This is a genomic window from Winogradskyella psychrotolerans (assembly GCF_018860565.1).
GTDB lineage: Bacteria > Bacteroidota > Bacteroidia > Flavobacteriales > Flavobacteriaceae > Winogradskyella > Winogradskyella damuponensis.
Genome location: NZ_JAHKPS010000029.1, coordinates 181652 through 239322, shown reverse-complemented (window position 1 = coordinate 239322; position 57671 = coordinate 181652). Strand labels below are relative to the sequence as shown.

At 32.7% G+C, this 57671-nt stretch carries 52 protein-coding genes (1 of these 52 cut by a window edge); 24 read left to right on the top strand and 28 right to left on the bottom strand.

From position 1 onward, the window contains the following. The 3 genes in view from KO504_RS16445 to KO504_RS16435 are tightly spaced (at most 47 nt apart) and all read right to left on the bottom strand, a layout consistent with a single transcriptional unit that may run on beyond the window. Positions 1-249: the beginning of a DUF6702 family protein gene (locus KO504_RS16445; protein ID WP_215928686.1), read on the bottom strand. It extends 258 nt beyond the left edge of the window; the window shows 249 of its 507 coding nt (coding positions 1-249); its start codon is at positions 247-249; the stop codon falls past the left edge of the window. Between the two features lie 47 nt (positions 250-296). Continuing rightward, a complete protein-coding gene (locus KO504_RS16440) occupies positions 297-1109 on the bottom strand; it encodes a carboxypeptidase-like regulatory domain-containing protein (protein WP_215928685.1) in 813 nt (270 codons plus the stop codon). Next, entirely contained in the window at positions 1096-1917 is an 822-nt protein-coding gene (locus KO504_RS16435; RefSeq protein ID WP_215928683.1) for a carboxypeptidase-like regulatory domain-containing protein, read from the bottom strand. The genes KO504_RS16440 and KO504_RS16435 overlap by 14 nt, the downstream gene beginning before the upstream one ends. A 158-nt stretch (positions 1918-2075) precedes the next feature. Between KO504_RS16435 and pepE the strand changes: the two genes are divergently transcribed. Beyond that, positions 2076-2783 carry a dipeptidase PepE gene (pepE, locus tag KO504_RS16430; protein WP_215928681.1) on the top strand — a complete coding sequence of 236 codons (708 nt, stop codon included), beginning with the start codon at positions 2076-2078 and terminating at the stop codon, positions 2781-2783. A gap of 2 nt (positions 2784-2785) precedes the next feature. Here pepE and KO504_RS16425 read toward each other — a convergent pair whose 3' ends face one another. Both KO504_RS16425 and KO504_RS16420 read right to left on the bottom strand, forming a co-directional pair. Continuing rightward, complete coding sequence (locus KO504_RS16425) at positions 2786-3211, bottom strand: GNAT family N-acetyltransferase (RefSeq protein WP_215928679.1); 426 nt, start codon at positions 3209-3211, stop codon at positions 2786-2788. A gap of 255 nt (positions 3212-3466) precedes the next feature. Further along, positions 3467-3862 (bottom strand): ankyrin repeat domain-containing protein, encoded by a 396-nt coding sequence (locus tag KO504_RS16420; RefSeq protein ID WP_215928677.1) that lies wholly within the window; start codon positions 3860-3862, stop codon positions 3467-3469. Positions 3863-4125: 263 nt separating this feature from the next. Here KO504_RS16420 and gpmI point away from each other — a divergent pair, with 263 nt between their 5' ends. Together gpmI and KO504_RS16410 are read left to right on the top strand one after the other, a co-directional pair. Continuing rightward, complete coding sequence (gpmI, locus tag KO504_RS16415) at positions 4126-5643, top strand: 2,3-bisphosphoglycerate-independent phosphoglycerate mutase (protein WP_215928675.1); 1518 nt, start codon at positions 4126-4128, stop codon at positions 5641-5643. Between the two features lie 43 nt (positions 5644-5686). Continuing rightward, positions 5687-6085: a BT0820 family HAD-type phosphatase gene (locus tag KO504_RS16410; protein ID WP_215928674.1), complete on the top strand. Its 399-nt coding sequence runs from the start codon at positions 5687-5689 to the stop codon at positions 6083-6085. A gap of 10 nt (positions 6086-6095) precedes the next feature. Here KO504_RS16410 and KO504_RS16405 read toward each other — a convergent pair whose 3' ends face one another. Next, entirely contained in the window at positions 6096-7364 is a 1269-nt protein-coding gene (locus tag KO504_RS16405; RefSeq protein WP_215928673.1) for an acetyl-CoA hydrolase/transferase family protein, read from the bottom strand. A gap of 125 nt (positions 7365-7489) precedes the next feature. Between KO504_RS16405 and map the strand changes: the two genes are divergently transcribed. Genes map through KO504_RS16390 form a run of 3 tightly spaced genes read left to right on the top strand, consistent with a single transcriptional unit; the run spans position 7490 to position 9457 of the window. Next, a complete protein-coding gene (gene map, locus KO504_RS16400; protein ID WP_215928671.1) occupies positions 7490-8308 on the top strand; it encodes a type I methionyl aminopeptidase in 819 nt (272 codons plus the stop codon). Between the two features lie 2 nt (positions 8309-8310). Then, positions 8311-9075, top strand: coding sequence for a class I SAM-dependent methyltransferase (locus tag KO504_RS16395; RefSeq protein WP_215928669.1), 765 nt, complete (start codon positions 8311-8313; stop codon positions 9073-9075). Between the two features lie 13 nt (positions 9076-9088). Further along, entirely contained in the window at positions 9089-9457 is a 369-nt protein-coding gene (locus KO504_RS16390; RefSeq protein WP_215928658.1) for a DUF423 domain-containing protein, read from the top strand. A gap of 75 nt (positions 9458-9532) precedes the next feature. Here the strand turns inward: KO504_RS16390 and KO504_RS16385 are convergent, their stop codons facing one another. The 8 genes from KO504_RS16385 to KO504_RS16350 all read right to left on the bottom strand — a co-directional run bounded on the left by KO504_RS16385 (position 9533) and on the right by KO504_RS16350 (position 21905). Then, positions 9533-11764: a LamG-like jellyroll fold domain-containing protein gene (locus tag KO504_RS16385; RefSeq protein WP_215928656.1), complete on the bottom strand. Its 2232-nt coding sequence runs from the start codon at positions 11762-11764 to the stop codon at positions 9533-9535. A 104-nt stretch (positions 11765-11868) separates the two neighbouring features. Then, complete coding sequence (locus tag KO504_RS16380; protein WP_215928654.1) at positions 11869-12621, bottom strand: LytR/AlgR family response regulator transcription factor; 753 nt, start codon at positions 12619-12621, stop codon at positions 11869-11871. A 10-nt stretch (positions 12622-12631) separates the two neighbouring features. Further along, a complete protein-coding gene (locus KO504_RS16375; RefSeq protein ID WP_215928652.1) occupies positions 12632-15568 on the bottom strand; it encodes a sensor histidine kinase in 2937 nt (978 codons plus the stop codon). 88 nt (positions 15569-15656) lie between these two features. Then, positions 15657-16637 carry an FAD:protein FMN transferase gene (locus KO504_RS16370; RefSeq protein WP_215928650.1) on the bottom strand — a complete coding sequence of 327 codons (981 nt, stop codon included), beginning with the start codon at positions 16635-16637 and terminating at the stop codon, positions 15657-15659. 58 nt (positions 16638-16695) lie between these two features. Then, the gene (locus tag KO504_RS16365; protein WP_215928648.1) at positions 16696-17073 is read right to left on the bottom strand and encodes a Na(+)-translocating NADH-quinone reductase subunit F; all 378 of its coding nucleotides are present in this window, start codon (positions 17071-17073) and stop codon (positions 16696-16698) included. Between the two features lie 20 nt (positions 17074-17093). Beyond that, on the bottom strand, positions 17094-17960 hold the full coding sequence (locus tag KO504_RS16360; RefSeq protein ID WP_215928646.1) for a DUF4846 domain-containing protein: 867 nt from the start codon (positions 17958-17960) through the stop codon (positions 17094-17096). A gap of 48 nt (positions 17961-18008) precedes the next feature. Continuing rightward, positions 18009-18641: a response regulator gene (locus tag KO504_RS16355; protein WP_215928645.1), complete on the bottom strand. Its 633-nt coding sequence runs from the start codon at positions 18639-18641 to the stop codon at positions 18009-18011. A gap of 264 nt (positions 18642-18905) precedes the next feature. Next, the gene (locus KO504_RS16350) at positions 18906-21905 is read right to left on the bottom strand and encodes a sensor histidine kinase (protein WP_215928643.1); all 3000 of its coding nucleotides are present in this window, start codon (positions 21903-21905) and stop codon (positions 18906-18908) included. Positions 21906-22079: 174 nt separating this feature from the next. Here KO504_RS16350 and KO504_RS16345 point away from each other — a divergent pair, with 174 nt between their 5' ends. The 8 genes from KO504_RS16345 to KO504_RS16310 all read left to right on the top strand — a co-directional run bounded on the left by KO504_RS16345 (position 22080) and on the right by KO504_RS16310 (position 28885). Continuing rightward, positions 22080-22712 (top strand): DUF2306 domain-containing protein, encoded by a 633-nt coding sequence (locus KO504_RS16345; RefSeq protein ID WP_215928641.1) that lies wholly within the window; start codon positions 22080-22082, stop codon positions 22710-22712. A 19-nt stretch (positions 22713-22731) separates the two neighbouring features. Further along, positions 22732-23253 (top strand): RidA family protein, encoded by a 522-nt coding sequence (locus KO504_RS16340; protein WP_215928639.1) that lies wholly within the window; start codon positions 22732-22734, stop codon positions 23251-23253. Between the two features lie 29 nt (positions 23254-23282). Continuing rightward, complete coding sequence (locus KO504_RS16335; protein WP_252723725.1) at positions 23283-23753, top strand: nuclear transport factor 2 family protein; 471 nt, start codon at positions 23283-23285, stop codon at positions 23751-23753. Between the two features lie 38 nt (positions 23754-23791). Beyond that, positions 23792-25606 (top strand): DUF885 domain-containing protein, encoded by a 1815-nt coding sequence (locus tag KO504_RS16330; RefSeq protein WP_215928635.1) that lies wholly within the window; start codon positions 23792-23794, stop codon positions 25604-25606. 27 nt (positions 25607-25633) lie between these two features. Continuing rightward, entirely contained in the window at positions 25634-26893 is a 1260-nt protein-coding gene (locus tag KO504_RS16325) for a DUF418 domain-containing protein (protein WP_215928633.1), read from the top strand. Between the two features lie 11 nt (positions 26894-26904). Next, positions 26905-27651, top strand: a complete 747-nt coding sequence (locus KO504_RS16320) for a DUF6090 family protein (RefSeq protein ID WP_215928631.1) — start codon at positions 26905-26907, stop codon at positions 27649-27651. A 321-nt stretch (positions 27652-27972) separates the two neighbouring features. Further along, positions 27973-28350 carry a cupin domain-containing protein gene (locus KO504_RS16315; protein WP_215928629.1) on the top strand — a complete coding sequence of 126 codons (378 nt, stop codon included), beginning with the start codon at positions 27973-27975 and terminating at the stop codon, positions 28348-28350. Between the two features lie 88 nt (positions 28351-28438). Continuing rightward, positions 28439-28885, top strand: a complete 447-nt coding sequence (locus KO504_RS16310; RefSeq protein WP_215928627.1) for a Na(+)-translocating NADH-quinone reductase subunit F — start codon at positions 28439-28441, stop codon at positions 28883-28885. A 71-nt stretch (positions 28886-28956) separates the two neighbouring features. Here KO504_RS16310 and nqrF read toward each other — a convergent pair whose 3' ends face one another. From nqrF to KO504_RS16280, 6 genes are all read right to left on the bottom strand, one after another. Beyond that, a complete protein-coding gene (gene nqrF, locus KO504_RS16305; RefSeq protein ID WP_215928976.1) occupies positions 28957-30270 on the bottom strand; it encodes an NADH:ubiquinone reductase (Na(+)-transporting) subunit F in 1314 nt (437 codons plus the stop codon). Between the two features lie 12 nt (positions 30271-30282). Then, the gene (gene nqrE, locus KO504_RS16300; protein ID WP_215928625.1) at positions 30283-31017 is read right to left on the bottom strand and encodes an NADH:ubiquinone reductase (Na(+)-transporting) subunit E; all 735 of its coding nucleotides are present in this window, start codon (positions 31015-31017) and stop codon (positions 30283-30285) included. A gap of 62 nt (positions 31018-31079) precedes the next feature. Beyond that, entirely contained in the window at positions 31080-31724 is a 645-nt protein-coding gene (locus KO504_RS16295; protein ID WP_157362827.1) for an NADH:ubiquinone reductase (Na(+)-transporting) subunit D, read from the bottom strand. 3 nt (positions 31725-31727) lie between these two features. Further along, a complete protein-coding gene (locus KO504_RS16290; RefSeq protein ID WP_215928623.1) occupies positions 31728-32474 on the bottom strand; it encodes a Na(+)-translocating NADH-quinone reductase subunit C in 747 nt (248 codons plus the stop codon). A 2-nt stretch (positions 32475-32476) separates the two neighbouring features. Beyond that, on the bottom strand, positions 32477-33703 hold the full coding sequence (locus KO504_RS16285) for an NADH:ubiquinone reductase (Na(+)-transporting) subunit B (protein WP_215928621.1): 1227 nt from the start codon (positions 33701-33703) through the stop codon (positions 32477-32479). Further along, positions 33703-35055: a Na(+)-translocating NADH-quinone reductase subunit A gene (locus tag KO504_RS16280; protein ID WP_215928619.1), complete on the bottom strand. Its 1353-nt coding sequence runs from the start codon at positions 35053-35055 to the stop codon at positions 33703-33705. The genes KO504_RS16285 and KO504_RS16280 overlap by 1 nt, the downstream gene beginning before the upstream one ends. A gap of 163 nt (positions 35056-35218) precedes the next feature. On the opposite strand from KO504_RS16280, the gene KO504_RS16275 reads away from it, so the two are divergent. From KO504_RS16275 to KO504_RS16260, 4 genes are all read left to right on the top strand, one after another. Beyond that, positions 35219-36472, top strand: coding sequence for a DUF5103 domain-containing protein (locus KO504_RS16275; protein ID WP_215928611.1), 1254 nt, complete (start codon positions 35219-35221; stop codon positions 36470-36472). Between the two features lie 159 nt (positions 36473-36631). Continuing rightward, positions 36632-37018, top strand: a complete 387-nt coding sequence (apaG, locus tag KO504_RS16270; protein ID WP_215928609.1) for a Co2+/Mg2+ efflux protein ApaG — start codon at positions 36632-36634, stop codon at positions 37016-37018. Between the two features lie 284 nt (positions 37019-37302). Then, a complete protein-coding gene (gene pruA / locus KO504_RS16265; protein WP_215928607.1) occupies positions 37303-38928 on the top strand; it encodes an L-glutamate gamma-semialdehyde dehydrogenase in 1626 nt (541 codons plus the stop codon). Between the two features lie 235 nt (positions 38929-39163). After that, a complete protein-coding gene (locus tag KO504_RS16260; RefSeq protein ID WP_215928605.1) occupies positions 39164-40837 on the top strand; it encodes a T9SS type A sorting domain-containing protein in 1674 nt (557 codons plus the stop codon). Between the two features lie 96 nt (positions 40838-40933). Here KO504_RS16260 and KO504_RS16255 read toward each other — a convergent pair whose 3' ends face one another. Then, positions 40934-41989 carry an Omp28-related outer membrane protein gene (locus tag KO504_RS16255; RefSeq protein WP_215928603.1) on the bottom strand — a complete coding sequence of 352 codons (1056 nt, stop codon included), beginning with the start codon at positions 41987-41989 and terminating at the stop codon, positions 40934-40936. Positions 41990-42179: 190 nt separating this feature from the next. Here KO504_RS16255 and KO504_RS16250 point away from each other — a divergent pair, with 190 nt between their 5' ends. From KO504_RS16250 to KO504_RS16235, 4 genes are all read left to right on the top strand, one after another. Continuing rightward, the gene (locus tag KO504_RS16250; RefSeq protein ID WP_215928602.1) at positions 42180-42665 is read left to right on the top strand and encodes a TlpA family protein disulfide reductase; all 486 of its coding nucleotides are present in this window, start codon (positions 42180-42182) and stop codon (positions 42663-42665) included. A 40-nt stretch (positions 42666-42705) separates the two neighbouring features. Continuing rightward, entirely contained in the window at positions 42706-44355 is a 1650-nt protein-coding gene (locus tag KO504_RS16245) for a DUF6029 family protein (RefSeq protein WP_215928601.1), read from the top strand. Between the two features lie 136 nt (positions 44356-44491). Further along, a complete protein-coding gene (locus KO504_RS16240) occupies positions 44492-46411 on the top strand; it encodes a T9SS-dependent choice-of-anchor J family protein (RefSeq protein ID WP_215928600.1) in 1920 nt (639 codons plus the stop codon). Positions 46412-46529: 118 nt separating this feature from the next. Continuing rightward, positions 46530-47261, top strand: a complete 732-nt coding sequence (locus KO504_RS16235; protein ID WP_215928599.1) for a T9SS type A sorting domain-containing protein — start codon at positions 46530-46532, stop codon at positions 47259-47261. A 79-nt stretch (positions 47262-47340) separates the two neighbouring features. Here the strand turns inward: KO504_RS16235 and KO504_RS16230 are convergent, their stop codons facing one another. Next, positions 47341-49911, bottom strand: coding sequence for a toxin-antitoxin system YwqK family antitoxin (locus tag KO504_RS16230; RefSeq protein WP_215928598.1), 2571 nt, complete (start codon positions 49909-49911; stop codon positions 47341-47343). Positions 49912-50064: 153 nt separating this feature from the next. After that, entirely contained in the window at positions 50065-50694 is a 630-nt protein-coding gene (gene rsmG / locus KO504_RS16225; protein WP_215928593.1) for a 16S rRNA (guanine(527)-N(7))-methyltransferase RsmG, read from the bottom strand. A 147-nt stretch (positions 50695-50841) separates the two neighbouring features. Between rsmG and KO504_RS16220 the strand changes: the two genes are divergently transcribed. Together KO504_RS16220 and KO504_RS16215 are read left to right on the top strand one after the other, a co-directional pair. Next, a complete protein-coding gene (locus KO504_RS16220; RefSeq protein WP_215928591.1) occupies positions 50842-51936 on the top strand; it encodes a fatty acid desaturase family protein in 1095 nt (364 codons plus the stop codon). 35 nt (positions 51937-51971) lie between these two features. Continuing rightward, positions 51972-53159: a pyridoxal phosphate-dependent aminotransferase gene (locus tag KO504_RS16215; protein ID WP_215928589.1), complete on the top strand. Its 1188-nt coding sequence runs from the start codon at positions 51972-51974 to the stop codon at positions 53157-53159. A 105-nt stretch (positions 53160-53264) separates the two neighbouring features. Here the strand turns inward: KO504_RS16215 and KO504_RS16210 are convergent, their stop codons facing one another. From KO504_RS16210 to trkA, 5 genes are all read right to left on the bottom strand, one after another. Then, positions 53265-53519, bottom strand: a complete 255-nt coding sequence (locus tag KO504_RS16210) for a hypothetical protein (RefSeq protein WP_215928587.1) — start codon at positions 53517-53519, stop codon at positions 53265-53267. A gap of 172 nt (positions 53520-53691) precedes the next feature. Further along, on the bottom strand, positions 53692-53961 hold the full coding sequence (locus KO504_RS16205; RefSeq protein ID WP_215928585.1) for a hypothetical protein: 270 nt from the start codon (positions 53959-53961) through the stop codon (positions 53692-53694). A gap of 140 nt (positions 53962-54101) precedes the next feature. Then, on the bottom strand, positions 54102-54350 hold the full coding sequence (locus KO504_RS16200; RefSeq protein WP_215928583.1) for a hypothetical protein: 249 nt from the start codon (positions 54348-54350) through the stop codon (positions 54102-54104). A 329-nt stretch (positions 54351-54679) separates the two neighbouring features. Next, a complete protein-coding gene (locus KO504_RS16195; RefSeq protein ID WP_215928581.1) occupies positions 54680-56182 on the bottom strand; it encodes a TrkH family potassium uptake protein in 1503 nt (500 codons plus the stop codon). A gap of 7 nt (positions 56183-56189) precedes the next feature. Next, entirely contained in the window at positions 56190-57539 is a 1350-nt protein-coding gene (trkA, locus tag KO504_RS16190; RefSeq protein ID WP_215928579.1) for a Trk system potassium transporter TrkA, read from the bottom strand. Positions 57540-57671 lie beyond the last annotated feature (132 nt).

The window sequence follows — 57671 nt, the reverse complement described above, 5'->3', positions numbered from 1 at the left end:
AATATACCGTTGCATGTATTTTTCGATATTTTTAATATCGTTATCTGGTGCTAAGACAATGTTTTCATCGTATCGTTTTCGTAGCAATGTTTCAAAATCATCAATAAAAATCTGACTTATAATTTGAAGCGATTTTTGCTCTTTAACATATTTAATTTCTGTAACACTAACGTAATAGTCGTGATTTTTACTACTAGAAATAAATAATGAGAATAGTATTAAAGCGCGTATAAAAGGGATTAATTTCATGTTTATATGAATACTTTTTTTTGATGAATCCAAAACGTATTCCAAAGTTAATCTTTAGTAACGGATTCTCTATTATTCTTGTAAGCTTTTAGTTTTTCTTGTAAAAAATCAAGCAGTTTTAAATCATCGTTTTTATTGCATAATAATAAAAACTCATCGTCTTCTTGACAAAACTGAAAATACTCTACTCTTAAATTTTTGGCTAAACTATCGTTTTTAAAAAGAAAAGATTCATAACTACTTTTTAAACGCTGTAAACAAGCATCTCTGGTATCTAATTCTACAATAGCTTTTAGTTTTTTAGTTCTGCCACTAATGGTGTTTAATAATTTATTGAGATTTACACTTGGACCACCTCCATAAATACCACCTACTAATCCAACCATGTCACCTCCATCTGCATCAAACAATTTTCGTTCATTTTGCGTGAGTGGCTTACCTACAAACCCTGGAATACCCAAATCATAGAAATTAATATCAGGTTCTGCATCTGAGTTTTCTAAATCAGATTCTAAGCTGCCTGTTAAAATCTTACCTACAACAACTTCGTTTAGTTCGTTTATTTTTTCAATAAGTCTTACATTTAACTGCCCTAATTCCATAATCGAAGTGCTAATAACAATCTCTTGATTTTGATACTTTACTCCTGAAACTATTAATGTATCTAAAACTTTTGCTGGTATTAGAAAGCTTCCATCGTCATTAGATATGGTATATTTTGCAGCTGTTTTATTGAGTATATGAAGACCTTCAACTTCATCTGCTGCTATGAGTTGTCCTTTTATATCTTTTCGCTGAGCATTTACAACGCTTAGGATAAAAAATATAGCAATAAAAAAAAATGTTTTACTCCTTTTCACTGATATCTTTTAGGAACGACTTACTCAGTTGAGAAATATGCTCTAACAATTGTAACTCCTTATCTTTTTCAAATAAATTTTCGTCAACACCTTCTTTTTCTACATAATCTGTAAATGCTTCAATTTGATCTAATGGGATATTAAAATTGGTATGTATATAATTAATACTATATGTATCTAATGCTTGTTTAAAAGGCGTTTTTTTAACTAATTGCTTTTCTTTTTCTGATTTAAATTTAACGGTATCAAAATTAACCACTTGTTTAATTAAAAAACCTGCGACATTAACTAAATTCACCATATTCACCATTTGCGGATTATACTCGTTAAAGGCTAGGTTATCAGCTTTAGTTTTATAATCGGCTGAAAATTCAAAATCTTCAATATTATCTAAACCAAAATACACATCGTCTAAGCTTACATTATATGTTCTTACATTTTCTAAATCGGCATTTAAATTTCCAGTAAGATCAAAAGGTAGAATTACCACTTCATCTAATTTATTAACCTCTTCTACAAGGATAACTGTTAAACGTTTAGAGCTAATAACTTTATCTGTAATTGAAACCGTAAAATCCTTAAACTGCAATGCCCCAAATTGAATAACGTCATTTAAAGCTACATTAATTTGAAAATAACCGTCTTTATCTGTAATAGTACCTTTATTAGAGGAGGAATTAAAAACTGTTACTCCTTCCTTATCTTCAGAAGCGACAATGATCTTACCATTTATAGGTATTCTTTTTACATCTTGACTAAATACCGTTATAGTAAAGAAGCTAAATATTATAAGTACAATTTTTTTCATATCCTTTAATTTAAGATTAATAAAGTTCGGTTTAATAATTGTAATAGCATAAAAAAGGAGGTCAAACTTTTGTTAAATGATTTTATACCTATTAATTTAATATTATAATTTTTCATTCACGTAAAGAATCCATATTTTAACACAAAAAGAATTAAATTTTGAAATCAATTATAATTGCTAGCACATCTACCATTCATGGTAGTGGTTATTTAGAATATTTATTAGACGAACTAAAAATTCATTTCAAATCTGCAAATGAAATCCTATTCATTCCTTATGCACGACCAGGAGGCATTTCTCATGACGACTATACCGAAATAGCTTCTAAAGCTTTTAAAGCGATAGGTAAAACCATAAAAGGATTGCATGAATTTGAAAACACACAAGAAGCCATACAAAATGCTCAAGGTATTTTTGTTGGAGGTGGTAATACCTTTGTTTTGGTATCGCAACTTTATAAAAACAACATTTTATTAGCGATACAGAATGCCATTAAAAAAGGTACCCCTTATTTGGGCACCAGTGCCGGAAGTAATATTTGTGGTTTAACAATGCATACCACTAATGATATGCCTATTATGTATCCACCAAGTTTTAAAACTCTAGGCTTAGTTCCTTTTAATATTAATCCGCATTATTTAGACCCTATTGAAGGTAGTACTCATATGGGAGAAACTAGGGAAACTCGAATTAAAGAATTTCATGCTTTTAACACACAACCTGTTATTGGCTTACGAGAAGGCAGTTGGATTTCTGTAGAAGCAAACAAACTCACTTTAAAAGGCCCCTTAAATGCCAGAATTTTTGAATATGGAAAAGCGCCGTATGAAATAGAAACAAATTCAAACTTAGATTTTTTAAAATAAGTTTAGATTTTTTTCAAAAAATGATAGCCTAAAATTTCATAGCCTTCATTGTAATAAAACTTATGCGATGCATAATTTTGAACATAAGTGTTTAACTCCATAGAATTACACCCTTGTTCTCTAACATAGTTATTAATCCACCCCATAAATTGTTTCCCTAAACCATTATTTCTGTACTCCGGTTTTATATAAACATGATCCAACTCTACAGATTTTCCAATATAATGACGTGTACTAAACCATAAACCTGTAATAGCAATTAAATCATTTTCAACAAATACGCCTGCGCATTGGTAATTTTGTTGTTTTATTTCATTAAATCGAGATTTAAGCACATCCATACTTATTTTAGCATTGTTAAGCTCATAAACTAAAGGAATTATTTGGTCTATCTTTTTATTTGAAATTATTTTAAACTCATATTTCATACCTTCTTATTGTATACCTAAAAGTATATCTTTTTTAAACGGTTATTAATCCTTAATCTGACACTCAAAATTATATCTATTTAAATAAAACCTATGATTTTTAAATAATTTTTGCATCAAACTTTGGTAGCGCTAACAACTTTGGCTGACTTTTTAGAAATACTTAATTATAAAACTAGCAGCTATTGTTATTAATACAAAATAGCGTCTTAAAGACGCTATTTTCAACTAACTAACTCAAATAATTGTCTACTCCTAGACATTTTTGTTTTTAAAACGCTTTAAAAATAGTTCTGCATCAACGGCCTTTGTTTTTTGTGCATGTTTTAAAGCTGTATAACCATTAGAACATGGTTTATGAATTTCAGAACCTGCCGTAATTAACGTCTTTATAATTTCTACTCGATTGTATTTTGCCGCATAATGAATTGGCATCATCCCATTAGATTTGGCATTAACATCAACTCCATTATTTAATAATCGTTTTACTTCTTCAATATTGCCTGTGACAACAGCCTTGCATAACGGACTAACTTCAACGGGTTTTACAATAACTTCATTTGTGTCTGAAGCTAAAACATTGTTTGTTGCATTTAAATTACTAACTGAAAAGCCTAATGCTAAGGCCAAAACTACTACTGATTTTTTCATGATGAAAGATTTTAAATTTAATTGATTTGTTTTTGATTATACTAAAGAGACGACAGATTACCCAAACTGTTACACTAAAAAACATTTTATAACATTTTTTTAACGCTTTGGAAATAAATATGTTAACATCATCACAAAACACAAACACTCCCTTACCTACTCATTATAAAAACTTAAAATAAGGTTAACATCTTAATTTTTTTTAAACTACGGATATGTTGTAGTGCTGTATGTATTATCTTTGATACTCAAAACAGTTACACATGAACAAAAAAGTTATTTTAATGATTTTAGATGGTTGGGGAAAATCACCCGATCCTAAAGTTTCAGCTATAGACAATGCACAAACACCATTTATAGATTCACTTTATACCAAGTATCCTAGTGCAAGTTTAAGAACTGATGGACTTCATGTTGGTTTACCTGAAGGGCAAATGGGAAATAGTGAAGTTGGGCACATGAATTTAGGTGCAGGACGAATTGTATATCAGGACTTAGTAAAAATTAATTTAGCGGTTAAAAATAAAACACTTCGTGAAGAACCTGTTTTAAAATCGGCTTTCGAATATGCGAAAACCAATAATAAAAATGTTCATTTATTAGGTTTAGTAAGTGACGGAGGAGTGCATTCTCATATCAATCACCTATTTGGACTACTTGATGCCACTAACGATTATGGCCTAGAAAACGTCTTTGTTCATGCTTTTACTGATGGTAGAGATGTGGACCCAAAATCGGGTTATGGCTTTATTACAGAATTAGAAGAACACCTCCATAAAACCTCAGGAAAATTAGCAACCGTTACAGGCCGCTATTACGCCATGGATAGAGACAAACGATGGGAACGTGTAAAACTGGCTTATGATGGCTTAGTTAATGGAGAAGGCACAAAAACTCAAAATGTTTTAAAATCTATTCAAAGTAATTATGAAAACGATATTACAGACGAATTTATAAAACCTTTAATTGTAACAGATAAAAACAACCAACCTGTAACAACTATTAAAGACGATGATGTCGTTATCTTTTTTAATTTTAGAACAGATCGTGGACGTCAATTAACAGAAGCCTTATCTCAAAAGGATTTTCATGAGTATAACATGCACAAATTGAATCTATATTATGTTACCATGACTAACTATGATGATAGTTTTGAAGGCATAAAAGTAGTTTTTAATAAAGATAACCTCTCTGAAACATTAGGTGAAGTATTAGAAAAGCACAATAAAAAACAAATTAGAATTGCTGAAACTGAAAAATACCCTCATGTTACATTTTTCTTTTCAGGAGGACAAGAACAACCATTTGAAGGAGAAACTAGAATTTTAAGAAACTCACCTAAAGTAGCTACTTACGATTTAAAACCAGAAATGAGTGCTTATGAACTAACCGATGCGTTAATTCCTGAACTCAAAAAAGGAGATGTTGACTTTGTGTGTTTAAACTTTGCCAATGGAGATATGGTTGGTCATACAGGAGTTATGAAAGCAGCCATAAAAGCATGTGAAGCGGTTGACGAATGCGTTAAAAATGTGGTAAATACAGCATTAGAAAACGATTACACCACTATATTAATTGCAGATCATGGCAATTGCGAGACAATGATAAATCCTGACGGCACACCAAATACAGCTCACACCACAAACCCTGTCCCTATCATTTTAATAGACAAAGATTTAAAAACCATAAAAGATGGTATTTTGGGAGATGTGGCACCCACTATTTTAAAGCTAATAGGCTTACCTCAACCCACAGCGATGACACAAGAAAGTCTTGTTTAAAACGCTTATTATTGTAACTTTGCCTTTCATTTGATTAAGTAGCATGAATTTTCAAAATAGATTAATTATAGCCGTTGATTTTGATGGTACAATAGTGGAAGATGCTTATCCTAAAATAGGAAAAACGCGCATTTTTGCTTTTGAAACCTTAAAACGACTCCAAGAAGATGGGCATCGATTAATTCTTTGGACTTACAGATGTGGTGCTAAACTTGATGAAGCTGTTGAGTTCTGCAAAGAAAATGGCATTGAGTTCTATGCTGTAAACGCTAGCTTTCCTGAAGAAAAATACGATTACAGCAGAAGCCGTAAAATTCACGCAGACCTATTTATTGACGATAGAAACATTGGTGGTATTCTTGGTTGGGGAGAAGTGTATCAACTTATTACCAACGAAGAACCAAAAATTCCTGCATCCTCAAAAAAATGGTGGAAATTTTAAAGCTTACTTCTTATTTTATCATCTCAAAATAAGCTCTATCTATTGCTTCTCTATGATCAGGGTGAGCAATATCTACTAAAGCTTTTACTCTATTTTTAATCGTTTTACCAAATAAATTGGCAATACCATATTCTGTTACTACATAATGTACATGTGCTCTTGTTGTTACCACTCCTGCTCCTGGTTTTAATACTGGTACAATCCTGCTTATTCCATTTTTAGTTACTGATGGCAGCGCAATAATAGCCTTACCTCCTTGACTTAACGAAGCACCTCGTATAAAATCCATTTGTCCTCCAACACCAGAATACATACTCGCACCTATGGAATCTGCACAAACTTGACCTGTAACATCTACTTCTATCGCAGAATTTATAGCAACCATTTTTGGATTTTGTTTAATATATGCTGCATTGTTAGTATAATTTGATGCACGCATTTCTACAAACGGATTATCATCTACATAATCATATAAGCGTTTAGAGCCTATTAAAAACGTTGCTAATGAACGTCCACGATTAATCTTTTTATAATTCCCGTTTATAACATCATTTAAGATTAAATCAATAACACCATCTGAAAACATTTCGGTATGTAAACCTAAATCTTTATGATTTGTTAAACGTGTTAATACGGCGTTTGGAATAGAACCAATACCCATTTGCAATGTACTTCTATCTTCAACTAAGCCAGCCACATAATCTCCAATCTTACTTTCAATAGCGTTAGGTTCTGCCATATGATGCACAGGAAGTGCTTCGTCTGACTCAACAAAATAATCAATTTCAGTCATATGAATAATTCCTGCTCCATGTGTTCTAGGCATTTGTGGATTTACTTGTGCAATAACACATTTTGCATTATCTATTGCTGCTAAAGAGGCTTCAACAGAAACACCCAATGAGCAATATCCATGACGATCTGGAACAGAAACTTGAATTAAAACGACATCTAAATTTAAAATGTGTTGCTGAAAAAGTCTTGGCAGTTCACTTAAAAAAACAGGAGTGTAAGAACCATTACCTGCTTTTAAAGTATGTCTTACATTTTTTCCAATAAAAAAAGAGTTAACGTGAAAGCTGTCTTTTAACTTAGGATCTGCATAAGGTGCCTCTCCCTCGGTATGCAAATGGCATACTTCTACATTTCGTAACTCTTCATGTCTTGCAGACAATGCTTTCACAAGTGCCTGAGGAGCTGCTGCGGCTGCTTGAATATATACACGATCATTAGATTTTACAACTTTTAAAGCTTCTTCTGCGGTAACGGTTTTATACATGGCTGTTCAATTTTATATTGCAAACATATAATAGAAAGTTTATTTAGAAACTGTCATTTATCATGTTTTAAAAATATTTTAGAATTGTTATAATTACCTATCTTTGCCGCTCAATATTTTGAATCATGATTATAGTAAAAACGGCAGAAGAAATTGAATTAATGCGTCAAAGTGCGCTCATCGTATCTAAAACTTTAGGTATGTTGGCTAAAGAAGTTAAAGAAGGTGTTACCACCAACCACTTAGATGCAATTGCAGAAGAGTTTATTAGAGACCATGGTGCTTTGCCTGGTTTTAAAGGCCTTTACGACTGCCCTTCTACATTATTATGTAGTGTTAACGAAGCTGTAGTTCATGGTTTACCAACAGATATACCACTAAAAGATGGAGATATTGTATCTATAGATTGTGGCTCTTTTATGAATGGTTTTTATGGAGACCATGCTTATACTTTTGAAGTTGGCGATGTTGCTGAAGCGACTAAAAAACTCATTCAAATTACCAAAGAATCACTTTATAAAGGTATCGAACAATTAAAAATTGGCAATCGCGTTGGTGATGTAGGTTTTGCAATTCAACAATTTACGGAAGCGGAAGGTTATGGTGTCGTTAGAGAATTAGTAGGACATGGTTTAGGCAGAAAAATGCATGAAGATCCTGAAATGCCAAACTACGGAAAACGTGGTCGTGGTAAAAAGTTTATTGAAGGTATGGTTGTTGCCATTGAACCAATGATAAATTTAGGTACGCATAAAGTCAAACAATTGAGTGATGGTTGGACGATTGTGACTCAAGATGGAAAACCAAGTGTGCATTTTGAACACGATGTTGCTATTATAGATGGGAAACCAGAAATACTTTCAACTTTTGGATATGTCCATGAAGCTTTAGGAATTACTTCTAATGAAGAAGATGCTTTTAGACAGAAGACATTAGTACTTTAAAAATGAAATCGCTTTTTAAATTTTGTCTCAATCTTATTCCAAGACCTTTACTCATAAGATTAAGCTATTTGGTTCGTCCTGTAATAGCTCTATTTTTAAAAGGCGATAAATACACAGATCCAATTGACGGTAAAAGTTTTAAAACGTTTTTACCTTATGGCTACGGGACGCAAAGAAATAATGTATTATCGCCTTCCACATTAAGCTTAGAACGTCACCGTTTGTTGTGGTTATACTTAAAAGATGAAACGGATTTCTTTACTGCAGAAAAAAGCGTTCTACATTTTGCGCCGGAACAATGTTTTTTAAAACGTTTTAGAAGCCTTAAAAACTTAACGTATACAACGACCGATTTATTATCACCTATTGCGGATGTCAAAGCAGATATTTGTGATTTGCCTTTTGAAGATAATAGTTATGATGTTATTCTATGTAATCATGTATTAGAACACATCCCAGATGATACTAAAGCCATGCTAGAATTATTTCGTGTGATGAAACCTGGTGGTTATGGTATTTTTCAGATTCCACAAGATTTAAATCGTGAGGTGACTTTTGAAGATGACTCGATTACAGATAAAGATGAACGTGCCAAGATTTTTGGCCAATATGACCATGTTCGTGTGTATGGTAGAGATTATTTCGATAAGCTTCGTTCTATAGGTTTTAAAGTTGAAGAGGTAGATTATACGGCTCAACTTTCAGAAAAAGATATTGAAAAATACTGTTTGGCTAAGGGTGAAATTATTCCTGTAGTTTATAAATAAAACCATTACTAAAATGACGCAACACCTTATAATTGCAACAGGCGCTATATTCGGAATGCTAGCCGTGATCTTTGGAGCTTTCGGTGCTCATGCCTTAAAGAAAATTTTATCTACAGAGCAATTGCACAGTTTTGAAGTTGGTGTAAGATATCAACTGTATCACGCCATTGTATTATTAGCTTTAGGTTTTAATGCCAAAGATATCACCTCAGCAACCTATTGGTGTTTCACAATCGGCATTGTATTATTCTCCTTTAGTATTTATGGATTGATTTTATCTGATGCTAAAGGCAAAAAACTTCGATTCTTAGGACCTGTGTCGCCTATTGGAGGATTGTTGTTGGTAATGGGTTGGTTGTTGGTGTTGATAAATGCGTTATAGCCTTTAAATATTTTCAAAAAAAAAGTTGAACTAAAATTAATTAGTCCAACTTTCTTCAAATGATTAATAGCACGTTTATTTTTTTACAAAACGTTTAGTAGAAACGTTTCCGTTTTCATCTTCAATTTTAATTAAGAATATTCCGTTTGATAACCCTGAAACATCAATAGTTTCTTTTTGAGTTCTTAAAACTTCAGTTCCTAAAACAGAATAAATTGATACTTGTTTTAAGCTTTGAATCATTTCAATATTTAAAATTGAAGTGGTTGGATTAGGGTATAATTTGATGCCGTTTTCATGTAACCCCACATCATTAATTCCTAAAGACGGATCGAACTCATAAGCACCACGATCTACTGTTGTATTAAAAATACGATTGTTAAATAATAAATCTGTAGTAATTCCTGCTGGGATTAAACTATTATCACCAGTATCAATAGACGTAGAACCAGCGGTTAATTTAAAATCTGCATCTAAATTAGGATCTGTAGAACTTGTTGCTGTAGTACCTGTTATTAACGACAGTCCATCTTCATCCGTGTTATTCTTTACAATTCTACTAGCACTTGTATTACCAAATCTCGTAGAATTTGTAGCTGTTCTACCAATAGCTTTTGCTAGTGTAGCTGTGTTATCTGTGTTAGCCCAAAATATATTATTAGCAACGGTAATAGTTCCCCACTCTCCATTATTTCTTGATATTTCTACTACAGGATAATCTCCACCACCACTACCGGCACTAATATTATTAACAAATGTATTATTTACTACATCTGCATTAAGCGTAACGCTAGTAAAATAAGCCCTCAAACGCAAGGCAGCTGCACCAACACCATTTCTGTTTTTTACGGCATCATTATCTGTGATATTAGATCTAAACAAAGTATTTGTTACCGTAATATTCATTGTTCCTACAGAACCAGAACGATGATAGTCGATACCTGAAGCTGCATTAGCTAAATTATTTTCTATAACACAAGCATCTACAATCATATTAGACTCTGAGGTTGTAGTTGTTAGCGATAAACCAGCTCCTGAAAATGCTACATTATTTTTAATGACACTGTTTTTTATAGTAAAATTAGCAACAGTAACTGCTTTAAAAAGTCCACCACCAAAACGATCATCACCAGATGTCGCATCTGCATTACCATCTTTTATGGTAACACCATCTACCGTTAAATTATTTGTCGTAATTTCTACAACGTGCGTACTATTATCATCTCTTGTAGGGTCGTTAAAATCTACCGCTGCACTATCATCTCCTAACAAGTCTCCGCTTAATATCGTTTCATTTGCAGTATGGATTAAGCTCATATCTCTTTCTGATAAAGTAGCTTCTGTACCAGCAAAACCACCATAAAGATTGGTGTTTACTACAAAGCTTTCATTTCTATCAGAAGCGTGTGGCTTATAAGTACCTTTAGCAACCCAAACTTGGTCACTTAAATCTGTAATAGCTAAAGCACTATGTAAATCTGTAAAAGCATCTGCCCAAGAAGTACCATCATTATTACCCGTTGCACTTGTATCTACATAAAATATATCCGCTTCAGGTATATGTGTATAAATATCTTGAACTTCTGTAGCCGTTAACGCTCTATTAAAAATTTCTATATCATCAATGTTTCCATAATAATCATTTGGTGAAATTCTAAATGTTGCATTATTATTTAAAAAAGGTTGATTAATATTTGAATCTACTCCATTAGAAAGTGTTGTATGCAAAGTACCATCAATATAAATACTATTATCAAAAGCTATACCTGTAGCATCTCGTTTTGTGGTAAAAACGATATGATGCCAACCGCCTTCAAAAACAGATGAAAAGTTGGATTGAGAAGACTGATGTGATGTGTTTCCATTTATAAAATTGGCTACTAGCGTATTACTTGTAGTCGTTGTCATAGAAATTCCATCCCCTGATCCGTTTGATTCGCGAATATCAAAAATTTCTTGAGCCGTTCCTGTAGGTGCAGAACCTGCAATCCAAAAACTAATACTAATTTCATCATTATAACCTGTAAGCGTATACCCATTTCTAGTAACTGCATTTGCTCTAATAGCATTATCTACTCCACCAAAGCGATCTGGTCTTAATGTCGGTGCTGCTCCAGATAAATCGCCATTTCCTGCATCTGCTACGTTTATTAAACTTCCACCATTAAACGTATATTTTGCAACAGCATCTGTAGGAACTTGAGCAAAGGATAAACTACTTACAAAAAGTAGTATTAAAAGCAATCTTGTTTTACACATGAGACCTTTATGGTTTAACTGTCCGTGAAAACATGTAATTTTTTTCATAATAAATTTGGTTTTAATTGTTGTTAATGAACCAAATATCTATTATGAAGGGATTATAAAACCATGTCGATTTCTGAAATGTACGTTTCAACTTCTAAAAAACGCTAACCTATATTCTGCACAATGGTTAAAAACTCATCTTTCTTATCTTTTGATATAGAGACGCTTTCATTATTGTCCATTATAATATAACCACCATCTTTTTTGCAGTATTCTTGAATGTACTTTAGATTAATAAGGTAAGAACGGTGTGGTCTATAGAACGTAGGAATAGACTCTAGTAAGGTTTCAAAATGTTTAAGCGGCTTACTTATTAATAATTCTGAAGCATTATAAACACTTACTTTAGTGTACATGCCATCGGCTTTTAAAAGAATAATATCTTCAAAATTGATAAACTTTATACCATCTGCAACAGGAAGTCCTATTTTTTTGAAGTTAGAAGATTTTAGACTTTTCTGAAGTTCTTCTAATTTTAAATTGATATGAGATTTCCCAATATTAGCTATCGCTTTTTCAATAGCGTCAACTAATTTATCTGCTCGCAATGGTTTTAATAAATAATCTACAGCTGAAAGTTCAAAGGCTTTAATGGCATACTCGCTATATGCTGTTGTGAAAATGATTTCAAAATTTGAAGTTGCACTATCAATAAAATCAAAGATTTCTAAACCCGAATGCTCTGGCATTTCAATATCTAAAAACACAATTTGTGGTTGCTCTTTTTTAATAATGTCTACACCACTTATTAAATCTTCAGCCGTAAAAATAGATGTAATTTTAGAGCAGTTTTCTTTTATTAAAATTTCTAGTAATTTTCTAGCCTTTGGCTCATCATCTATAATTACTACGTTCATAATTCTAGGTTTAGGTTGTAAAAGGAATATTAATTTCTACTTGTGTTCCTGATGGTTGGTCACCTTCAAACAAATCTATTACAGTGACTCCGACTTGCTTTTGTTTACCATAATTTAATAATGCCAATCGGTCTTGAGTGGCTTTTGTAGCGAAGGATTTATGCTTTTTGTTTTTTCGGGCTTTAAACGCTTCTGCCTTATCTCTACCAACACCATTATCTACAATGACGCATTTGACTGTTTTTGTTTTGTCATTAATAAAAAAATCAATTTTCAAAACACGGTCTGTCTTGCGATGTAATAAACCATGCTTTAGTGCATTTTCTACGTAAGGCTGAATGAGCATTGTTGGAATATAAATTTCTCCAGTAGTTAAACTCCCAGAACTATTAATAGCATACTCTAATTTATCTTCGAAACGTAATTTCTCTAATTCTAAATACATGTCAAGGCAATCAATTTCTTCTTGAAGCGTAATACATCCTTTGGTGCTGTGGTTTAGGTATGTTCTAATTAGATCTGCAAATTTACCCAAGTATATACTTGCTAATATTTTTTGATTCAACACAATATATTCTTGAATGGAATTAAGCGCATTAAATATGAAATGCGGATTCATTTGAGACCGTAAATTTTCTAATTTCAAATTAATCAATTCATTGTCTAAGGACAGTTGCTTTATTTCTAATTGCCGTTGTTGTTCCTTTTGTTTTATTTTTCTTCGGTAGTATAAAACCGTCGATCCTAATACTAAAAATGACAAGCCTGAAAAAAACCACCATGTTTTCCAAAATGGTCTTTCAATAGAAAATTTAAGTTCTTTTATTGTGGTATCGCTACTTTCAAAATCAAGTACAGGTTTTACTTGAAAGGTGTAGTTTCCGGCAGGTAAGCTATTGTATTTAACGGAATTAATTCCTGTTTCTGTTGACACCCAATCGGTATTTAATCCTAATAAGCGATAGCTATATGTTCCCTTCTGATTAAATTGGAACCCATTCACATTAAATTCAATGTTAATTGTATTTTGATCGTAATCAAGGTCATAATTAGGTCTTACTTCTGTGGCTTCTTCATTAATTTCTATTTGACTAAAATAAACGTTATGCTGTATTGGTGTTTTAAATACTTCCTCTTTGTCAATTCTAAACAACCCTAAATTAGAAGAAAAAACAACCGTATTATCTAAAATTTCTATACCAGAAATATCATACGACACGATACCATCTCTCTTCGTTAAGGTTTTTATTTTTTTGGTTTCTACCTCTAACAATTGAATCCCTTTATCTGTAGCTATCCATAATGTATTGCCATCTGCCTTGATGTTTTCAATACGGTTAGAGACTAAACCATTTTCGGTTGTAAAATGAGACACCACTTTATCATGCGCTATACCATAAATCCCATCTTTAAATGTGGCGACCCAAACCATTCCATTTTTAGTTTTGGTAAGTGAAATTGCAAAAATAGATTGGTCATTATTCCTGATATGTTTAGGCTTCCAATCACAGTCGTAAATTACTAAATCGTCTATAAAACCAATATAAGTGCTTTTGTATTCTGAATCATAAAATGAGGTAAATGTCCTTTTATTTGAAGAAATATCCTGACCTTTTTTATTGAAATTATTACTATCTAATAAGCGCACATCGGCATAGTTTGCAAACAATAGGTTTTCATTATTTATAATAGACAAACTCTTTGCTCCATGAAAATTATTAAAAACATTAACTTGTTTTGTTTTATTATCTAATAAAAAGCCATCATCATCTTTACTTATAAAAGTTAACTGTTCTTTTGCATGGTGTTTTATGGCTGAAACTCGCGCTGTTGATGGCAAATCTATAATATCTTCTGTATGATTTATGACATCATAAAAACCAACATCTCCTCTATTAGTGCCAAAAAACAAAGTGTTATTATCTATCTTTTCTAAATTACTTATATTTCTATTTCCTTCCGATATATTTAATTGCTCTATATGAATATTAGGTATTACAAACACACCATTATTAAGTGTTGTAAACCAAAAATTATCATCTTTATCTTTTATAATTTTGGTAACATGATACCGCTGTAAAAACTGCTTTTCTAATTTGAATACCTCATTTTCATACGAATACACTAAAACACCATTTTGTGTAGCAACCCATAACTGTCCATTATTTTCAAAATACGAGAGATGTCGCTGATTGGCAAGCAGCTCGAAATCATGGATTTCAGCATATTGAGTCTTATCTAAATCGAGCTTAAAAAAACGATTTTTTTCGTTGTGTTCCCTTATAAAGAATAACATAGATCCTAACTTAAAGAGCTTTGATTTTTGATTGACATTATATTCGCCGTTCTTTTTAGGTTTTGGTAATTCGAACTCAAAAAGGTTTTCTTTTTTATAACCTTTGCTTAGTTTACATAGGTTAACGAACGACCCAAAAAAAATGTCATTATTATACTCAAAAGGTGCGCCAAAAGCAAGGGTAGTCTCATATGGTGTGGTGACTTTCTTACTTAATAAGTCGACATAATAAATCCTGTATTTGGTAAAAACAATAAGGTGCTCTGTTGTGACTACAAAATCTGAAAGCTCTCCATTAAGTTCTTTTCCGAGATCTATAAACGTCATAAGTTGATCATCCTCTACATAAAAGAATTGTCCGGAAATATTACTACACCAAATACGCCCTAATTGATCTTCTACAGGTTCAAAAACAGATAAGCCTCGTTTTTCTCGATTGCTGTAGTTTTTAAATACTTTTCCATCATATCTAAAAAGCCCTTTATCTGCAGCTAACCAAATAAATCCTTTACGATCTTCAATAATATTATAGAATTCTTTGTCGGGCAATCCATCTTTTTCAGTGAGGTGTACAGATACAGGCTCTTGTGCTTGCGAATAACATAAGCACAATTGAAATAATATAAAAAAGAGAATTTTCTTCAGCATCATAATATTGTAGCTAAAACTACAACAAATTACAAACTGAAAGCCTATTAGCTTTTAAAAGTGGGTTTTTAACTGCTGAATGTCGATTTTTCTAGTCAGGAAAGTTATTTAACGTCAAAGTTTCAAACTCATTCTTATCATTCTCAAAAATAATAAACGCTTTTAACTCTGAATGTCTGTATAAAAACTCAGTTACTTTTTCGATTCCCATAGCCTGAAAGGCCGTCGCATACGCATCTGCGGTCATGCAATCCTCAGCAATTACAGATACACTAAGGATATTTGTTTTTGAAGGATAGCCTGTTTTGGTATCGATGATATGAGCATAGCGATTTCCGTTTTCATCAACTTTAAATTTGCGGTATGTTCCCGACGTAGCCATCGCTTCATCTTGCAAAGGAATTACTTTAGAATAGGACTGTTCACCTTCAAAATTAGGATCATCAATACCCACTTTCCAAGTTGATTGTTTTTCAAGATTAATGCCTCTTGCTCTTATTTCACCTCCTATTTCAACTAAATAATCTTTAATATTTCTGCTTTCTAAAAATTCACCAATAACATCTACACCATACCCTTTTGCAATGGCATTAAAGTCTAAAAACGACTTTGAGCTTTTAACCACCTTATACGCTCTCAATCCCATACGGTTATAACCAACAGAGCGCATTAAACTATCTATGGTTGTGCTATCAATATTCACTATCTTACCTCCTGGCCCAAAGTCCCATGCATTCACAACCGATCCTATGGTAGGGTCAAATGCTCCTTCTGTAGCTCTATAAATTTCTTTTGCCTTCTGAAAAACGCGTTTAAAATGTTCATCTACCACGATAGCTTCACCTTTGTTTAATCTAGATATTTTAGAATCTGGAATATAGGTTGACATGGATTGGTTCACCACGTCAAAAAGGCTATCGAACTGTTTTTGGTAGTTCACATCATGTTCCGAATGGTATTGAACACTATACGACGTTCCATAAACCGGACCTGATAATTTGATGTTTTTTGGTTCGTGTTGACAGGAAAAAAAAAGTAATACAAGGCTAAAGGAAAGTAAAATTTTATTCATATTAAAAACTAAAATCTTGGTGTTTTATTAATGAGATTCCTGCTTTCGCAGGAATTGGTCAATTTAAATTCATTTCTATAACTTGAATGCCGTTGTATTCTATGAGATACTCTTCGTTAAGATAAATGGGTAAATCTTCACCGTCAGGATTTCCTAACCCTACACCTGCATATAACACTTTAGCATCCTTTTCAAAAGCATGTTTCTTGAAGGTTTCCATCCAAACTACATCATAATTATTAGGGTTATCTGGTAAAATCACGGCACGGACTACCACAAAGTAATATTGACTATTCTTATCAATACACACAAATTGTGGATGACGTTTTAACTTAGAATTAATAGCTACAAACTCAAAACCACGCGCCTCCAGGTCTTTACCAACATGGTTCATGGCGAGATTATGAATTTCTTGCGGTGTTAATGGTTTACTCATGATACAAAAATACAAACTTGTTATTTAAAACGCACATATTTTGAGCTCACAAATGTATAATTTGACACCTGAATCATCACGTCGTCTTCCAACTTGTACCACGGAGAAATCGAAGGCGCTTGTAGATTTTTAACCAAATGTACACTTTGGGCTGGAGTATTACCTTGAAACAATAAAAATAACTTTTCACCATTCTCATTTATAACTTCGTCTGCAATCATAACGATATGGCCAGGTGAACCTCCTTTAATAAGCATATCACCAATTTTTAAATCTTTCGCTTTAACGGTTTCTAACTCATTGTACAACGATAATGTCCCAGAGTACATATAAATTAAATTCAAATATTTATAGAAGTTGTCTTTTGAAGTATTGGCCCTTGCCGTTTTATAAAACGTGACTTTATTCCCGTTAATTTTTGGTCTATACCCTTCAGCATATTTGGTCCAAGAACAATAATGCCCAGATGTAAAATTAAAACCTATTTCGTTTTTTCTATTGTTGTCCCATAGGTATTCACTTCGTATTCTAATAAGTGCATCTGCACATTGTTGTAGTCCATTTTTAGGTACAGGAACCTCTAAAACACCAATATGGCCGCCTTGCCAGAAATAGTTGGTGTCATCGTAATTAATGATTTTACTTCCAAAGGCTTTTAATTTGTAATTCCTGAGATACGCTTCAAAACTTCCTTTGGTATAATTGACCCGTATATAACCTTCAGGAATATTAACTCTAGATGCAATCGTTAAACTATCTTTATTAATAAGACTTGGTGTTTCAATACTTGATTTAACGATACTAACCACTTTTTTTACTGGTCTAAACTGAAACGCTAAAACGGCAAGTGATGTTAAGATTAAAATAGCGAGTAGAACTTTTTTCATATTTAAACTAACGCTAAAGTTTTTAATTTTCGTATGTTGAAGACTGAATTATAGTTCGTTATCGTAAGATTTTCGAATCAATTCGGCTTTACTATTAATTTCTAACGTTTTGTAGATGTTCTTAATGTGTGTACGAACCGTATCGATGGAAACAAATAAATCATTGGCAATCATTTTGTAGCTTTTTCCATCTACAATACCAGCCACAATGTCTTTTTGTCTTGGCGTTAACAAATTGCTTTGATGTTGTTTTGGCGCGAAGGTATTCACTATTTTTCTCGCAATGGACGGCGACATATAAGAACCACCTTTACTCACTACTTCTATTGCTTCCTTTATTTTTTTAAGTGGTGTTTTCTTTGATAAATACGAACAGGCTCCTGCACATAATGCTTTATAAATACTATCATTATCTTCAAAAGTCGTCAGCATAATAATGTCAACTTTTGGAAGTTCGTTTAATAGTAATGGAATCCCCTTAATACCAGACATACCTAATAGGTTAATATCCAAAAGAATTATCTCTGGCAAAGTTTCAAGTGATTTAATAGCCTTTAAAAAATCTTCAACCGAAGACGATATTTGCACACAATCAATCTCAAATTGGGTATCAAAAAAGTCGTTCAGGCTTTCCTGAATTAACGCATCATCTTCTATAATTCCCAAATTAATTGTACTCATTTTTTATTGGCGAAAGTCTTATATGTTATCACTATTTTAAAAGCTATACATGTGATAATTCTTCATTAGTAAAGTTATGATTTTAGAAATACTCTACAATCACATTATCATGTGATTTTACTTTTACAGATTATTAGATATTCTATATAGTTTCCCTTTTGATATATTTTAAAAAACACCCCTAAAGTCCCCTCAAGGGGACAATCTACTTAAATAAAAATTATACTATGATTTCAATTCTGCAGTTATAATAATGTAAAAAAATCACATATTAAAAGGTAAATGTAATTCAACGCAAAATCCATTTTCTCTTTTAAATACTATATCTCCTTTTAACTTTTCTGCTCGCATTACCATATTAGATAAGCCTAAACCGGTTGACTTGTAACTCTCCTTTTTACTGCCATTGTCTTTAATGGTAAACTCACACCCCTTGAACGTATTAGTTAAAGCTATTTTTACATGTGTCGCATCAGAATGTCTTAAAATATTGGTGATGGCTTCTTTATATATTAAAAATAAATCCTGCTTAGTCTGTGCTATTAAACGTCTATTAGGATTTCTAATACTTGAGCTAACAATTTGAAATGTGATGTCTTTTGGCAACAATAATTCTTCCGCCAACTCATGCATACGTTCAATTAAATCGTTAACCGTTTCACGCCTACTATCAATACTCCATACCAGATCTCGCATCTGTGAAATCGCATTTCTGCTAATTCCTGCAATCTTTTGAAGTTTCAATTTATCGGCTTCACTGGCATTAATTTCCATAAGTTCGGTTTGCATGGCTAAACCAGACAACAGTGACCCAACATCGTCGTGTAAATCACTAGATATTTTAGTCCGAAGGCGTTCCATGGCCATAGCCTGTTTAAATCGATACCTAAAAATGGAATACATGATAGCTATAACTGCTAATATCGCCAATGCTATAAACCACCATTTTTTATAAAATATTTGTTTAACTGTAATCGGTATGGACAAAATTGAAGGACTTTCATTTCCTCTTGAATCTTTACCTTTTACGTTTAATACGTAATCTCCTGCCGGCAATTTGTTATATCGGATTGAAGAACTATTTCCATGATAAAACCAACGATTTTCAAAACCTTCTAATTTTGTGCTATATGTATTTTTATTATTTTGAAAATAGCTTGGCATTGTCCAGTTGACCTCAAAATATTGATCGTAAGGTGAAATTTCTAAAGTTGATAATTTAGTTTGATTAAAATCAGTTTTAAAATCAGTTTTAGTTTTGCTATTATAACCTGAAAACTCTGTAAATCGCATATTTGGTGTCTCAGATTGCTTTAGAACTTCGTTTGGTTTAAACTTATTCAATCCGTTCATGCCGCCAAAGTAAAAATTCCCATTACTATCTTTATAGAACGACGAATAGTTAAATTCAAAATGTGTGAGTCCATCTTCAGCATAAAAATTCTGAAACACTTCTGTGGTTGGGTTAAAATAGCATAAACCATTGTAAGTACTAATCCACATATTTTGATTATCGTCAAATAAAAAACCAACAACATTATTATCTGGCAAACCATTATTTTTAGTAAAAGTTTTTATCGTTTTTCCATCTGCTGATAAGTAATTTAGACCACCACCATAGGTGCCAATCCATATATTCCCTTCTAAATCTTCATCAACAGCCAGAATATAATTTCGTGAAATTCTCGGATTAGTGTCTTTAGAAAACTGGGTTTCAACACCTCCATTCATATTAACTTTTAGCAAGCCATCACTGCGTGTACCAATCCATATAACATCATCTGTTTTACTTTCTTTAAAGAATCTAAAATCAGCAAAATCATTTTCTATATTCTTATTTTCAAATAGCATACTATACGCTTCAGTTTCAGGATCAAATAATATAAGTTGCGACAAACTCTGTCCAAATAATAATTTTCCATTTCTGAGTTTTATTATTGGATTTTGACTCCTTAAGTCTATGCTAGATTTAAACTCATCATAAATCTTAGTTGCTCCAGTTTCTAGATTAATTTTCATTAAGCCCAGACCTAAAGTGAATGCATTTTTTTTATTTTCATCCAGCGCATAAAAAATGGACACATATTGCGAAATCTCTAAAGCGTTTTTTTCAAGATTTAGATGTAGTGTGTCAATTTTACCCGCAATAGTTTTGAATAGAATTTTGTTTTGACTTTCAGATTTAACATAGATAGTTCCATTGGCATCTTCAAAAATACCACGCATTGTATTTCCCCATCCCTGGTTCTTAGATGCGAATACGCTTGTAAACAGCCCATCTTCTATACGTATTTTAAATAAACCATTGTCTGTTGCGACCCAAAGTAGTTTGTTAGCATCAATAAAAAGCATATTGATTTTTGAATATTCTAATGTAGACCTCAACTGTTGTGTATAATCCTTAAAAACCCCATTTGTGTCCATGCGAAATAGATCCGTATCACCAGAAAACCAAATCTGATCTTCATCGTCTTGTATGCCTTGGTAAAATAGTACACCGTTATTAAGTATGTGTTTTGAACTTAAACCATCCTCACTTAAAGTAAAAATCCCAAATTCTTTTTGAGAAAAAAAGTACTGTTTATTATTTTTATCAAAATATGAAAGCGTAAAATTAGAGATATTCCCTTGCCAATTAAAAGTCGATAATTTGTAGGTGTCTAACAGTTCACCATTGGCATTAAACTTAAAAGAACCTTGATCTAAATTTAGTATAATGTGTCCTTTTCTGTCTTTAGTTAACGTACTGTTACCACTTTGAATTCTTGATACTGTGGCCTTAACTTCAAATTTGTCGTTAATCAATTTTTGAAGATAATGTTTGGCTTCACCTTTGTTTGCTGTGAGATAGTCTTCTGTCTTTATCCAAATACTACCATCTTCAGTTCTAAGTAAATTTACAACGTCTCCTTTGATACCGTGAGAACCATTAAATGCAGTAACTTTATCTGTGGTTAAATCTAAATTATACAATTTTAAATTCGCAAAAAACCATAATATATTAGCTGTGTCATCAATTTCTATATTATCTCCAATTTGCTCATTTTCAATATAAAAAGGATTAGTTCTATCAGAATTATAGACCTTAAAATTATTACCATCATATCGTATTAAGCCGACTTCCGTACCAAACCACATCATTTGATTTTTATCCTGAGCCATACAAGTAATGGATCTAAAGGGCAAGCCATCATCTGTAGTAAGCACATCAATTTGGGATGGATTTTGAGCATACACACTATAGCATACAAAGAGTAAGCTCATTTGCAGAACAAAAGTGCTCAGTGTTTTAAAGGAATTCAAAATAATGGTTTAATTAATAGCTAAGTCTCAAATATACAAAATGTTAGCACTAAATTTCACATTAAGATGTGATTGATAACCTTGGTTTAACCTTATATCTTGCCAATAGCTATTAATTACTGATTCTAATAAATAATGGATTCATCTAACAATAAAAATGCATTACATAGATATACGTTAAAAGTTCTGGCAATACTAACAGGAATAATAACGATTTACTACGTAATTACTACAGCATTCCCCATGCTAATCCCAACTGAAGCAGTTTACGGCTCGTATTACTTCCCGAGAATGTATTGGGTATTTCCACATATTGTTTTGGGGATAATCGCAACTATAATTGGGCCTTTTCAATTTATGCCAAAAATTCGAAATAAATATCTCAAAATCCATAGGCAATTAGGCCGTGTTTATATGATGTCTACTGTTTTATCAGGAATATCTGGTATGTATATGGCGGTTACTTCCGATGTTAATTTACCATATGCCGTTGGTTTATTTATGCTTGGCGTTGCGTGGTCAACGTCTTCCATAATGGCATTTATTTCTATAAAGAACCGAAAAATAGACCTACATAAAGAGTGGATGATTAGAAGTTACGTCATTACGCTAGCTTTCGTCACATTCAGATTTGTATACGATATTATAAGGTCATTTGATATTGGAACATGGGAAGAAGTTCAAGTTTTAATGAGTTGGGCCTGTTGGGCGATACCCTTATTTATTGCCGAAGTTTTTATACAAGGAAAAAAGATAAAAAAGAAATAACCAATAAACACTAATCAAAATGAACAGATCAAAATTATTTACAAGTCTACTATTATTTATTGTTTCAGCATCATTTTTTAATTGTGAAGAAAAAGTCACCACAGAAATCACAAAAGAAAAAACGGAAACCATTGCACACAATGAAGTAAACGAAACACCCGAATACTTCTTACTAAGACCCGAAGTTGAAAAAGCCTATGGCTATTCGCATGCTGTAAAAATCGGCAATTCTATTAAAATTTCTGGAGCTGTAAGTATGGATGATGAAGGCAACCCAACAGCGGTTGGCGATTTGGCACAACAAATGAAAAATTGCTATGCTGATTTAGAAAAAATCTTAAAACATTATGGATGCACATTTGATGATGTAGTGAAAGAAGATGTCTTTACAACGGATATGCCCAAATTTTTAGAAGCCGCAGCCTACAGAACTGAAATTTACAAAACCCAATTCCCTACTGGTTCTTGGCTTGGTGTAACAGAACTAGCAGTACCAGAATTTATGATAGAGATTGAATTGGAAGTGCATAAATCAAAATAATAATTAATAAACCATTACACATGAAAACTATGAAACGAATATTAGCCACAATGTTCCTTATTGCCATTAATTTAAATGGATTTGCACAAGACACAAAAACCGCTACCATTAATTTAATAGTAATCGATAGTCTTTACCAAGCGTTTGCAAAAGGAGACATTCCAACCGTACTTGGTTTAATGGATGAAAAAATTGTATGGAACGAAGCTGAAGGAAATTCCTTGGCTGATGGTAATCCATACATTGGTCCACAAGCTGTCTTAAATGGTGTATTTGCACGAATTGGCCCTTTGTATAAATCATTCGCAGTAAAAGATGTAAATCTACATGAGATGAGTAATAATCAAGTATTGGCTACTTTGCGCTACGAAATTGTCTCTAAAAATGATGAAAGTTATTCTGTACAAGTAGCGCATCATTACACACTTAAAGACGGAAAAATAATTCAGTTTCAGCAATATGCAGATACTAAGAAGTTGGCAGATGCTGAGAAAGTGTAATTCAAATAATTTTAAATCAATTACAAAATGAAAAAATCATGAAGAACATCTTATTAATTCTAAGCTTAGCTTTATGTCTTATAACTGTTAAGCAAGGACACGCCCAAAACACAAAATTACCTAATGGTAATATTACTGAAAAACTAAGCTACATTAAGGATAGTAAAAATTTTAGTAGCGAAAGTAAACGTTTAAAGCTGCTATTCGAAGTCTATACCGAAAGTCAATTAGAAACATCGCCTGTAATGGCTACTTTTTTTGGAAAACCGGGATACAACCATTTATGGGATGATGTTTCACCTGAAGCCACAAATAAAAACTTAGCCGTATTAAAGATTTTTAACGACTCTAAAGACTGGTTTAATCTTGAAAATTTAACGGAAGAAGATAAAGTCAACTTCAGCATCTTTAATCGCTCTGTTGGCGACCAATATGCTTTAAATAGCCAGTTTCCAGAACAATATTTAATAATAGACCAAATTCAGGGCATTCATTCGTACATACCTGCAATTATTCAAATGATGCCAACGAATTCGCCAAAGGCATTGGAAGATATTATAGCAAGAATTGAGGGTATTTCAGAACTTTTAAAAAACATTGAAATAACCTTGTCAGAAGGCATAGAAAAAGGAATTGTGATGCCACGAACTACAGTTGTGCAAGTTCCCGAACAATTAAAAAGCATGATAGCTGAAACTCCTGAAGAAAGCATTTTTTACACACCATTTATCAACTTAGATGGACATGATGCCTTAAAAGAGAAGGCTAAAACTATCATTACCAAAAGTGTTAACCCAGCTTTTGATAAGTTCAAAGTTTTCATGACCGACACCTATTTACCAAACACTAGAGAAAGCTATGGACTAAGTGAATTACCCAATGGAACGGCATGGTACAATGCGCAAATAAAGTTTCATACCACCACAAATAAGACCGCTCAGGAAATCCACGATATCGGCCTATCAGAAGTAGCAAGAATATTGGTTGAGATGGAAAAGGTGAAATCAGACACAGGCTTCAAAGGCGACTTAAATGCATTTAATACTTTTCTAAAAGAAGACCCTCAGTTTTATTTTGACACGCCTGAGGAATTGCTTTCGGCTTATCGTGATATTTGCAAAAAAATAGATCCTGTCTTGCCCCAACTTTTTGGGAAACTACCAAGACTTCCGTATGGTGTAAAAAAAGTGCCAGCTTATTCAGAGCAAGCGACTACAACGGCGTATTATAATCCAGGTTCTCTGCAATCTGGTGTAGCTGGCTATTTCTATGCGAATACTTATAAACTAGAATCGAGACCTAAATGGGAAATGGAAGCCTTAACTATTCATGAAGCGGTTCCTGGTCATCACTTACAGATTTCACTTGCTCAAGAACTAGAAAATGTTCCAGAGTTTAGAACCATGCTTGGGTTTACGGCATTTATTGAAGGTTGGGGACTGTATTCTGAAAGTCTGGGTCCAGAACTCGGCATGTATCAAGATATGTATTCTAAATACGGGCAATTGACTTATGAAATGTGGCGTGCCATGAGATTGGTAGTTGATACCGGCATCCATGCCTTTGGGTGGACAAGACAAGAAGCTATCGACTATTTTAAAGAGAATTCTGGTAAAAACGAAAACGACATTTCGGTTGAAGTTGATAGGTATATTGCTTGGCCTGGACAAGCTCTAGCTTACAAAATTGGCGAACTAAAAATAAAAGAACTTAGAAAAAAGTCGGAAGACATCCTAAAAGATCAGTTTGACATCAGAGCATTTCATGATGTTGTGTTAGGTAGTGGAACGATTCCTTTAAACGTGCTAGAAGACAATGTAAATCAATGGATAAACCATCAGAAAAACAACTGAGAACAAATAATTGGAAAAAGATAAACTATGATAGAAACTACCAACCAAAACCATACTATTCCTATACAACAAAACCAGCGTATTCATTTTTTAGATGTCCTTCGCGGCATTGCCATACAGTGCATTTTTATGGCTAACATCGTTTATTTTTCAGGACTTTTCTTTTTCTCAGAAAGTTATAGGGATCCTGCTTTTGTATGTCCTTCTGATGGGATTTTGGGATTTATCTCCTTTATGTTAATTGATGGTAAATTCTATTCTATTTTTTCCCTACTCTTCGGTATTGGCTGCTTTGTACAATACCATAAACTAAGTAGTCAAAGCAAGCCTTTTGCTCCATTTTTTGCTAAACGTATGTTCTGGTTAATGGTTTTTGGTTTAATTCATTTAATAGGATTTTGGCTCGGTGATATCTTAACACTCTATGCGCTTTTGGGCTTTGCTATAATTCCATTCATCAACGTTTCAAATAAGAAATTATTAATGTTTGCCACCATTCTCATCCTGCTACCTATTTTAAATTGGTTCATTATTTCTTATTTCGGCATAAATTACCCTGATGTTTTTCATCAAAAAAGTATAGATTCATGGCAAAACTACGGCTTCCCTCAAGTAGAGTGGGATGGTAAACTTTGGAATGATGTGGAATTTGAATTAACCAATAAAGACTGGTCTGCTTTTTTTAAAATGAACCTTGGCAATTCATGGATACGCTTGTCAATGATCCTCGAAGAAGGTCGTATTTTTAAAGTTTTTGGAATTTTTCTTATCGGTCTTTGGGCTGGACGTAAAATACTGAATGAAAATCTTTTACAAAATGTAAATCTTCTAAAAAAAATAGCGCTTTACGGTTTACTTATTGGTTTACCTATGAGCGGCTGGAGAGCGTACCTTCTATTTTTAGGGGAACAAAATCAAATCAACAGCTTTCTTAACACGCTAAGCTATGCTTTGGGCACTGTACCAACCGCATTAGGTTATGCGGCATTAATTGCATTACTTTTTAGAAAAAAACCCAAGCTATTGATGTGGCTTGCTCCCGCTGGAAAAATGGCTTTCACTAATTATATCTTACACACTGTTTTTGGCCTCACCTTTTTTTATGGTATTGGTTTCGGATGGGCTGGTAAAATGGGATTTACCATGATAACACTTAGTGCTATCGCCTATTTTCTGCTTCAGGTTGTATTTAGCACCTTATATCTCAATTATTTTAAATATGGTCCATTAGAATGGCTTTGGAGGCAATTAACTTATGGTAAGTTTTTAAAGATTAGAAAATCATAACTAATTAAATTATGATAAAATTCTTCAGAAAACTACGTCAAAATATGATTAGAGAACATAGAGCTTCAAAATATTTACTCTACGCCATTGGCGAAATCATCCTTGTGGTGATTGGTATTTTAATTGCGCTTCAAATTAATAATTGGAACCAAGAATTAGCCAATAAAAAAGAGGAGCAAACAATCATAAAAAACCTAAACTTGGAATTTAAAAAGAACATAATAAGTGTTCAGGAGTATATTAAACACCACAAAACCATTTTATCTGATACAAGAGTCCTTATCGATTTAGTAGGAGAGCCCGAAGAGGTCCTAAACAAATTCAATCTCGATAGTCTCTTAGCACAATCCATCAATTATTGGAGTTATAAGCCAAGTCAATCAGTAGTTCTAGATGTCATTTCATCTGGTAAGCTTAATTTAATTTCTTCAGATTCATTGCGACTGCAATTTTTTGAATGGTCTAGCAATTTAGAAAAAAACGAAGAAAATTATAATACATTGGATGAAATTAATCAATCCATTGTGTTAACATATCTCACAAAGCATGCCTCCTTAAAAAACATAGATAACTATGGGATTTTGGAGTGGAATAAAAAATCAAAACTCAAACATTCCAATTACAAAATGTTCCAAGATATTGAATTTGAAAATGTGATGGATAATCAAGCTTGGGATATAAAAAATTATATACTGTCACTTGAAAATCTTGAACATACCATGGCTAGAATCATTGCCGAAACTAATAGAGACTTATAATTTCATAGGATAAAATTTTTCCGAAAAACCGCCAAAATAGGATTAAAGATCATAGCGTTTCAAAGTATTTGCTCTATGCTATAGGTGAAATTATCCTTGTAGTGATGGGTATATTGATTGCATTACAACTCAACAATTGGAAAGAAGCCAATGCAGAACTTTAGAAGAAGGACAACAAAAATCGCAAGATCTCATAAACGTATTACAAACTTGATTATGACATTAAAAAAGAATATATTATAATAAATATGCTATCTCATAAGCTGAAAACAGCAATAGCTAATCCTAATGAAATTCCTATATTGCTTGCAAATCAACTAAATGAAAAACAAAAATGTTTTTAAACTCGCTTTCCTTATTGCCATCGGTCTTTCCAACTGTAAAAACAAAAATCCATTACCAGACCCTTTAGAAGCTGGTTGGAAAGGCAATGCTGTCTGCGAGGTGTTAGAAGATAATAAAGAACTTAGAGTCCTTAAATGCACGTTTGAACCCGGTGTTGGACATGAAAAACACTATCACAATCCACATGTTGGCTATACCTTAGTAGGAGGTAAATTTAGAATTACAGATCATACAGGGACTCGAGAAGTAAATGTTCCAACGGGTTATACATTCAGTAAAGATTCTATAACTTCACATGAGGTTTTAAACATTGGAGAAACAACCTCTGTTTATTTGATAATGGAGTATAAATAAAAGCTTCTAACGAATAGAAATCATTACGTTTTCAAAGTCATTTCATTTTTTTGTATCTTTTTATTTTAAAACAAAAAATCATTGCGCTATGAAAACCTCTGTTCGTTTTGAAAATGCAATTAATAAATTATATCTAGCATTTCATCATAAGACTTTAAATCCTGACGATTTTAAGCAATGTGCAGTTGGTAATATTCTAGATAACAAAGATAGCTGGAAACAATTAACAGACATCCATGGCTCAACCAAATTGAATTACATAGGCTTAGTGCATCAAAATTTAGGTCAGCGATTTAATGGCTATTTAGCTATTGAATTATTACAAATTGAAAATGCTTTCCTTATGGGATGTGGATATCATTTATCTGAACAGAAGCGTTTATACAGACCTCGTTACATCAACGAAACTATTTTATTTAATGGTTTATGCAATGTTGTTACCGAACTATGTAGATTAGATAAGATAAATGATGTTATGGATTGTTCTGTGTTATTTAATTATAACAGTAATAAGCTCAATACGGAATTAGTATAAACATAACATTATAAAAATAAAAAAAGCCAACTCATTTTGAGTTGGCTTTTTTATATGATACTAACTTTAGATTAACCTCCAAAGTCATCAAATCTAATATGCTCATCAGGGATTCCAAAATCCTCTCCCATTTTCTGAACCGCTTGATTCATTAATGGTGGTCCACAGAAATATAATTCAATATCTTCTGGTGCTTCATGATGATTTAAGTAGTTTTCTATTACACAATTATGAATGAAACCTACAAATCCGTCACCTTCTTCGTCATTAATATCTTTTTTAACTTTCCAATTATCACTTTCTAATGGCTCTGATAATGCTAAATAGAACTTAAAGTTTGGAAAATCTTTTTCTAATGCTCTAAAATAATGGATATAGAATAGTTCTGCTTTAGAACGTCCTCCGTACCAATATGTTACTTTACGACCTGTTTTTAATGTTCTAAATAATTGGTATAAGTGTGATCGCATTGGAGCCATACCTGCACCACCACCAACGTATAACATTTCTGAATCTGACTCGTTGATAAAGAACTCACCGTAAGGTCCAGAGATTGTTACTTTATCACCAACTTTTTGATTAAAAATATAAGATGAAGCAACACCAGGATTAACATCCATCCAGCCACCTTTTGCACGATCGAAAGGAGGAGTTGCAACACGAACGTTAAGCATAATTCTTCTTCCTTCTGCAGGGTAAGAAGCCATAGAATAGGCACGTTCAACTAGCTCTTCGTTTTTCATTACTAAAGGCCATAGACCAAACTTTTCCCAATCTGCTTTAAATTTATCTGGTTCACCTGGATGATCTTCTGGGTGTGCAGTAATATCCATATCTGCATACTTAACTTCACATTCAGGGATTTCAATTTGAATATATCCACCAGCTTTGTAATTCATATCCTCAGGAATCTCAACTACAAACTCCTTAATGAATGTTGCAACATTATAGTTTGAAACTACTGTTGCTTCCCATTTCTTGATACCAAATACTTCTTCAGGAATCGTAATTTCCATATCCTGCTTTACTTTTACTTGGCAAGATAAACGCGCTCCTTCAGCTAATTCTTTTCTAGAAAAGTGAGGGGTTTCTGTTGGTAATGCTTCACCTCCACCAGATAAAACATGACACTCACACTGAATACAAGTTCCACCTCCACCACAAGCAGATGGTAAAAATATTTTTTCAGCACCTAAAGTACTTAATAAAGTACCTCCTGAACTCACTTCTATTTCACGTTCACCATTGATCAAAATCTTTACAGGTCCTGAAGGTGATAACTTTTGTTTTACAAATAATAATAGTGCTACTAACAATAGAGTTACCAATAAAAAGGCAGCTACTGTTGCGACTATAGTTCCGATTGTACTTGCGGCTAATATCATCATACTAATCAATTACTCGTTTGTATTTTCAGCTACATTTAAGTCAGACTTAAGTTGAGCTTCTTTATTAATATCTTCTTTTATTACTTCAATTGCAGCAGACTTATCTTCTGCAGGTGCTTCTTCATCTCCTCCTGTTAACATACCACCAAAACTCATAAACCCAATGGCCATTAAACCTGTTATAATAAATGTAATACCTAAACCTCTTAAAGCTGGTGGTACATTACTATATCTAATTTTTTCTCTAATAGCTGCTATTGCTAAAATTGCTAAGAACCATCCAATACCAGAACCAATACCATAATTTAAGGCTAAGCCTAAGGTTGCTATTTCTCTAGATTGCATAAATAATGAACCACCTAAAATGGCGCAGTTTACAGCAATTAAAGGTAAAAATATACCTAACGAGTTATATAATGATGGCGAAAATTTCTCTACTATGATTTCAACTAATTGTACCATGGTAGCAATTGTTGCAATAAACATAATAAAAGATAAGAAGCTTAAATCGTAGCTCGCATATTCTTCACCTAACCAAGATAATGCACCAGGTTGTAATAAATACTGATCTAACAACCAGTTTAATGGTACTGTAATAGCTAATACAAATATTACAGCAGCACCAAGACCAACAGCTGTTGACACCTTTTTAGATACAGCTAAGTAAGAACACATTCCTAAGAATGTTGCAAATACCATGTTATCTATAAATATCGATTTGAAAAATAATTCTATATGTTCCATATTTTTAAGTCTTCAGTTTGCAGTTTTAAATCCTTAGTCTAGACATTTACTGCAGACTATTTTTAGTCTTCTATTAATGCTTTGTTTCTACTACGTTGTATCCAAATAATAATTCCTACAACGATTAATGCCATTGGAGATAATAACATAAAACCGTTATTTTCATAACCAATTGCATACAATCCTGTTTTTTCAATTGGATCACCTAAAACTTTAAATCCTAATAAAGTTCCAGACCCTAAAAGTTCTCTAAAGAATCCAACGATTATAAGTATTAAACCATAACCCGCAGCATTACCTATACCGTCTAAAAATGACCTCCATGGACCATTTCCTAAAGCAAATGCTTCAAAACGTCCCATGATAATACAGTTTGTAATGATTAATCCAACAAAAACTGAAAGTGTTTTACTTAGTTCATAAGCATAAGCCTTTAAAACTTGATCCACTATAATTACTAAAGCTGCAACAACAACAAGTTGTACAATAATTCTAATTTTTGAAGGAATAATATTTCTCATTAAAGAAATGACTACGTTTCCTATTCCTAAAACAAATAATACAGAAACGGCCATTACAATAGAGGCTTTAAGCTCGGCTGTAATTGCTAAAGCAGAACAGATACCAAGTACTTGGATTGTAATTGGGTTATTATCTGCTAATGGATCTAATATTAAATTGGCGTCTTTTTTTGATAAAAGTCCCATAAATTATTTTTTTAAAGTTTTAAAATAAGGCCAGTAAAGCTTCAAATCTTTTTTGATCATTGCTGTAACACCATCACCAGTAATTGTAGCACCTGCAATAGCATCAACCTCGTTATCTGTTTTATCTAAATTTTTAGGATCGGCATTACCTTTTGCGACTGTAATTCCTTTAAAATTACCTGAAGCATCTAATAAATGTTCTCCAATAAAGTCATCCATAAAGAAACGTTGCTTAATATTTGCTCCTAAACCAGGTGTTTCACCTTTATGATCAAAATAAGCTCCTTGAACAACCATGTTTTCATCCATTGCGACATAAGCCCAAATAGCATCCCAAAGTCCTTTACCTCTTATTGGTGCGATATAAAATGTTTTACCATCCTTTTCACCTATAAATAAAGGTAATCTTCTTGCCTCACCAGATTTTGCTTTGGTTTGTTCCTTTTTTACATCAATTAAATATGCTTGGTCATTTTCTGATGCAATTCCATTTTCAATTACTAATTGTTTTTTAATGTATTTTGAAAACTCATCACCAACTTTATCTGTTGAAATAAAATTAGCACTACCTTCATCGTTATCATTAACTCCCATAGCATACAGAATATTCTGCTGCTTTTCCATACGTTCATTTTCTGCGATTGTAGGTTTTAAAGAAGCTGCTGTAAATGCTAATAAAGAACCTACCACTAATACCATTGCTATGGCAAAAATTATAGTATATGAATTTTTATCTGTTCTATTTTCCATCGTTATGCAACTTTAGCTTTTAAACGTTTCATTCTTTTCTTTACATTTCCTTGAACCACATAATGGTCAATTGTTGGTGCAAACACATTCATTAATAGAATTGCTAACATAACACCTTCTGGATATGCTGGGTTGAATACACGTATCATAATAGAAATAAATCCTACTAAGAAACCATATATCCATTTTCCTTTTGTTGTTTGTGATGCCGTAACAGGATCGGTTGCCATAAATACAGTACCAAAAGCAAAACCACCAATAAGTAAGTGATGCCAAAATTCTGTACTCATTAAACCGTAGAATTTACTAGACTCTGTAATCCAACCTGAGCTTACAACTCCGTTGAAGATTAAACCCATTACTAATGCACCTATTACAGATGATAACATAATTCTCCAACTTCCAATTTTAGTAAAGATTAAGAATAATGCACCTAATAATATTAATAGTGTAGATGTTTCACCTACTGAACCAGGTATTAATCCGTAAAACATGTCCATGACATCATAAGCGACAGATTTTCCTTGTGCTAAACTACCTAAGATTGTTTCACCAGAAATAGCATCTACATTTTGTCCAGCTGCAATTAATTGATCTTGTTCTACAGCTCCGTGTACCCATACTTTATCTCCTGACATCCATGTTGGATATGCGAAGAATAAGAATGCACGAATGGTTAATGCAGGATTCAGAATATTCATTCCTGTTCCACCAAAAACTTCTTTACCTATAACAACACCAAAGGCAACTGCTACAGCTAACATCCAGAGAGGCGTATCAATTGGTACAATTAATGGGACTAACATACCCGTAACTAAATACCCTTCTTCAACTTCGTGATTATTTTTAATAGCGAATAAAATCTCTATTGCTAAACCTACTACGTAAGAAACAATTACTAATGGAATTACTTTCCAAAAACCAACTAAGAAGTTATCTAAAGTCCAAAACTCTGAACTTAAAAAACCACCTGTTGCTTGTTGAATTTCTCCAAAAGCTAAGTAATGCTGGTATCCAGCATTAAACATACCAAATATTAAACAAGGAACCATTGCCATAATAACAGTGTTCATTGTTCTTTTTAAATCATCGGCTGCTTTAATATGAGTTCCGTTATGAGTGGTCTCATTAGGCAAGAATAAGAATGTATGTATTGCCGAAAATGCTGGCAACCATTTTTTATCTTTATTCTTCTCTCTAAAATTATGTAAATTTTGTTTTAAACCCATTATCCTATCTCTTTTAGCATTAAGTCTAATCCTTCTCTTATAATTTTTTGGTGTGGTTGTTTTGACACACACACAAATTCTGTTAAGGCAAAATCTTCAGGTGCAACTTCGTACATTCCTAAAGCTTCCATTTCATCTAAATCTTGATACATACAAGCCTTTAAAATCTGCATTGGGTAAATGTCTAAAGGAAATACTTCTTCGTATGATCCTGTTACAACAAATGCTCTATGCTCACCGTTTGTATTGGTATTTAAATCGTATTTTTTCTTAGGGTTTAACCACGAAAAAGTTAACGCTCTTGATGTAGAAATTTTATTAAAAACGGGCTTATTCCATCCAAATAACTCATAATCATCCCCTTCTGGTATCACAGTAATTATATTACTATAATAATCTAAATTACCATCTGGCATTACTTGTTTACCAGTTAATACATTTCCAGAAATTATACGGTCGTTACTATCTCTTTCAACACCATTATCATAAACCATAGTCGCAATTTCAGAACCTATTTTAGTTCTAAAATATCTTGGTTTTTTAACTGAAGAACCTGCTAAAGCAACAATACGCTCTGCATTAAACTTACCTGTTAATAATAGTTCTCCTATTATTACTAAGTCTTGCGCATTAACTGTCCAAACCGTTTCTCCTTTATTAATAGGATCTACCTTATTAATTAAAGTACCTACATTACCTGATGGATGAGGCCCAGAAACTTTATGAACTACAACGTTTTGTAAATTTGCTAAAGGTGAATTTGAATTTTTACCTACTGAAATATGAACACTACCCTTTGTTAGCTTAGATAATGCAGTAACAGCAGCTTGTAACTCAGCTTCTTTCCCTGTTAAAGTATAATCTAAATCTGCTGCCAAAGGTGCACTAGCATAGCCAGAAATAAAAATAGCTTTTGGTGTGCTATCTGCTTTTGCAACAACATCATAAGGACGTTGTTTTATAAAAGCCCAACAACCTGAAGCTAACAAATGAGCTTTAGTTTTTTCAGCATCAGAAGCTAGATCAAATTTACCATGATCAACATAAGTTTGCTCTTTGTCTGCTGTAATTTTAATAGCGTCTATACGACGTCTTGGTCCACGTTGCACCTCTGTAACCTCACCAGACACAGGTGAAACGAATTTCATAGCTTCTTCATCCTTATTATAAAACAAAGTCTCACCAGCTTTTACACGTGTGCCTTCTTTTGCTATTAATTTTGGAATAATACTATGGAAGTCTTCAGGTCTAATGGAGTAGAAATTACTAATAATAGCATTTTCTGTTGCTTTCTCGGCTTCACCGATAAGCTTTATGTCCAAGCCTTTTTTTATTTTGATGTCTTTTGACATATCTCTTAAAGATTAGTTATCTAAAAATCCGTGCAAATTTACGAATTAATGCTTAATTATGGAGCAATTTGAAGCAACTTTTTTATTTGTAATCATTATAAATAACATATGCGATTTAAGGTATAGATTTTGATTATCTTTATACGCTCAGATTTCAAATAAAATGAAAAAACACATTCTTAACCTTTTTGTACTTATACTATTTCCTACAATCCTACTCTCTCAAGTAGCTAAAGAACTCAATCCACCTGATTTTATAAAGACCATTACTTTTAAAAGCAACACCACACAAGGCCAATTGCCCGTTTTAAAACTCGGTGAATCTCTACTACTAGAATTTGATGCTTTAACCGGAGACGAAGAAGACTTTTACTACGTTATAGAGCATTTTAATTTTGACTGGACTCCTTCTGGATTAGTAAAGTCGGAATATCTAAGAGGATTAGACAACCAAAGGATTTTAAGTTACGAAAACTCATTTAACACCTATCAGATATACTCTCATTACAACTTAGCAATACCAAACTCACAGACACGTGCGTTATTAAAAAGTGGTAATTATATGATTTCAATCTATGATGATTATGATGAATTAATGTTCAGCAGAAAATTTATGGTTTATGAAAATATAGCCAATGTTGGTGTAAAAGTTAAACGTTCTAGAGACGTAAAAGTTATTGCCGAAAAACAATCTGTAGACATGGTTATCACCACTAATGGTCTAAATTTAAATAACCCTTTAGAAACCGTTAAAACATTAGTCATTCAAAATAACAACCTTAATACAGCCATTTCAGATTTAAAGCCACAATACACACTAGGTAACGAACTTATTTATCGCTACGACACCGAATCTGCATTCTTTGGTGGAAATGAATATTTATTTTTTGAAAATAAAGATGTTAGAGCTGCAAACGTTGGCATTCAGCATATAGACTTAGAAGATATTTATCACAACTATTTATATACTAATATCTCTAGAAAAAACAGACCATACACCTACAATCCTGATATTAATGGAAACTTTCTAGTCACAGTTATAGATAGAGATAACCCTGATGTTGAAGCAGATTATGTTATGATTCATTTTTCATTATTACACGAAGAATTAAAAGATAAAAACATACATATTTATGGAAATTTCAATTATTTCACCATAGAACCATTAACTCAAATGCTATACAATTCTGAAAGCAAACGCTACGAAGCTACATTATTGCTAAAACAAGGTTTTTATAATTACAAATTTGTAGCTGTAGATAAAGAAACTGGCGAATTAGACGAAGGTGCTATTAGTGGAAATTTTTGGGAAACCGAAAACAATTATAAAGTCCTTGTTTACTATAAAGATCTCGGAGCCCGTTACGATAGACTTATAGGCTTTGGTGAAGCTAGCTCAGTAGATATTACAAATTAAAAATAGCATAAAACAAAAAATACTAAGTCATATATGATGTTTCCTAATTTGAATCCAGTTAATATTATAGAACTGTTAAAAATTACAACCACTCAACCGAATTATAATGCTTCATTCAAAAATTATGTTATTTTAGCATAGAATAATTATTAAATACACATGGTACAACAAGTTACAAGCGGGATTAAAATTTCTGTAGAAACCAATTTTGAAGGCACTTTTTATAAAAACTATAAAGTGCACTTTGCATTTGGCTATAAAGTAACTATTGAAAATCAAAGCAAAGATTCTGTTCAATTAAACTCTAGACATTGGTCAATCTTAGATGCTTTAAATAATGAAGAGATTATAGAAGGAGAAGGAGTCATTGGAAAAAAACCTGTTCTAAAACCAGGTGAATCCCACACTTATAACTCTGGATGCCTTTTAACCTCACCCTTTGGTGCTATGCAAGGTCATTATAATATGGTCAATTTTACAAAAGCAAATAAGTTTAAAGTTTATATTCCTTCTTTTAAATTAAGTGCTCCATTTGCCCTTAACTAGACTCCTCTCTTAAAACAAAAGCACTACTAAACATTTATAGTGCCTTAATTTAGCTTCAGATTAAAGCTTATTAACTATAGCTATCTAAGACTCAGCACATATTACATTGCACAATACAATTTGCGCTACGTTTTTACACAAGACAATATTGCTATTTTTTTTAAGCTAACCCTTTGAAAGTATAATTCTAAGCTTCATACAACTATAACGTTTCAAAGAAATAATTTCTTATAAAAATTGTACATTTGCACTTTAAAAATTCAAACTAAAAAACAAAATATATTATGGGAAAAGGATTCTTTAATGTACCTGTAGCAGTTAACGAACCTGTTATGGCTTACGCACCTGGTTCAGCAGAACGCAAAGCTGTTGCTGAAGCTTACAAATCTATGTATAACTCAAAGGTTGAAGTTCCTATGTACATAAATGGAAAAGATGTCAAAACTGGAAACACCAGAACAATGTCTCCTCCACACGATCATCAACATATCGTAGGCGAATATCATTTAGCAGAAAAACAACATGTTGAAGAAGCTATTTCAACAGCCTTAAAAGCACGTAAATCATGGTCTCAATTACCATGGGAACAACGTGCTGGTATTTTCTTAAAAGCGGCAGAATTAATCGCTGGTCCTTATAGAGCTAAAATTAATGCTGCAACTATGATTGCACAATCTAAAACCATTCATCAAGCAGAAATTGATGCTGCATGTGAGCTGATTGATTTCTTACGTTTTAATGTTCAGTTTATGACTGACATTTATATGGAACAACCAGAAAGCACAAGCGATGCTTGGAACAGAGTAGAATACAGACCTCTTGAAGGTTTCACCTATGCTGTAACTCCATTTAACTTTACAGCTATTGCAGGTAATTTGCCAGCATGTATGGCTTTAATGGGTAATGTTGTCGTTTGGAAACCAAGTAACAACCAAATATATTCTGCAAAAGTAATTATGGACGTCTTTAAGGAAGCTGGTGTTCCTGCTGGTGTTATCAATGTCGTTTTTGGTAATCCAGGAATGATTACAGATACCGTTATGGCTAGTCCAGATTTCTCTGGTTTACATTACACAGGCTCTACTCCAGTATTTCAAAACCTTTGGAAACAAATCGGTAACAATATTGCAAACTATAAAACGTACCCAAGAATTGTTGGAGAAACTGGTGGTAAAGATTTTATTGTAGCTCACAAAACTGCTGTTGCAAAGCAAGTAGCTACTGCAATTTCTCGTGGTGCTTTTGAATTTCAAGGTCAAAAATGTAGTGCAGCATCTAGAGCATACATTCCTAATAATTTATGGGACGATGTTAAGAAGTTTGTAATAGAAGACGTTAAATCTTTTAAACAAGGTTCTCCTGAAGACATGAGTAATTTTGTAACTGCTGTAATTAACGAAGGGTCTTTTGATAAATTAGCAAGATACATTGACGAAGCAAAATCTGCTAGTGATGCAGAAATAATAGTAGGTGGAGGATATGACAAATCTAAAGGTTATTTTATAGAGCCTACGGTTATTGTTACCACTAACCCAAAATACGACACGATGTGTACTGAGTTATTTGGCCCAATAATAACCATTTACGTATATGAAGAAGATCAATTTACTGAAACCTTAAAATTAGTTGATGAAACTAGCGAATACGCCTTAACTGGTGCTATTTTAGCAACCTGTCGTTATGCTATAGAAGAAGCTACAAAAGCCTTACAAAATGCAGCTGGTAACTTCTATATTAATGACAAGCCAACTGGAGCAGTTGTTGGTCAACAACCATTTGGTGGCGCAAGAGCATCTGGAACAAACGATAAAGCTGGTAGCGCACAAAACTTAATGCGTTGGGTGTCTCCAAGATTAATAAAAGAAACTTTTGTAACTCCTGTAGATTACAAATATCCTTTCTTAGGCTAAGGCTTTACAATCTTTTAAATACTAAATCCTTAAAAGCGCTTTTGCTTTTAGGGATTTTTTTTGTGTCTTATAGAAAGTTGATTGAAAAAAAAATCTTGAATCCTAGCTAAACTTTGTATCTTGTACAAACACAATTAATTAGAACATACCATAAGCAGCCTCAAAACTTTATTAGCACAAAAACACTAAATGCAAGATTAACTTTTAAACATTGAGGAACAATAACTCCAAAGCCATGAAAAAAAATTACCTTTTTATCTTACTCTCTTTACCTTTTTTTCTAACAGCACAAAACACAATTACATCTAGTATAACTCCAAATTTATCTGTTTATGGAGAAACCACAAACTATCCTGGCGAAGGTGAATATGAAATATTCTTAAGTGCAGATAATATTTTAGACAAACCCATTTTTCTTGTTGATGGCTTTGACCCAGGAGATACAAGAGGCATTATTGATTTATATAATTCATTAGACTTTATTGGAACATCCGGAACCCAAAATTTAGCAGATTTAGTTAGAGCCGAAGGTTTTGATGTCATAGTTCTAAATTTCCCAACTTACACAAGAACTGCTGATAACGAAATTATTGATGGAGGAGCTGATTTTATGGAACGTAATGCCATGGTTTTGGTTGAATTAATAGATATGATTAATACCGACAAAGCAGCCAACAATCCTGAGCAAAATGTCATTATTGGACCAAGTATGGGAGGTGTAATTTCACGTTATGCCTTAAACTACATGGAGGCAAATTCACTAAATGCAGACACAAGACTTTACATCTCTTTTGATTCTCCTCACCATGGAGCAAATGTACCAATTGGCTTACAACACCAATTAAACTTTTTAGCCTTTAACAACACTAATCCGGTTACAGAAGTACAACCTTTAATTAATGGCTTATTAAAATCGGCTGCAGCCAAACAATTACTAACAGACCACTTAGATGCCCATTTGTTAGGAACAGATTTAGTAACCTTTGATCCTACATTAAAATTACCAACGGCTCACCCGTTTAGAGACATATTTGAAATTTCAATTAATGCATTAACTCCTTCTGGATTTCCTGAAGATGTTCGTAATGTTTCTATAATTAATGGTAGTGGTAATAATACCCCTTACTTTGCAATAGGAAATTCTGGGCCAACTGTTACAAATGATTACTCCGTAATAAACACAAGTATAGCTATGCCTATTGGCACATTTACAGCAGATATTATCATAGGTATAAACTTCACTCCTGCTGCGGGAATTACAAATACGACAAGTAGTATTTCCATCCAATTATTTAGTGTTGAAATTGATGATTCTGTTGCAGAAAGCGAAGCGTTTTCATATTCGGATGGTATTGATGCTGCACCAGGAGGCTTATTTGATTTAGGCGGAATAACAGAAACCATAGGATCTGGTGGAGGAATTGGAGGCGACTTTATAAATGCACTTAATATTGATAAGTTTAATTTTATCCCTTCAGTTAGTGCATTGGCTTTAGAATTTCCTAATAACGAAATTGATTGGCATGCCACAATAGACTTAACAACGTCGCCATTTGCAAACATATATTTACCAGAAGAAAGCGAACCTCATGTTTTACTAACACAAGAAAATGTAAATTTTGCTTTAGAAGAAATATTAAATCCGCCATTACACATTTCTAACCATGAATTGTTTGCTTTTCAATTAGAGAAAAATCCAGTAAAAAATGAATTAATATTAAAGTCTAACAGCAGTACTAACGCAAACATTAGTATAACAGATTTAACAGGAAAAACTGTATACAACTCCAATTTAAAATTAGATAACAGCACAATAATACCTTTAGATATAGCTTCTGGATTTTATATTCTCAATATAATTGGCGAAAATAATTCAATATTTACAACAAAATTTATAGTAAATAAATAGCACACTAAATACTAGGCATAAATAAAAAAAAAAAAAAAAACCTGAACGCTAAAATTAGTGTTCAGGTTTTTTCTTACAGAAATTCAGCAAAAGAAATTATTCATAAGACTTATCTTCTCCAACATGTGCATGCTGTGAATTTTTAGCCGTGTTATCAGCGCTAACAACCATAGCAACAATACTCAAATTTTCCTCAACATAATTTGAAGGAAGCGTCATTGTATTTGACCAAATATGCTCAGTTAATTCGGCTGTTACAGGAATTGCATCTCCCAAAAGACTGGATAAAGAGTTTCTTAAGACCTCGTTATGTTCAAAATCTGGGATTATATCTCCCATATTATAAAAAGGACTTGTAGCATCATCATTATAATAATTAAATTGATCACTTATAATACCATCTTCTAATAAATAAACTACCAATTTATCTCCTTGAACTGAGCCTTCTTCATAAACCACATTGACTTGAACTTGTAACTCGCCTTCTTCAACCTCAGAGTTTATTGCTATTGCTAAATTAGTATCTAAACCAGCCATACTAGTAACAGCACTATTTGGGTGTGGTATTGCCCAATCTTCAGTTCTATTTAATCTCGCTGCAGGTAAACCATCGACACCAAAAGCATCTTTTAACAGTTGTATTTGTCCAAAATGCATTGGTTCAGGAAAATTGTTATTTGTTTCATGTATGGCAACAACCGTAATATCATCTGTTTCTTCACTTAATGAATAAATTGCACCTGCAACTCTCGGACAAAAGCCACACCATGTACCAGTGTAATCTTCTACAACAACTTTTCTTTTGGGTATGATAACACTAAATGTTTCTGTATTAGTAGTAACTTCTACTCCATCCTGCATATAAACAGCATACACTTCAAAATCTCCAATAGTATCAGAAGAGAATGACGTCCCTTCAATAGGCTCACCATTTACATAAAACACCAAGTCGGTAATTTCTCCCGCCTCAGAATCACTTGTAATTGTAAAAGGAATCTCTTGATTAATTAATGACGCTTTACGCACCAACTTATCTACAACAATTTGAGTGGTTGGAGTGTTTAAAGGTACATTATCTTCCGTTTTACTACATGCGACACTTACTAAAACAATTAGCAATAAAAAGAACTTTGGCATTTTTTTTGAAATCATAGCAATTATATTGTTTTTTGCTAAAATAATTAATTTTTAGTACATCACTACATTTGAAAATAATTTAACTAATATTGTGAAACACAATTTCAAAATTATTACTATACAAGCTTGTTAAATGTATTATCTCCTTCTGGAATATATTATAACAAACAGCATGTACTAGTTAAAAACGACAAATTATAAATACATGAAAAAACTAATTTTTATTTTTTGCTTAAGTCTATTTAGTCTAAACGCTATGGCTCAAAACGACCTTCCTAGTGTAGACTTAACCTCTATTGACGGTAAAACCATAGTGTTAAAAGATGCCACTAATAAAGATGGCATTACCATTATTTCCCTTTGGGCAACCTGGTGTGTACCTTGTTTAAAAGAATTGGATGCCATTAATGATATCTACGACGAATGGCAAGAAGAAACCAATGTAGAACTTCTAGCTGTATCAGTAGATGATAGTAGAACTGTAAAGCGTGTAAAATCAATGGTAAATGGTAAAGGTTGGGATTACACCGTTTTATTAGATACGAATAATGATTTAAAGCGTGCACTAAATGCTTCAAGTATTCCGCTTACAATTTTAGTAAAAGACAATAAGATTGTTTATAAACACTCTGGCTACAGTCCTGGTGCAGAACTAGAACTGTACGAAAAAATTAAAGAATTTTCTAAATAATAAAACCCAAGACTAACTTACCGCTAACAACCATATTATAATGAAAAAAATAGTTATTCTAGTTACACTATTGTCAAATCTCTACCTTATAAATGCTCAAGAAAACGGTTCATTTTACGGTGGATTAGAATCTAATTCACAATGGCTTCAAACAGATAAAGGCTTAAATTTTGTGGCACCAGAAGACCAATTTAGAGCTAACAATTACGTTTTAATGAATTACAATCTTGGTAAATTTACTGCTGGTGCTCAATACGAATCATACTTACCATCTGGATTACTTGGTTATAGCCCTATCTATGATAATCAAAACGATATAGCAACTTATTATTTTAATTATAAAGACGAAAATTTAGATATTACCGCAGGCTATTTTTACGAGCAATTTGGTAGTGGATTAATATTGCGTTCATGGGAAGACAGACAATTAGGACTAAATAATGCTATAAAAGGATTGAACATAAAATTTAATGCAACTAAAGACTTAAGCCTTAAAGCTGTTTTTGGAAAACAACGTTATGGTTTTGAAGAATCTGCAGGTACTATTCAAGGTATAGATGCCGATTTAAGTCTAAGCGGAGCTTTAAATATAGAATCTGTAGATATACAACTAGGTGCTAGTTATGTTGACAGGTATCAAGATACTAATGGAAACGAAGCACTTCCCACTACAGTTGGAGCTTATGGTGGACGTTTAGATTTTATTATCGACAACTTTTATGCTGGTGTTGAAGCCATTGTAAAAGATCCAGATGTTATTGTAAATGAAGAACAGATTTCATCCAACAAACTTTATGATGGGACAGCTTTACAAGTTAACGCAGGATATGCAAAAAAAGGATTAGGAATAAATGCTACGTTTAGACGTTTAGAAAACTTTAGCTTTTATTCAGACCGCTTTGCCGAAGGTAATATTTACAACCAACAGGTTGTAAACTATGTACCTGGACTTACCAAACAGCAAGATTATTTATTAACAAATCTTTACGTTTACAATCCGCAACCAAGACTAATTATTGAATCTTTTGACCAACGCTCTGGAGAAGTCGGCACACAATTCGATTTATTTTACTCTTTTAAAAAAGGCACATCTTTAGGCGGAAAATACGGAACAAAACTAGCGATGAACTTCTCTTATTGGGGAGGTTTAGATGCCGAATATAATATTGAAAACCGATGGTACAAAGCCAAATTTATTGGCAAAGGTCACCAACTGTTCAGAGATTTTAATCTTGAAATTAAAAAGAAATGGTCTAAAAACTGGAGTTCTGTGTTAACCTATCAAAATGTAATAGTAGACAAAGCCATTGTTGAAGGAGGTCCACTTGGAAAAAAATCTATCCTTGCAAATATTGGTGTTATTGAAGCTACAAGACGATTTGACAACGGAAAAGCAGCACGTTTTGTAGTACAACACCTATGGAGCGAAGACGATCGCAAAAATTGGGCAGCCGGAGTTGTTGAATATAATTTTTCTACGCGTTTGGCACTTTATGTAGCAGACAACTATAATTACGGCGGAGTAGACAAAATACATTATTATAGTGTTGGAGGAAGTTATAGCAAAGGCAATACGAGATTAGGCATTAACTATGGAAGACAACGTGGTGGTCTAATATGTATTGGTGGTGTATGTAGATTTGTACCTTCAAACACAGGACTTAGCGCCAACTTAACTGTTGCTTTTTAATTTTATCCGAGATAATAGTACTTAGACGGTGTTTATTTATAAATACCGTTTTTTTTATGTTAATTTTTTGCAAAAATTAGCTATTTAAGTATCTTCAAGCTCTTTTATTCTCAAATATTAACTAATACTTAAAAACATGATTAAAAAAATTACGCTCTTAACTTTGCTTAGTTTTGCTTTCTTGCAATTTACTACAGCACAAACTTACTTCTATGATGATTTTTCATCAGGAAACATGGACAACTGGACATTAACCGACGCTGATGGAGATAACAATGGTTGGTATTCAGCTGATTTAGATGACGGAGTACAAGAAGAACACGCCACATCGGCATCTTGGATCCCTACACCTCCTGCAGGAGAAGCATTATTTCCTGATAACTGGATGGTTTCAAAAGCTATCGATTTAACAGGAGCAAGTGGTTCTGTTTTATTACAATGGAAAGCTTATGGACAAGATCAAGATTGGGCTAACGAAAATTACACAGTTTATGTAGCAACAGCTTCAGATATTGCAACGTTAGGCGCATCTACAACGACTTTCAATGAAGTTATTGGAGCTACAGGAGCGTATGTTGAGAGAGATTTAGATGTATCTTCTTTTGCTGGTCAAACTATATATGTAGCTTTTAGACATCACAATACTACTGACCAATTCAGATTAAATATTGATGACGTTTCTGTTAGAACCATTCCTACTCCAACGGACGTGGTCTTACAATCTCTAAACCTAAACAGATACTCTTTAGTTTCTGTTGACAATCAATTATCAGTTAATGTTAAAAATATAGGTACAAACCCTATTACTTCGTTAGAAATTAACTGGAATGATGGTACTACAGATCATATCTCTACTATCAATACAAACATTGCAGCAAATGCTACAGCAACAATAGATCATCCAACGATGGTTAACTATCCAACTGCTGAAGAAAAAGATATTAATGTTACAATAACAGAAATTAATAATGCTACCAACCCTAGTCCTTTAGTTAATTCAAAAAACACTAAATTTAATACCATGACTCAATCTGGTACAAAAACTGTACTTATAGAGGAATCTACTGGTACTTGGTGTGGATGGTGTCCTAGAGGTACTGTTGGATTAGATTATATGTCTACAACTTATCCAAATACGGTTGTGGCAATAGCTGTTCATAATGCAGATCCAATGTCGGTAGCAGAATATGACACTAATTTAGTTAACACTATTGGTTCTGGATGGCCTAACTCTGGTCTTGATAGAAAATTAGTAGGTGTAGATCCAGGACAAGCTTCTTTACAAGAAGGTTATGATATTCAGATTAATGAAATTGTTCCTGTAGATTTATCATCTAGCGCTATTCAATCTGGTAATACTTTAACCATTTCTGCTCAAGCTGTATTTTACACTTCTTTTAGTGCTGCTAATTATAGATTAGGTGTTATAATTACCGAAGATGGTGTTACAGGTACAGGTGGTACTGGTTGGGGATATAACCAAGTAAATTACTACTCTGGCGGATCAGAAGGACCAATGGGTGGCTATGAAAATTTAGCAGATCCTGTTCCTGATACTCAAATGGTTTACAACCACGTTGGTAGAGCATTATTAGGAGGATTTAATGGACAAGAAAACTCTGTACCAGCAGTTATTAATACTGGTGAAAATGTATCTTATGATTTTAACTATACAGTTCCTTCTACAAGTGATGTTAACAATATGAATATTGTTGTGCTATTAATTGATGGAACCGACGGCTCTATTGTAAGCGCAAAACAAAGTACTGTTGCGCAAGCATTAAGTATTGAAAAAGTATCAGGAATAGATTCAATTAAATTGTACCCTAATCCTGCAACAGATACACTTAATATTGCTTTCCAAAATGGAAATGGTAATTATAACATTACTGTAACTGATATGTTAGGAAGAACCGTTATCAACAATAACTACGAAGGTTTATTTGGAACTCAAAACATAGAGTTACCTGTATCTCAGTTAAACGCTGGACATTACATCATGAACATTAATGATGGAAATGCTTCATACAGTTCAAAATTTGTAGTAAGCAAATAATATACAGTATACTACTATAACATTAAGGGAAGCTCTTCAAAAAAGACTTCCCTTTTTTATTAAACACAAAAAAACTATCTTTGAAAAGATATCTTCAATATTAACAAATCAAAATACTATGAAAAAAACATTACTTTTTTTGGGCTTAGTTTTAGCCGCATTCTCTGCAAACGCACAATTTGAAGTTAGAGACAAAAGTGACGACAGTATTGTCACCGATGGACAAACTATCAGTTTTTCTGAAGCAGGTTGTGGTTATTCTGACCCTTGTAACTGGAAATTTAAAGTCACAAATACTTCTACCGAAAACATATATATGAGAATTTTTGTTGACAATCTTGTAGGAACCGATGGCTCATTGTTTCAGTTATGCTTTGCTGGTGTATGCTTAAATAATGTTACTTTATATAGTGGTTACCCAAATACAGCAGCTATGATTGCCCCTGGAGCAACCAATAGTGCTGGTAATAATTTTTGGAATCAAAATCCACCTACAACTACAACGCCTATGAGCTGGACGCTTAGATTTCAAGCATTTAATGCTAGTGGCATGGAAATAGGCACACCATTAAGTGTAATCTATAATTTTGACCCAAGTTTAAGTATTAATGAATCTTCATTAGCGACTCTAGATGTTTATCCTACAAATACGAAGAATGAACTTAATGTAAACTCTAATGAAAATTTAACTGCTGATTTTTATGATTTATTAGGAAAAAACATAAAACAAGTTAACATCGTTTCTGGTGACAACACTATTGATATTTCAGATTTATCTGCACAGCCTTACATTATTCGTTTTACTAACGAAGAAGGCAATAGTATCATTAAAAAAATAGTCAAGCAATAACTTACTATTATAATCATAAAAAAACCGTTTGAGATATATTTCAGACGGTTTTTTTATGATTTTCTCTTTGGTAACACCATTAATACAAAGATTCAGGTGTTAAATTATAAATGTATAAATTTAACTTATTAATATACTTACTTGTATACCCCTGTTCTAACCTTTCTTCTGCAAAGAACACGACTTCATCTTCACTAGTCTTCATTGTAACCGTTAGTTTGTCTTGTTGTTTATTAAAAATAATATAAGCAATACGTTTATCGTATAAATCTCGAGACGTGAGATAAACGACACCAGACTCTAACTCATTATTTTTAAATACAGCTTTGTGCTCTACTTTTCCATTTATATCATAACGAATGACTTCACCATTGATATAATATCCATCTACAGTATAGCTTAATCGCTTTTTGTCTGAATCTTTATAATAAGCTATAGTTTGCATTTCTTTACCATCTTTGTATTGAGACACCCGCTTTCCTTTTTCATCATATATAACACGCTGAGTCACCAAACCATTATAATAACTTTCCTCAGTTGGTTTTTTGTTATAACCTGAGGCAATTACTTTGACTCCCTCGAAAGGCTTACCATCTTTATAAATTAAACTTGAAGTTTGCTTTCCTTCGCTATCATAATAGATCGTTTCTCCATGCAACTTATTATTTAAATAGGTCTCTTTAGATTGTAATTGTCCACTGTAATCATATTTTTCTACAACACCTTCCTTTTTACCATTTATAATCTGACCAACTTCTAAAATAGTTTCTTGATTATAATCAAATATATTATATACACCATTTGCCTTACCTTCTTTAATTGTTACTTTAGTTCTAAGTGCCGCATCATATACAGTACCTTCCCAAGGTTTTCCATCTTTATAAACTGCCTCTGCAAAAACATCACCATTTTTTTTATATGATTTTGAGCAACAAGCAACGTCAATCTCTTCCATTAATACAGGTTCTATATTTCCATATTTTCTATAGGGTCCATAATCATATCGAGTTAACTTTACGATCTCTCCATTAACTTCTTCTTTCATTAGGCGAATAATGTTTGACTCTGGAAAAAACTCATATAACGTCCCATTTTTAGTCACATAATCATAAGTACCAATCTGTTCATTGTTATCATTATAGAATTTACCATGAACTTTGTCATAGCCCTTAAATTCAGTATCGCTCTGCTTAGAACCATTACTGTAATACACAACTTCCCTTATTTTATTATATCCATTATCTTCTAAATACTCTGTTCGTTTAAAATCTACTTTTTCATTTTCTCCCATGAATTTTGAGATAAACACTGTTCGCTCCTTAACAAAGCCATTTACATATGTTTCAATACTAGAAATATCTGTATCATAGCCCACATAATACCTTTTACCATTTATAGGTTTTGCATATTTATTTTGATACTCAATTTCTAAAACACCCATAATTTTGCCCTGCTTATCGTAATACCTTTCTTTGTCTTGCGTCTTTTCACTAAACACGATATCAGTTCTATTATAAAAATGAATCTCTTTAACGAGCTCTCCATCAAGATAAGTAACTTCTTTATTTGCTGAGATTTCAGTGCCCGTTAATGGATAATAGTTATCATAGACCATACGAGCAACTTCTTCTCCCTTTTCATTGTAACTGATTTGCAATTCTCTTATAGCATCCTTATAAGTGGTTAAAGATTTAACTGTACCATCATTATAACGCTGTTCGTCTTTCTGTAATTTTCCGTCCTTATACGTTTTTACAGAAATTACCTCATTAGCTTTTGTATCCTTATAACCATACGAAAAATTATATACTGTACCATTCTCTGGTTTTAGATAATCGTTTTCAATAGTATAGGTAATGCTTCCTAATAGAGTACCATCTTCTGTGTAATAAGTACTTTTATATTCGGGAGATAATTCAAATTTTGTTCTTATTTGACCATTTTCGTAGAAAAAAGTTTCACCAAGTAAACGTTCATAAGGATAATATCTAATTTGTTTCACACGCATAGGTTCGTAATAATAAAACACTTCTACGCCTTTAGTGTAACCGTTTTTCAAAGTTTCAAGCTGCCCTATTAGTTTACCGTTTTCATCATAGTATTTTGATAAAAATCTAGCGCCTTTAACCACGCTATAATTTTCGTAACGAATACCATTAAGATCGTTGTTATAAATAACCTCTTTTATAGTATCATTTTCAATTTGCATAAAATAGCCATTGCTTCCTTGTTCTCTATTTGTAGCACCTTCTAAAACATAACCTTTCTTATATTTCGCAACTAATTTCTTTTTATTTAAAAAGGTTATAAACTCTCCTTCTAACTTATTGTTTTTATAGTTAGCCACTTGATAAATTTCTCCATCTTCATTATACCAACTTACTTTACCATGCCAAATAGTTCTTTCAGAATCTTTAGACAAACCATTCATTTGAAGCTGCCCAGAAGCATAATAATCTTTAATACGAAATAAACTGCCTTCCTTTTTAACTGGTGGACGAAAAAAAGCTGCACTATCTTTTACCGTTTCTTTCCAAGCTATATTGTAATAAATAGTGTCTTGCTGTGCACTTATTTTTGAAGGCAGAAAAAACATTCCGACAAAAACCAGCACTAGGCAGGTCTTAATGCGTTTTTTTATAAAAATCATTGTAGTATAAATTTAAAATCAATAATTAGGTAAGCCTGAAATTCTAAAAACGTAAACACGCTTTTATTTTCAGGTTGTAAATTTCCGAAACATACAGATTTAAAACCCTACTGTTTTCAGGGGTTTTAATATTACTGAAAACAACTAATCTGGTTAGACTTTATACTTTAAAGGTAAATGAATAACTTTTTTAGTTTCAAAAAATGGTTCTTTAAAATAGTCTGATAACAAGAAGGCCTTTACCGTTTTGTACTGTTTTAATTCTTCCGTTAAATCACCACCTTTAAGATATAGGATTCCATTTTTTAATTCATTTTTTTGGTTTTTTGCAATTTTACCCTTTACCCAAGTAGTAAACTCTGGCATTGTAGTAACAGCTCTACTCACAATAAAATCGAAGTGTTCATCAATAGCTTCTACTCTACTATGCGTTGTTTTTACATTGGTAAGTTCTATTGCTTCGCAAACAGCATTAATTACTTTTAATTTTTTATTAATACTATCTACCAAATGAAATTGGCTTTCTGGAAATAAAATAGCCAAAGGCACACCAGGAAACCCGCCACCTGTACCAACATCTAAAATAGAAGAACCTGGAACAAAATTTATGACCTTTGCAATCCCTAATGAATGTAACACATGTCTCAGATACAATTCATCTATATCCTTGCGTGAAATTACGTTTATCTTACTGTTCCATTCTTTGTACAAGTGCTCTAAAGCTTCAAATTGTTGAACTTGGTTTTCCGTTAAATTGGGGAAATATTTTAGAATCAATTCCATAAGTTGTCTTTCTGCAAAAGTAATTCTTTTTAAGATTTACAATTTAACATTCTTCAATAATGGTTGCTTTTTATTTATTAACTATCTTTGTATTGTTATAATGAATTAAAATCCCTTACGTTATAACAATAAATAATTTATATTCTAATGGCACAACAAACCGTAAAATTCTCTAGAACAGACTCTGCTAAGTTCTTTAAAACCCTAAACAAACGCGTTAACAACTACTTCAAAGAAAATAATATTAAAAAAACAGGCAACTGGAAACTCTACATAAAAGCAATAATAATGTTTGCTTTATTACTTGGCCCTTTAGTTGTATTGTTGACAGTTGATCTACCAGCATGGCTACAGATTATATGCATGATGGTTATTGGTATTGGAATGGCAGGTGTAGGCATGAATGTTATGCACGACGCAAACCATGGCTCATTTTCTAGTAAAAAATGGGTAAACAAACTTATGGGAAGCAGCATACATATACTAGCTGGTAACGACTATAACTGGAAAGTACAACACAACGTTTTACACCACACTTATACAAATATCCAAGGACATGATGAAGACATTGATGCAGGACGAATTATTCGTTTTTCTAAACATTCTAAATGGTTAAAAATTCATCAATATCAAAAATATTATGCCTTTTTATTATACGGTTTATTAACGGTTAACTGGGCTATTACCACCGATTTTAAACAAACCTACCAATACCTTAAAAGAAAGTTATCTTATGGTGAATTTCCTAATCCTGCAACACAATGGACAAAGTTAATTATTGGTAAAATATTATACTACTCTATTTGGGTGGTATTACCTTTAGTTTTAGGTTATGCATGGTGGCAAGTTTTAATTGGATTTCTAATTATGCATTATACAGCTGGAATTATTCTAAGTGTTATTTTTCAATTAGCACATGTAATGCCAAATACAGAAATGCCTTTACCAGACCAAGATGGAAATATGAAAAATACTTGGGCTATTCATCAATTATTCACAACCTCTAATTTCTCACCTAAAAGTTGGATTGTAGAGTTTTACACTGGTGGCTTAAACAGACAAGTAGAACATCATTTATTCTCAAATATTAGCCATGTGCATTACAAAAATATTGCAAAAATAGTAAGAGAAACTGCTCATGAATTTAGTTTACCTTATAACGAATACAATTCTATTTGGACAGCTATTTCGGAGCATTATCAGCAATTAAAAGAATTAGGTAAAAAGCCAAGTATGGCTTAAGTCACTTCGCAGATTAAAAACAACGAATAATTACAATGATGAACCAACTATCAGATAGAATTAACAACCTAGCGACATCAGCTACGTTAGCTATGGCTGCAAAAGCCAGAGAATTACGTGCAGAAGGAAAAGACATTATTGGACTAAGTTTGGGAGAACCCGACTTTAACACTCCCGATTTTATTAAAGAGGCTGCGATTGAAGCTATTAACCAAAATTATAATAGCTACACACCTGTTGATGGTTATGTAGAATTGAAAGAAGCTATTATCACCAAATTTAAACGCGATAATAACCTCAACTATTCATTACCGCAAATTGTAGTGTCTACTGGAGCTAAACAAGCACTTGCAAATGTCGCTGCTGTAATGATTAATCCTGGTGATGAAGTTATTTTACCTTGTCCTTATTGGGTAAGCTACAGTGATATTGTAAAATTGAGTGATGGAGTTCCTGTGGAAGTTCAAACCTCAATTGATAATGATTTTAAAATGACAGCTGAACAGTTAGAAGCTGCCATTACTCCAAAAACCAAAATGATTTGGTACAGCTCACCTTGTAACCCAAGTGGTTCTGTATATAGTAAAGAAGAATTGAGAACGTTAGCAGATGTTCTAAAAAAACATCCTCATATCTATGTCGTTTCAGACGAAATCTACGAACATATTAATTTTAAAGGAGGTCATTTTAGTATGGCTGAATTTGATGATATGTACGATAGAACTGTGACTGTAAATGGGGTTTCTAAAGCCTTTGCTATGACAGGTTGGAGAATTGGTTATATAGGAGCTCCAGATTGGATTGCTAGAGCTTGTAACAAAATGCAAGGCCAAATTACTAGTGGAGCTAATTGTATTGCTCAACGCGCTGTAATTACAGCTCTAGAAGCAGATCCATCTCGTATAAAGTATATGGTTGATGAATTCAAGGAAAGACGTAAACTTATACTTGATTTATTAAGTGAAATAGAAGGATTTAAAACAAATGAACCAGAAGGCGCCTTTTATGTCTTTCCAAATGTATCATCATACTTTGGAAAAACCATTAAAGGAAAAACAATAAACAACGCTTCTGACTTCTCTCTGTTTTTATTAGAAGAAGCTTTAGTGGCAACTGTTACAGGTGAAGCTTTTGGAAACCCTGATTGTATAAGAATTTCTTATGCCGCTTCTCAAGACAATATCAAAGAAGCTATTAAGCGTATTAAGTCTGCTTTAAGCTAAATAAAACATATTATAATAGATATAAATAAGTTGTAACGTTACTGTTGCAACTTATTTTTTTATACAGAACTTTAGCTTTAAAGAACTATAGTATTAAACTACACTTTATACACAAGCCACAAGAGCTACACATGCAAACACCGCTATTTTTAAGGCCATTGAAGTTGTATGGCTTGTCTTACACAGTTTTGGAAATTTAGAACGCCTCCTAACACCAAATATCGATTTATTACACGCCTTTTTTAAATTATATTTTACAACGCGTTTGTATCTGGAATTCAATAAGCCTTTTGTTGCTAAATGAGACTTATTAGAACGCTTCGTATTCGTTTTTGCACCTTCTGTTTTTTTTAATCTCATAATTGTTGATTTAAATATTTCAGATAAAATACAAATTATTAATTAAATCTCAAAAAACGAATCTAAACTCTGTCATTATCACAATAAACAACTATAAAATCTAACAATTCTAAGTAGGCAATGCAATTTAAAATTTATTAAAATAATTAGAAACACAAATTATGTTACTTTTTTAATTAACTAATACATCTGTTAAATATATAAAGCCTATTAAAAGAAAAACAAACAAAATAATAGTAAACAATATTACTTTTAGCATTCTAACTTTTCGCTCTTCTTTTAAGCGCTTGCCAATTTCTTTTAATTGTTTTGTTGACGCTTTAGGTAAATTATATTCCGTTTTACGGCTACGCTTATAACCACCAAGTAAGTTTTTGAACTTCTCCCGCTTAGGCAACTGATTCCTATTGTAATTAATAACATTCATTGAATTAGATGGCATAGCAGTAAGGTTTTAAATTAAAAAAATAAGCGAGAACAAATTGCATCAATACCTAATGTAATATGCGATTGTAGAGATAAAAGACACAAAAAACAAGTCTATTAGGTCAGTTAAAAAAGAGCTGTTAAGGCTTTATTTTATTAAAACAAAGCGATGAGCGCAATAGCAAAGACAGATAGTTTTAAAATAACAGCTGTATAATTTACCATGTGACTTTGAATACGCTTTGTACGTTGTCTAATTGCAAATACTGATTTTGACTCTAAAGTTTTAAAGTTTTGTTTTACTACAGATTTGTAATTTGAATTTAATAAGCCACGTGTTGTAAAATGAGATACCGCAATGGGTTCTGGTACAAATTCTAATGATGAGTTTAATGATAATTCCATGATTGATGTTTGTTTGGTTATACAAATATGACGTATTAACATTTAAAATGTTACAATCTAGAGGTCACAGCATTACAACACCAAACCCTCTAATATCACAGAATTATTAATGAGAATATAGGCTAGCTCAATTTTAAAATAGTAAAAAAAAAGAATAGAATTATTGATTTTCTTTAACCAACGTATAAATAAAAAGTCCTAAACCTATCATTTTAAGAAGTAGGATGAATGGATTAAATTCTAAATCATTTAGAAAAAGCAAAACCGATCCTAGAATTATAAATACTGCCACTAATAATTTAATTTTATTTACAACCATCCTATTTAATTTATCGATTACGCCAGAAAAAAGGAGTTAACAATATCAAAACTGTAAATAATTCTAATCTACCAATAAGCATTAAAAAAGAAGCCCACCATTTTCCTAAAGGCGGTAAAGCAGCATAATTATTTACAGGTCCAAACTCACCCAATGCTGGCCCTACGTTTCCTAAACTAGAGGCCGAAAGTCCTATGGCAGAAGTAAAATCCATTTGAAACATTGAAAACACTAAAGCCCCTACAATAAAGGACAACATGTAAAGAATAAAGAAACCAAGAACATTGAATACAATATCTTTAGAAACCGATTTACCATTATAACGCACAGGAATAATAGCATTAGGATGTAAAGCACGCTTAAATTCTAAAAAACTATTTTTAATTAAAATTAATTGACGCATTACTTTTACACCACCAGAAGTACTTCCCGCAGAACCGCCTAAAAACATCATTCCAAAAAAGAATACAGTCAAAAATGGAGTCCACATAGTATAATCTGCACTTACAAAACCTGTTGTTGTAATCACTGTCAACACCTGAAACAAAGCATGTCTTAATGCACTTTCTGCTTCTCCTAAAACCATTGGGTGCGATATGGTGGACTGAGACACATCTGCTTTAAAATAGATTAAAACGGCCGCAATTAGAGTAAAAATGATAATAAATTTAAAATAGAGTTTAAATTCTTCATCTTTTAAAATTTTAGAGACTTTACCTTTAAAAAGATAGTAACTTAATACAAAATTAGTACCAGCCAAAAACATAAAGAATATAATAATATACTGTATTAACGGATTATCATTCCAATAAGCAACACTAGCATTTTTAGTAGAAAAACCGCCTGTAGATAATGTACTCAATGCATGATTTACAGCGTCAAAAAAAGACATACCTGCAAGTTGCAATAGTAATGTTTCTGCCACGGTATAACCAACGTAAATAAGCCATAATCGTTTAGCCGTATCTGTTATTCTTGGGTGCAATTTATCTGCACTCGGTCCCGGAGCTTCAGCTGTAAATAATTGCATGCCCCCAACACCAAGCAAAGGCAATATCGCAATCGCTAAAACAATAATCCCCATACCGCCTATCCAATGGGTCATACTTCTCCAAAACAAAACACCTTCTGGTACTATTTCAATATCATTTAAAATACTAGCACCTGTAGTTGTATAGCCAGACATGGTTTCAAAAAAAGCATCTGTGAACGAAGGAATAGCGTCTGTAGCAATATAAGGCAAGGCGCCGGTTATTGACATCACAATCCAACCGAAGGCAACGACGATATAACCTTCGCGCTTATTCATTTCCTTACGATGGTTTTTTGTTCTAAACATTGCCAAAACACCAATTAAAAATGTTGTAACACCTGCTAAAAACAATTGAAACGTAACACCATCTTTATAAATAAAACTTATCAACGTTGCGATAAGCATAAAACCACCATTAAACAGTAATAGCAACCCTAGGAAATGGAAAATAATCTTATAATTAAGTTTTATTCTAGACATGCTCTTATTAAGAAAAAAAACGTTCTACTTCAGAAATAGACCGAGGCAAACAACAAACTACAACACGGTCACCAGGTTGAATTTTGAAACTTCCTAATGGAATTGATCCTTTTCCATCTCTAATTACACCACCAATGATCGCGGATTTTGGAAATTTTACATCTTTAATAACCTTATTCGTAATTTTAGATTTTTCCTTAACCACAAACTCTAAAAGTTCTGCATTCATGTTAGTTAACTTGGTCATAGCAACCACTTCTCCTTTTCTAATGTATCTAAAGATATTATTTGCAGCTAATAATTTTTTATTAATTAAAGTATCAATCCCAATAGATTGCGATAATTGATAGTAATCCATATTTTCAACCAAGGCTATAGTTTTCTTTACACCTTTAGACTTTGCTAAAAGGCACGACATAATATTGGTTTCAGAATTACCCGTAACAGCAATAAAGGCATCCATATCTGAAATATTTTCTTCATCTAAAATGTCCACATTTCTGCCATCACCGCAAATAACTAAAGCACTTGGTATATCTTCTGCTAATTCTTCAGCTTTACCTCTTCTACTTTCTACCAGTTTTACATTAAACTTACTCGAACACAAATCTTTAGCCGTTTGAAAACCTATTTGACTTCCTCCAAGAACCATAACATTTTTAATCGTAACTTTAACTTTTCCTGATAATTTAAATAATTCCTCATCACCACTTTTAGAAGTCATAAAAACAACTTTATCGCCTTCTTTAAAAATAGTATCACCACGAGGTATTATAGTATATTGCGTTCCCAATCGTTGAATTGCAATAGGGATAAAATTTAATTCCGGATAGATTTCTGCAGCTTCTTTTACTGTTTTGTCAACAAAGGTTGCTGTTCGAGACAAACGTAACCCCAACATGGTTAATGCTCCGTTTTCAAACTCATAGGTATCATTAAAACCATACTGATTTAAAAGTAATCCTATTTCAGAAGCAGCCAAAGATTCTGGTGAAATTAATTCATCAATCCCAAATTTAGAAAATCCAACCGTTTCTTTATTATCTATAAATTCGGTATTTGAAATACGAGCTATTGTCCGTTTCGCACCCAACTGCTTTGCCAAAACAGATGCTGTAATATTTGTGGTTTCCGAGGATGTTACAGCTATAAATAAAGCGGCAGTATCTATACGCGCATCTCTTAAAACCGCAATAGACGTAGCATCACCTTTAATAGTTCTAATATCCAAGTGCTCAGCAGCGTAACTCAGACTATCTTTTTTGGTATCAATTAAGGTGATTTCTTGCGACTCGTAAGACAACAATTTTGCCAAATGAAATCCAACTTCTCCTGCACCTGCAATAATTATTTTCATGTGTTTACATTTATTGTTTTTAAAAAGTCACATGCGGCTCGCAATTAATCATACCTTGGGCAGATCTCATTTTGAACATGCTCGTTTCATTTTACTTCATTGAAATAAGCGTACAAATATACTAAGAAGTTA

Bases quoted from the DNA above. Each gene is read 5' to 3' on its own strand.
- KO504_RS16365 (WP_215928648.1), bottom strand. From the start codon at position 17,073: ATGAGTAAACCATTAACACCGCAAGAAATTCATAATCTCGCCATGAAC.
- KO504_RS16310 (WP_215928627.1), top strand. From the start codon at position 28,439: ATGAAAACCTCTGTTCGTTTTGAAAATGCAATTAATAAATTATATCTA.
- nqrF (WP_215928976.1), bottom strand. From the start codon at position 30,270: ATGATATTAGCCGCAAGTACAATCGGAACTATAGTCGCAACAGTAGCT.
- KO504_RS16295 (WP_157362827.1), bottom strand. From the start codon at position 31,724: ATGGGACTTTTATCAAAAAAAGACGCCAATTTAATATTAGATCCATTA.
- KO504_RS16235 (WP_215928599.1), top strand. From the start codon at position 46,530: ATGAAAAAAACATTACTTTTTTTGGGCTTAGTTTTAGCCGCATTCTCT.
- KO504_RS16340 (WP_215928639.1), top strand. From the start codon at position 22,732: ATGAACAGATCAAAATTATTTACAAGTCTACTATTATTTATTGTTTCA.
- KO504_RS16435 (WP_215928683.1), bottom strand. From the start codon at position 1,917: ATGAAAAAAATTGTACTTATAATATTTAGCTTCTTTACTATAACGGTA.
- KO504_RS16315 (WP_215928629.1), top strand. From the start codon at position 27,973: ATGAAAAACAAAAATGTTTTTAAACTCGCTTTCCTTATTGCCATCGGT.
- KO504_RS16205 (WP_215928585.1), bottom strand. From the start codon at position 53,961: ATGCCATCTAATTCAATGAATGTTATTAATTACAATAGGAATCAGTTG.
- KO504_RS16275 (WP_215928611.1), top strand. From the start codon at position 35,219: ATGAAAAAACACATTCTTAACCTTTTTGTACTTATACTATTTCCTACA.
- KO504_RS16210 (WP_215928587.1), bottom strand. From the start codon at position 53,519: ATGAGATTAAAAAAAACAGAAGGTGCAAAAACGAATACGAAGCGTTCT.
- KO504_RS16360 (WP_215928646.1), bottom strand. From the start codon at position 17,960: ATGAAAAAAGTTCTACTCGCTATTTTAATCTTAACATCACTTGCCGTT.
- trkA (WP_215928579.1), bottom strand. From the start codon at position 57,539: ATGAAAATAATTATTGCAGGTGCAGGAGAAGTTGGATTTCATTTGGCA.
- nqrE (WP_215928625.1), bottom strand. From the start codon at position 31,017: ATGGAACATATAGAATTATTTTTCAAATCGATATTTATAGATAACATG.
- KO504_RS16345 (WP_215928641.1), top strand. From the start codon at position 22,080: ATGGATTCATCTAACAATAAAAATGCATTACATAGATATACGTTAAAA.
- KO504_RS16325 (WP_215928633.1), top strand. From the start codon at position 25,634: ATGATAGAAACTACCAACCAAAACCATACTATTCCTATACAACAAAAC.
- KO504_RS16380 (WP_215928654.1), bottom strand. From the start codon at position 12,621: ATGAACGTAGTAATTATAGATGATGAGCCAAAGGCTAGAAAATTACTA.
- apaG (WP_215928609.1), top strand. From the start codon at position 36,632: ATGGTACAACAAGTTACAAGCGGGATTAAAATTTCTGTAGAAACCAAT.
- KO504_RS16395 (WP_215928669.1), top strand. From the start codon at position 8,311: ATGAAATCGCTTTTTAAATTTTGTCTCAATCTTATTCCAAGACCTTTA.
- KO504_RS16255 (WP_215928603.1), bottom strand. From the start codon at position 41,989: ATGATTTCAAAAAAAATGCCAAAGTTCTTTTTATTGCTAATTGTTTTA.
- KO504_RS16260 (WP_215928605.1), top strand. From the start codon at position 39,164: ATGAAAAAAAATTACCTTTTTATCTTACTCTCTTTACCTTTTTTTCTA.
- map (WP_215928671.1), top strand. From the start codon at position 7,490: ATGATTATAGTAAAAACGGCAGAAGAAATTGAATTAATGCGTCAAAGT.
- KO504_RS16245 (WP_215928601.1), top strand. From the start codon at position 42,706: ATGAAAAAAATAGTTATTCTAGTTACACTATTGTCAAATCTCTACCTT.
- KO504_RS16405 (WP_215928673.1), bottom strand. From the start codon at position 7,364: ATGTATAAAACCGTTACCGCAGAAGAAGCTTTAAAAGTTGTAAAATCT.
- KO504_RS16335 (WP_252723725.1), top strand. From the start codon at position 23,283: ATGAAACGAATATTAGCCACAATGTTCCTTATTGCCATTAATTTAAAT.
- KO504_RS16280 (WP_215928619.1), bottom strand. From the start codon at position 35,055: ATGTCAAAAGACATCAAAATAAAAAAAGGCTTGGACATAAAGCTTATC.
- KO504_RS16240 (WP_215928600.1), top strand. From the start codon at position 44,492: ATGATTAAAAAAATTACGCTCTTAACTTTGCTTAGTTTTGCTTTCTTG.
- KO504_RS16385 (WP_215928656.1), bottom strand. From the start codon at position 11,764: ATGAAAAAAATTACATGTTTTCACGGACAGTTAAACCATAAAGGTCTC.
- KO504_RS16410 (WP_215928674.1), top strand. From the start codon at position 5,687: ATGAATTTTCAAAATAGATTAATTATAGCCGTTGATTTTGATGGTACA.
- rsmG (WP_215928593.1), bottom strand. From the start codon at position 50,694: ATGGAATTGATTCTAAAATATTTCCCCAATTTAACGGAAAACCAAGTT.
- KO504_RS16200 (WP_215928583.1), bottom strand. From the start codon at position 54,350: ATGGAATTATCATTAAACTCATCATTAGAATTTGTACCAGAACCCATT.
- pruA (WP_215928607.1), top strand. From the start codon at position 37,303: ATGGGAAAAGGATTCTTTAATGTACCTGTAGCAGTTAACGAACCTGTT.
- KO504_RS16355 (WP_215928645.1), bottom strand. From the start codon at position 18,641: ATGAGTACAATTAATTTGGGAATTATAGAAGATGATGCGTTAATTCAG.
- KO504_RS16220 (WP_215928591.1), top strand. From the start codon at position 50,842: ATGGCACAACAAACCGTAAAATTCTCTAGAACAGACTCTGCTAAGTTC.
- KO504_RS16330 (WP_215928635.1), top strand. From the start codon at position 23,792: ATGAAGAACATCTTATTAATTCTAAGCTTAGCTTTATGTCTTATAACT.
- KO504_RS16230 (WP_215928598.1), bottom strand. From the start codon at position 49,911: ATGATTTTTATAAAAAAACGCATTAAGACCTGCCTAGTGCTGGTTTTT.
- KO504_RS16390 (WP_215928658.1), top strand. From the start codon at position 9,089: ATGACGCAACACCTTATAATTGCAACAGGCGCTATATTCGGAATGCTA.
- KO504_RS16285 (WP_215928621.1), bottom strand. From the start codon at position 33,703: ATGGGTTTAAAACAAAATTTACATAATTTTAGAGAGAAGAATAAAGAT.
- KO504_RS16375 (WP_215928652.1), bottom strand. From the start codon at position 15,568: ATGATGCTGAAGAAAATTCTCTTTTTTATATTATTTCAATTGTGCTTA.
- KO504_RS16425 (WP_215928679.1), bottom strand. From the start codon at position 3,211: ATGAAATATGAGTTTAAAATAATTTCAAATAAAAAGATAGACCAAATA.
- KO504_RS16320 (WP_215928631.1), top strand. From the start codon at position 26,905: ATGATAAAATTCTTCAGAAAACTACGTCAAAATATGATTAGAGAACAT.
- gpmI (WP_215928675.1), top strand. From the start codon at position 4,126: ATGAACAAAAAAGTTATTTTAATGATTTTAGATGGTTGGGGAAAATCA.
- KO504_RS16215 (WP_215928589.1), top strand. From the start codon at position 51,972: ATGATGAACCAACTATCAGATAGAATTAACAACCTAGCGACATCAGCT.
- KO504_RS16250 (WP_215928602.1), top strand. From the start codon at position 42,180: ATGAAAAAACTAATTTTTATTTTTTGCTTAAGTCTATTTAGTCTAAAC.
- KO504_RS16350 (WP_215928643.1), bottom strand. From the start codon at position 21,905: ATGAGCTTACTCTTTGTATGCTATAGTGTGTATGCTCAAAATCCATCC.
- KO504_RS16290 (WP_215928623.1), bottom strand. From the start codon at position 32,474: ATGGAAAATAGAACAGATAAAAATTCATATACTATAATTTTTGCCATA.
- KO504_RS16370 (WP_215928650.1), bottom strand. From the start codon at position 16,637: ATGAATAAAATTTTACTTTCCTTTAGCCTTGTATTACTTTTTTTTTCC.
- KO504_RS16420 (WP_215928677.1), bottom strand. From the start codon at position 3,862: ATGAAAAAATCAGTAGTAGTTTTGGCCTTAGCATTAGGCTTTTCAGTT.
- KO504_RS16195 (WP_215928581.1), bottom strand. From the start codon at position 56,182: ATGTCTAGAATAAAACTTAATTATAAGATTATTTTCCATTTCCTAGGG.